Origin of the sequence: Micromonospora musae, from assembly GCF_003626545.1 — a bacterium.
Classification (GTDB): domain Bacteria; phylum Actinomycetota; class Actinomycetes; order Mycobacteriales; family Micromonosporaceae; genus Micromonospora; species Micromonospora musae.
Window position 1 is genome coordinate 794,970 of sequence record NZ_RAZS01000001.1, and the last position, 55,637, is coordinate 850,606.

Genomic DNA, 55,637 nt, shown 5'->3' on the forward strand with positions numbered 1-55,637 from the left:
GCTGGAGCTGCGCGGCGGTACGGCCACCGCCACCTCCACCTCCGTGCCGGCGGCCACGCTCACCGCGGCCGGGCTCTCCGCGCTGGCGTACGGGGTGCTCGACCCGATCGAGGTGCAGCTGCGCGGGCTCGGGCAGGTGCCGGCCGACGCCGCCGCCGAGCTGCGCCGGATCTTCCCGCGCCAGGTGCCGTACCTCTTCGCCGACTTCTGAGGGCTCCGGCCAGGTCCCGGTCCGCGGCCGCGCCCGGCACGGCTGCGTACGTCCTCTCCGGAGGGCGGGCAGCTGGTCGTCCCCCGGCATCGCCGGGCCGCGGCCCGCTGGAACAGCCCCTAGCATCGTGGCGTGCGCACCGGACCCCTCCTCGCCCTCCTCGCCGCCGGCCTCGTCGCCCTCTCCGCCTGCGGCACGGCCGGTCCGGCGCCGACGACGCCGGTCACCCCGTCGGCCGACGCCGGGTCGCCGACCGCCCCGCAGCAGGTGGCCCCGGCCGCCCGGACCGGCTTCGGCGGCCCGAGTCCGTCTCCGTCGAAGCCGCCCACCACGGTGCTCCAGGCCGGGAACGCGAAGGGGCACGCGCCGGTGCCGGCCGAGGCACGGGCGGTGGACACCTCGAAGCCGACCCGCACGATCGGCAGCGGAACCCCGGCGAGCTGCACCTCCGCCGCCGTGGTGAAGGCCGTCGGGGCCGGCGGCGTGATCACCTTCGACTGCGGACCGGACCCGGTGACGATCCGGATGGCCGCCACGGCGAAGGTGCGCAACGCCAACGGGCCGAAGGTGGTGCTGGACGGCGGCGGCAAGGTCACCCTCAGCGGTCAGGGCAAGCGGCGGATCCTCTACATGAACACCTGCGACCAGGCGCAGGGCTGGACCACCTCGCACTGCCAGAACCAGGACCACCCGCAGCTCACCCTGCAGAACATCACCTTCGCCGACGGCAACTCCACCGGTGAGCAGGGCGAGGGGGGCGGGGGTGGCGCGGTCTTCGTCCGCGGCGGGCGGGTGAAGGTGGTCAACGCCAAGTTCCTCCGCAACCGCTGCGACCGCACCGGGCCGGATCTGGGCGGTGCCGCCCTGCGGGTGCTGAGCCAGTACGAGAACAAGCCGGTGTACGTCGTGAGCAGCACCTTCGATCGCGGTTCCTGCTCGAACGGCGGGGCGTTGAGCAGCATCGGCGTCTCGTGGACGGTGCTGAACAGCCTCTTCACCGGCAACGAGGCGGTCGGCAGCGGCGCCAACCCGGCGAAGTCCGGTACGCCCGGCGGCGGCAGCGGCGGCGCGATCTACTGCGACGGCAACCGCTTCACGGTCAGGATCGCCGGCACGGTGATCGAGGACAACGAGGCGAACGAGGGCGGCGGCGCGATCTTCTTCGTGAGCAACGACCGTACGGGCACGATGACCATCGAGAACTCGACGCTGCGCCGCAACCGCAGTGGCCAGTTCGAGACGCCCGGCCACCCCGGCATCTTCTTCCTAGGCGCCCACCTAACCTCCTAACCCCACCCCGGCCCGGCCCGGCCCGGCCCGGCCCGGCCCGGTGATCATGAGGTTATTGCCCGTTCCATCGGCGTGTCGCGACGCTGACTTCATGATCACGGGGCTGGGACCTCGGCCGGGGCTGGGACCCCGGGGGGGGGGAGGGTCAGTAGGGGTTGTGGTGGCCGGCGGGGGTGCCGCGGAGGAGGGCGGCCAGACGCCCGGGAAGCTCAGGCGCGGCGGACATCGGCGGGCTGGAGGTATGGGCGCGTTCCGCCATCCCGGTGAAGAGCTCCCGCAGGGCGGTGAGCGCGTCGACCCGTGGCCGCCAGCCCAGCTCGCTCTCGGCACGCTCGCTCGACAGCAGCGGCACACTCAGCGCCAGCTGCACCCAGCCGGCGTCGATCGGCTGCAGGCGCGCGTACCAGGTCAGCCGGGCGGCAGCGCGCAGCACCGGGGCGGCCACCGGCACCGTCCAACCGTGGAAGTGCCGGGCCACCAGCTCCGGAGTCAGCACCGGGTCCGCGGCCAGGTTGAAGGCGCCGCGCGCGTCACCGAGAAGCACCCGGGCGTACGCCTCGGCGACGTCATCGGTCTGCACCGCCTGCATCCGCAGCCGGCGATGGGTGGGCACCAGCGGGATCCGGTTGAACCGGAGCAGCTGGACCGGCACCAGCGGCCCCAGGAAGTAGCGGCTGATCTCGGTGGCCGCGTCCCGTTGGAAGTTCAGCCCGGGGCGCATCCGCACCACCCGCAGCTCCGGGTGCTCCCGCTCGGCCACGTCGAGCAGTGCCTCCACCTCCGCCTTGTCCCGGCTGTACGACGACTCGGGCACTCCCGTCGCCGGCCAACGCTCACTCACCGGGTGGTCCTTCGGGCCGGCCGCGTAGACACCTACCGACGACGCGTACACCAGGGCCGGCACCTTGGCCCGGACCACCGCGTCGATCACCGCCCGGCTGCCGCCCACGTTGGTCCGGTGCAGCACCCGCTGGTCGTGGCTGGGCTGGATCTGCCACGCCAGGTGCACCACCGCCCCGGCGCCGGCGAACACCTCGGCGAGTTGGTCGGCCGCGCCGGGCATGCCGATGTCGCAGGAGTGCCACTCCACCTGGTCGTACGGCTCCCCCGAGTCCGGCCCGGGCAGCCGGCGGACGACCCCGGCAAGCTCCACGTTCCGCTCCCGGCGTAGCCGGCGCAGCAGCGCCGTCCCGGCGTTGCCGCTGGCCCCGACCACCACGATCCGCATGCCCGCCCCGTACCCGCCCAGACCGTCCCTATACGTGCGGTTCTCCGCCTCTCCCGGCTGCGGTCGACTCGGCTTGCGGGTGAGAGCGCCCCGCTAGCTCGTTCGCTCGGAGCCTGCCGAGGCCGGAGACGTCAACCCGGCCAGCGGCGGGAGCGGAGAGGCGTCCGGGGAGGCGCGGAACGCCTGGATGGCCAGCGCGGCGAAGCGCCGGGAAGCCGTGATCCGGGCGGCCGGTGAGGTGGCCCGGATGCCACTGTTTGCCATCAGCACGAGGAGCACGTCGTCCAGGACGAAGTCGGGGCGCAGCCGACCGGCGGCCATGGCGCGACGGGCCAGTTCAGCGATACCGGTGAGCGCGTATTCGCGGCGCACCTCAAAATCCACGGCTTTGGGAAAGGCCGCGACAAAGGCTGCGGTGAAGCCGTGGTCCCGCGCGTGCAGTTCACACATTTTCTCGATCACGAGACAGAAACCGAGCCACGGATCCGGGTCGGCGAGCCCCTCGTCGACGATGTCGTGGCACGCGTGCATCTGCTCGGTGAACGCCTCGGTGACCAGCATCTCCTTCGTCGGAAAGCGGCGGTACAGGGTCGCCGGGGCGACCCCCGCACGCCGGGCGATCTGCCGCATCGGAGCGTTCACACCTTCGGCGGCGAAGACCGCCCGGGCCGCCTCGATGATGCGCTCGCGATTGCCCAGGGCGTCGGAGCGCAGGGGGTGAGGCAAACCGTCGGTCACCGCTCTCACTTTAGCCAGGCGGCGGGTTTTGCCGATTAGCGTCCGCGGGCATGAGAGCGCTGCAATTTCCCGAGTACGGTCCCGCCGCTGTGCTTCGCGTCGCCGAGGCACCGGAGCCGCACGCCGGACCGGGTCAGATCCGGGTGGCGGTTCGGGCGTCGGGCGTCAATCCGGCCGACACGTACGTCCGGGCCGGCCGGTTCCGGGAGTGGGTCCCGCTGCCCCTGCCGCACGTGCCCGGCGTCGACGCGGCCGGTGTGGTGGACGAGGTGGGTGCCGGGGTCACCACGGTTCGAGTGGGCGACGAGGTCTTCGGGGTCACCGACTACGCACAGATGGGCGGGGCGAACGCCGAATACGCCGTCCTGGCCGCGTGGGCGCCGAAGCCTGCCGCGTTGAGCTGGGAGCAGGCCGGCGGCGCGGCCGGCAACATCGAGACGGCCGCTCGGGTGCTCGACCGGCTGGGCGTCGAACCCGGCACCGTGCTGCTGATCGAGGGCGCGGCCGGCGGCGTCGGCACGACCACGATCCAACTCGCGGTCGCTCGCGGCGCGACGGTCATCGGCACTGCCGGCGAGCACAACCACGAGTTCATCACCGCGCTCGGGGCGATCCCGACCACCTACGGCCCCGGGCTGGCCGAACGGGTCAAGGCGCTGGTGCCCGGCGGGGTGGACGTCGTACTCGACGGTGCCGGCTCCGGGTCGCTGCCCGACCTGGTCGGCCTGGTCGCGAGCCCGGAGCGGGTGGTGAGCATCGCCGACGCCAACGCCGCCGCGTACGGCGTGCACTGGTCGCGCGGCTCCGGTCCCGGCGCGGACGCACCGGCGCTCGACGGAATCGCCGCCGCCGGTGCACTCGCCGAGCAGGGTCGCTTCACGGTGCCGATCGCCGCCGTCTTCTCCCTCGACGAGGGGGCCGCCGCCCACGAGTTGAGCGAGTCCCGCCACGCACGGGGCAAGATCGTGCTGACGCCGTAGCGCCTCCTGTGCGCCGCCGACCGGTCGGGGCTGGCGACCGGTCGGGGCTGCCGACCGCCGGTCATCCGGGCTGCAGCGACCATCGGTGGCCCTGCGAAGGCGGCCCCGAAACGGGCGGCCGGCGCGGCCGGGCCACCGTGGGAGAATCAGCGCGTGCAGGTCGGGATGCTGGGATCATTCGAGGTTCGCACGAACGACGGCAGCACCGCCGACGTGCCCGGCGCCCGGTTACGCGCACTGCTGATCGCCCTGGCCCTCGAACCGGGCCGCACCGTTCCGAAGTCGATGCTCGTCGACTGGATCTGGGGCAAGAACCCGCCCGCCGACGCGGCGAACGCCCTGCAACGTCTGGCTTCCCGGCTGCGGAAGGCGCTGCCCGGTGGGGTTGTCGAGGGGCAGCCGGGTGGCTACCGGCTGACGGTGGAGCCCGACGACGTCGACGCTCTCCGGTTCGAACGTCTCCTCGGTCGGGCCCGCCAGGAGGAGGGTCTCCAGCGTGTACGGCTGCTGCGCGAAGCCCTCGGCCTGTGGCGCGGTGCAGCCCTGCACGATGTGGGCTTGGAGGAGAGCGACGCGTTCGACGCGGCGGTGACCCGACTCGACGGGCTGCGCCTGACGGCGATGGAGGATCGCTTCGAGGCGGAGGTCGCGCTCGGCAACGGCGCGCAGGTGGTCGCGGAGCTGACCGACGCGGTCACCGCGAATCCGCTGCGGGAACCGCTGGTCGCGGCGCTGATGCGGGCCCTGGTGGCGGCCGGCCGCGACTCCGAGGCCCTGCTCACCTACGAACGGACGAGGGAGGCGCTCTCCGACTCGCTGGGCGTCGACCCGTCGCCGGAGCTGTCGGCCCTGCACGTCGCGTTGCTGCGGGGCGAGCTGGGGCGACGAGAGGAGAGCCGGCAGACCAACGTGCGTGCCGAACTCACCAGCTTCGTCGGCCGGGACGCCGAGGTCGCCGCCGTACGCGAGTTGGTGGCGGAGCATCGGCTCACCACCTTGATCGGGCCGGGCGGTTCGGGCAAGACCAGACTGGCCACGGAGACCGCGCGCACGCTGGTCGGTGACCTGCCGGACGGAGTCTGGTTGGTGGAGCTCGCCGCCGTCGGCGCCGACGGCGTCGCGCAGGCGACGCTCACCGGGCTCGGGCTCCGGGACGCCCTGCTCGGCGCGGGTTCGGGCGCCGACCCGGCGGACGGGCTCATCGCCGCGATCCGCGAGCGGGAGGCGCTGCTGATCCTCGACAACTGTGAGCATGTGATCGAGGCGGCGGCGAGGTTCGCCGAACGGGTGCTCGGGGAGTGCCGGCGGCTGCGGATCCTGGCGACGAGCAGGGAGCCGCTCGGCATAACCGGTGAGGCGCTGTGGCTGGTCGAGCCGCTGGCCGTGCCGGCCGACGCGGACCCTGCCGAGATCGCGTCCTCGCCGGCCGTCCGCCTGCTCCGCGACCGGGCGGGCGCCGTGCGCCGGGACCTCGGCGTCGACGAGCAGACCCTGTCGACGATGGTGCGCGTCTGCCGGGCGCTGGACGGGATGCCGCTGGCGATCGAACTCGCCGCCGCCCGGCTGCGCACCATGAGCATCGAGCAGCTCGCCAACCGGCTCGACGACCGGTTCCGCCTGCTGACCAGCGGCAGCCGTACCGCCCTGCCGCGGCACAAGACGCTGCGCGCGGTGGTCGACTGGAGCTGGGAGTTGCTCACCGACGCCGAGCGGACGGCGCTGCGCCGGCTGTCGGTCTTCTTCGGAGGGGCGAGCCTGGAGGCGGCCGAACGGGTCTGCGCCGGCGACCTCGTCGAGCAGGATGAGGTGCTGGAGTTGGTCACCTCGCTGGCCGAGAAGTCCCTTCTGGTGACCGAGGGCGAGGGCACGCCGCGCTACCGGATGCTCGGCACGATCAAGGAGTACGCCGCGGATCGGCTCGCCGAAGCCGGCGAATCGGAGCTGACCCGGCGGGCGCATCTCGCCTACTTCACCGAGCTCACCGAGGCCGCGGAGCCGCATCTGCGCCGCGCCGAGCAGCTGGTCTGGCTCGCCACGCTCGAGGCCGAGCACGACAACATCGCCGCCGCGCTGCGGGGGGCGATCACGGCCGGCGACGCGCAGGCCGCGATGCGGCTCGCGGCGGCCACCGGGTGGTACTGGTGGCTCGGCGGGCGCCGGGCCGAGGGGCTCGACCTGATGATCGCGGCCACCGAGGTTCCCGGCGAGGTGACCGACGACGTCCGGGCCATGGCGTACGGGCTGGTGGTGCTCTTCGTGACCTCCGGGCGGGGCGACGAGCACCAGGGCGCCGAGTGGATCCACAAGGCGTACCGGTTCAGCCAGCAGAGCCGGCACCGCAATCCGCTGCTGGGGCTGGTCAACCCGCTGGAGCGGATGCTGCGGGAGCCGGAGTCTGCGGTCTCCGCGTTCGAGTCGTTGCTGGAGAGCGAGGACCCGTGGGTACGCGCCCTGGCCCGTTGGCAGAGCGGGAAGATGCGGATCCTGCTCGGCCGGGGCGGCTCGGAGGCGGAGGCCAACCTGGAGCTGGCGCTCACCGAGTTCCGGACGCTCGGCGAGCGGTTCGGCATGTTCCTGGCCCTCTCCGAGCTGGCGGGCCAACTCGCGCAGCGCGGCGAGTTCGCCGGCGCGTGTGAGCACTACGAAGCGGCGATCGCGGTCGTCACCGAGGTCGGCGCCGTCGAGGATGTCATCCAGCTCCGCACCCAGCAGGCCCTGCTGTACTGGCAGTGGGGTGATCGGGAGGCCGGTGCGGCTGCCCTCGCCGAGGCCGAGCGGCGCGCCGAAGGGGTCACCTGGCCGCATGCGCTGGTCGAGCTGGCGCTCGCCAAGGCGGAGCTCGCGCGGTGGGACGGCGACACAGCGGAGGCGCGCCACCAACTCGGGGTCGCGACGGCTCTCCTGGGTGAAGACGCGGAGCAGGCGCACATCCGCGCGCTCATCCACGACCGGCTCGGCTACCTGACCGACGACCTCCGCGAGGTCCGTTCGCACCGGGTGGCGGCCTGGCAGGCGGCGTCCGAGGCGGGACAACCTTTCCTGATCGCCCAGATGCTCGTCGGTGTCGCGGACCTGGCGCTGCGGCACGACCGGTACGAGCTGGCCGCGCGGCTGCTGGCCGCCAGCGTCGGGGTGCGCGGCCTGCCGGATCGTGCTCATCCGGATGCCGGTCGGGTGGAGACGGAAACGCGGCGTCACCTCGGCGAAGCACGGTTCGCCGAGGTGACGCAGGAGGGCGGGGGTTCGAGCCCGGTCGAGCTGGTCGAGGTCGCGCTCGCGCTGTGAGCTTCAGCTCGCCGCGCGCTGGATGATGATGTCGCCGTGCCGGGTGCGGGCGTGGACGAAGACCTCGTCGTCGGACGGGTCGGGGTTCCCGGCCGGCGTGACGGAGTCGCGTACCGAAGCACGTTCGCTGTCGACGTCGATCCGGGCGGTGGCGTGCCGGCCGATGCCGACTTCGATGTTTCCCGAGCCGTTCATCAACTTCGCGTGACCGTTCGCCATCCGGCCGATCCGGATGGCGCCGCTGGCCGTCGTGGCGGTGACGCTGCCGTCGGCGCGGTCGACGTCGAAGTCGCAGCTGGCGCTGCTGAGGGAGAGGTCGGCCCGGGCGTGACCGATCCAGGCGTGGCCGCCGGAGTTCGAGAGCCGCACGGTGCCGTCGGCCGCACCGACCCGCATCGTGAACGCACCGCCGTCGATGCTGGCCCGACCGGCGATGTGGCCGACCGCGACCTGACCGGACGCGATGTTCGCCTCCAGGGCGTCGACGCGATCCAGCTCGACCCGTCCTGAGGCCATCCGCAGCTCGCACGCGCCGAACGGGCCGACCGTGTGCACGTCCGAGTGCGCCAGGTAAGCGGCCAGGTCGGAGCCGGCGGGCAGGTCGATCGTGATGACGACCGACCCGGCCTTCTCCCCGGCGGCCCTCGTCTTGACCGACAGGTGACCGTCGGCGAAGTCGACCTCGGTCTTCTCGGCCACCCGGACGTCCTTCCGGCTCGCCTCGTCGATGGGCTCGACCAGTACCACCGTGTCGGTCCGGTCGCTCGCGGTGACCCGTACCTGAGCGCCGGCGACCTCCACCGTGGCGGCGATGGGCCCGGGCGTGGCGTATGTGGGCATGACAGCTTCTCCTTCTGCTCGCGGCGGCCGGTGCGACGCTCTGGTCGGTCAGGCACGCTTCGGTCGGTCGGTCGCGCTCTCTGGCCGGTCAGGCGCGCTTCTTGAAGGTGGAGAGCGACCAGACGTATCCGATCAGGGCGATCCCGACGCACCAGGCGACGGCGACCATCACGCTGCTGGTGTCGGGTTCGCCGGTCAGCAGCCCGCGCACCGTCTCGATGATCGGGGTGAAGGGCTGGTACTCGGCGAACTGCCGCACGCCGGGGCCCATCGTCTCGGCGGGCACGATCGCGCTGCTCAGGAAGGGCAGCATGATCAGCGGCACGGAGACCATCCCCGCCGACTCCGGGGTCTTGGCCGACAGGCCCAGGGCGACGGTGAGCCAGGTGGTCGCGAAGGAGACCAGCACGAGGAAGCCGATCGCGCCGAGCCATTCGAGGGGACTCGCCGCCGGCCGGAAACCCAGCGCCAGGGCCACGCCGACGAGGCCGGCGATGGCGATCACGGTACGGAGCATGCTCTCGGCGACATGTGCGGTCAGTACGGCGCTGCGGGAGATGTCCATGACCTTGAACCGGTTGATGATCCCCTTCGTCATGTCGGAGTTCACCGCGAGCGCGGTGGCGCTCAACCCGTAGCAGATCGTCATCACGATCATGCCCGGGGTCGCGTAGTCGATGTAGTTCCCGGCGATGTCGAAGGCGCCGCCGATGACGTAGACGAAAATCAGCAGCAGGACGATCGGGAACAGGACCGCGTTGAACACGGTGACCGGGTTGCGGAGAGTGTGCTTGAAGTTGCGACCGAGCATGGTCGTCGCGCTGCTCATTATGCGTTCACCTTCGTGTTGGTACGACCGGTCAGGGCAAGGAAGACGTCGTCGAGGTCCGGCGTGTGCACCGAGAACTCCTCGACCTCGATGGAGTGCGCGTCGAGTTGGGCGAGCAGGGCGCGCAGCGAACTCGCGCCGCCGTCACCGGGAACCCGCAGGATCAGGTCCTCGTCGTCGTCCCGGGTGGAGTCGGGCAGGACCCGCATCGCCGCGTCGAGTTCGAGGTCGCCCGCGAACCGGAGCCGGACGTGCCCGCCGGGGACCAGCCGCTTGAGTTCGGCGGGGGTGCCCTGGGCGACCAGCCTGCCCTGGTCGAGCACCGCGATCCGGTCCGCGAGCCGATCGGCCTCCTCCAGGTACTGGGTGGTGAGGAAGATGGTCGTGCCCTCGGCCACCAGCCGGCGGATGATGTCCCACATCGTCCGGCGGCTACGCGGGTCCAGGCCCGTCGTCGGCTCGTCGAGGAAGATGATGCTGGGCTTGCCGACCAGGGTCATCGCCAGATCCAGCTTCCGGCGCATACCCCCGGAGTAGCTCGCCGCCTGCTTCTGCGCCGACTCCGTCAGGTCGAACCGCTCCAGCAGGTCGGCGACGACCCGCTTGCTCTCCCCCGAGCCCAACCGCTTGAGGTCCGCCATCAGCTGCAGGTTCTCCCGGCCCGTCAGCAGCTCGTCCACCGCGGCGAACTGGCCGGTGACCCCGATGGCCGCCCGTACCGCCTTGGTCTCGGTCGCCACGTCGTGGCCCGCGACCCGTACCGTGCCGCCGTCGGCCTTCATCAACGTGCTCAGCACGTTGACAGTCGTCGTCTTGCCCGCCCCGTTCGGGCCGAGCAGCGAGAAGATCGTGCCGGTGGCGACGTCGAGATCGATGCCGTCGAGAACGACCTTGTCCTTGTACGCCTTCCGCAGCCCCGTGGCCGCGATCGCTGAACTCGTCATGCGACTACCTTCAGCGCCCGGCCTGCCACCCCCCTGACACCGCCCTGACACGGCACCTGACACCACGACCGGGCTGCCCGTCCGGACCTTCAACCGGAGGTCATCGGGCTAGCGTCGGGCTAGCGCGAGGTCCGTGCGACCGCCCTAGTCCTGCAGGAGATTGCGCACGTACCGGAGGACCAGGAACCAGGTCGACTCGGCATGCTCCAAGGCGGCCGCGTCCGCCCGGCGCATCCGGATCAGAAGCCTCCGCTCGGCGCCCTCCGGGTCGACGCCCTCGTCGGTACAGGCCTCGACGTCGTAGTCGGGTCGCTCCTCTTCGAGCGCGTGCAGGAAGTACGCCAGCGCGTCGATGCTCGTGTTGAGCAGGTGCGGAGCGCCGTCCTCCGGGATGGAGTAGACCAGCCCCGTGGCCGTGTCCACGATGACGTCGTCCATGCCGATCCCGCCCAGCGTCAGCCAGGCCGACATGTCGAACGGACAGCTCGGATACCTCCGCGACACCGCCCGCCACGCCTCGCCACCGATCCGCAGGTCACCGTCGAGAAGGAGCTGGTCCGCCTGGAACCAGCCGACCTGGTCCGGCAGCCCGACCTCCCGCAGGAAAATCCGCGTCGGCTCGTGCGCGATCGTGGCGAGCGTGCGGTCGTCCAGGGTGACCAGCTCTTCGGCGGGAAAGACGGACTCCATCGCGGTCCGGTCGATCAGGGGGCTCATGGGTCGACATTCTCGCGCTGAACGATTTGCCGCGGCGACCAGCGGGGCGATCGACGGTACCGGCGCCCCGAACGCCGACTGGCATGTCCTCGGATGCCGCCAGGGGCGGAACCGCTACCGCCCGGCGACCCACCGCGAGCTGGTCACCCTGCATGTCTGGAGCGAAGGTGGGCGCGTTCGAACGGCACTGACCGACCTACCTGGAGAGCCGGCACCGTTCGGCGCTGACCCTCCGTCGTGTTCACCGCAGTCGTCTGGACCGCCGCTCATTTGCGCAGGTAGCCGATGAGCGCCCTCACGACGGCTACCGCAAGCACAAGCAGGATGATCCCCACGCCAATGGGCAACACCGAGTCGAGAATGAGATCGCTGCGCTGCTGCGCATCGGTCACCGGAGGGCCGGAGGGCGAGCCCCACGCGAGACTCTGCGGTTCGAAATTGATGATCGCCTGAACCGGAATCCAGATGAGCGCGGCACCTCCGGCGCTAAGGAGACCCACCAGCGCCACGATGGAGACCGTCGCCACCGCCTTGCGCACTCCCGTAGCAGACACGTCGCCCTCCTGCACGATCTCGGCTTGCCCTGACGCTACAAGCCGAGGGCCTCGGCCGCCCGCCCGACATAGACGTACGTAAGTTGTCGAAAGCTGACAAGGCACGTCCCGTCAATTTGCGCGTCGGTTCGTGTGCGGCAGCAACGTCGAGGTCCGCAACAGCCGGTTTCCGGACGGCCCGGCCTCGGTCCGGTTCGGCTGGGTGGGTTGCCGTACTTGGCTGCGGTACTGCTGGCATCAGACGAGGCGTTTTACGCGTACCTTCGGGTGCTCGTTCTTGAGGTGACCTTGCTTGTGCTGGCGGACCTGTTCGTTCCAGACCTCCTGGTCGTAGTCGGGACCCGGCGGGATCCACTTATGGGAGCCGTCGCTGTAGTGGAACTTCTCGTCGCCGGGCCGCAGGATGCTAATCGGATCCAGCCCAGGAAGCGGTGGTGCAGGTAGCCGGCGGGGAGGTGAGCCAGGTCTTCGGCGGCGTCAACGAACTGGGCGGCCAGGTATAAGGCGAGAGACACCGGGGTGCCGCCATACTCCACCCGCAGCTCCCGCCGCCGAGTCTGGCAGGGCCAGTCGGCACCGCAGCAACCGCAGGTCGAGGCCGGGGCGACCGGCAGGTGTGTCGTCATCGCGGCGTCTCACGCGCCGCCGGCCAGGCCACTGGCGGGGCACTTCGCCGAGCGGGGTCTAGCGGCCAGTGATCTCGGTTGATTGGGATTTGATGTCTCTTGCGGCGGGGCAGCTCGCTTCCGCATCGGCAGACCTACCGCCACCGCTCCCATGACCAGACCGGCCGATGCCGCCTGGCCAGGGTGAGCGCGACGGCCACCAAGCACTGCTCGTACGAGACACCAGGCACCGGAGCTCCCTCAGGGGTGGGTCATCGTCATTGGCGTGGGGCGCTGTACCCGCCTCTCGACGTAACGCCGCAGGTCGTATCACCGTAACAACGTAGGACTGTAGGTACAGTAAGATGTAGAGCTGTTGGACACGTAGCGTCACATTCGTGATCGACCCCAGTGCGGATCGCGCCGTGTTCCGGCAGCTCGCAGACCTCCTGCGAGACCGGATCACGTCCGGCGACCTTGCGCCCGGGGCATCGCTACCGAGCGAGCTGCGGCTGGCTCAGGAGCACGGGCTGAGCCGCACGAGCGTCCGACAGGCGATAGCGCTACTCAGGTCGGAAGGGCTCGTGATCGTGAAACCGCCGCGCGGCACATTCGTTCGCGCCGTCGAGCCGACCGAGACGGTGACTCTCCTCAAGGGCGACACCGTCACCGCTCGGATGCCGACGCCCGCCGAGCGGCGCGAGCTGGAGATCGGTGAGGGCATCCCGGTCATCGTGATCTTCCGCGCCGACGGCTCGCGCGAGGTGTATTCCGCCGACCGCGTCCGAGTCGGCCGCTGACCCTCGGCGCAACCGTCGGCACCCGCCGGGGGTACGGCCTCAGCCGTACGAGGCCGCCAGCTGATGACGGTCGGCGTCGACGAGCAGGGACCGAGCCTGTCGGTGGAACTGGAGACGTGACGGTGCAGGATCCGTGGTGGACGTCGCTGGCCTCGCAGGTGCGCGAGCAGATCGATGAGCAGCTTCGCCAACGGCGGCTGATACATGCCGTCGTTCTGTTGCGCTCAGCTGACGGCCTTGATCCGCGACCGGGCCTGTACGAAGCCCAGGACATGTTGGCTGAGCGCTTGGCATGGCTCCGTTCGGAAGGATTGGTTGAACCCGACGCGCCGCCGGTCGAGGTTCCCCGACTGAGGGAGAAGGTCATGGCGATGACGGACCCGGTGGTCGCCGTGGAAGCCCTGTGGGATGGAGACACCCAAGGTTGGTTTGTGCGGCTGTACGCGATTACGCAACGGCCGAGCCCTCACCACCCCCGCTTCGACGAGCAGCCGCTGGCGGGTTTCCGCCACGGCAGCGATCTCCGCCTGTTCAGCGGTGAGGTTCCGCCATGGCCAGAAGCTGCGGAGGCGACCGAGAAAGGTCGGGCGTTGGCAGACAACATCGGGGTGCCGTTCTACTTCGCCAGCCCGGACGTTCCAGACGACGACCTGCCCCGCTGGTGGGACTTGCAGGCTGATCCACCGACGTAGTCCGGGCATGCATGCCCACCCGGCTCGAACTCCGGACGGGGCAAATGGGCCTTGAGAACGCCGGGCAGGGGCTCCGAGGCGGCCGTTGACGTAGCGGCCCGCCGCTGGCATCCAGGAGAAACGGACGACGCAAGATCTCACCGTGGCCACCCTCAGGGTGTTCAAGCGGCTGGGTCGCGCCGGAACCGGGGGCTCGTGACTCGTTTACGTCATCAGGTCCAAAGGCGGCTACTGGCGAGCCAGATGCCGGCGCCGCCGACGAACGCTTCGCTGCCGAACCACCATGATCCGGGCTCCACTGGCTGCACAACGGGCAGCTGACCTGCGGAAGAGTGGGCCGCCAGGGACTCGAACCCTGAATCCCTCTCGCGCAGCAACGATCATGCCGAACCGGGTGTATCTGCCTGCTGAACTGGGGCGACTCTGCCGTTGCCTTACAGCGGTTGACAGCCCTTGTCGGCGTCAGTTGTGCCCGCGTTGTGCCCGACGATCTTGGTGATACATTGCCCGACTGCCTCGCCCATGCATGGCAGGCGGGCGCCTACTTGAAGACGCCAATGATCCCGGTCACGGTGCCAACGAGGCCACTGATGGTCGCCAGCTTCGCCGACGCTCCGGTCCAGATCCCTTTGGTCTTCTCGCGCCAGCCGAGAGACCACCAGTCGCGCCCGAACTTCTGCCATTTGTGCTGCCGGAGATGGCAACCCAGGACCAGGCCGCTTGAGTTGTTGCGGCAGAACTCAACGCCGCCGCCACGCTTCCGGTTGATGGCACCGCAGTACACCGGCGCCTGGAAGAGGACGAAGAGGATCAAGAGACCGACGAGCACCGCGTAGATGCCGGGACCGAACCCAGTACCGGCCAGGGACAGGAGGAGCACCGCCAGGACGCCGTAGCCCCAATACCGCCAGAGGTTCGACTTGCCGCGAGACGCCATGAGTGCGAAGAGTACCGACGTGATCGCGAGACGTGAAGATCCTTGCTCCCAGTCGCCGTTGGCCGACCAGCTCCAGCGGCTGAGCTCGGCCCCGAGGCGTAGTCGATCAAACCGGACGACTCACCTCTAAGCTGCCGCTGCACCTGGCATAGATCGCCAACGATGGTCACTGCTTGCTCTCGTTGGAATGCCTTCACATCAGGATAATTTCAGACATCACTACAGGTAGTAGGGTCACCACTAGGAACACGGCGATGTCGTGGTCGCTCGCCACGCCCTTGAGTCTTGTAGGCTCGCCCTGCTTCAGATCGAGCCGCAACTCTTTCACCGACGCCTTAATGGCTACACCGGACCAGCATGTGGTCCGGAGGCGACGCACCCGGAGGGTCCGACGTGAGCGATGCGACGGCCGTGATAAGCGCCATCATTGGCGCAGCGGCCCTTTTGGTTGCGTACCTTACGTATCTCAGACAGCGAAACAAGACGGGACTTGAATACCTCGTGGTGGGCAATACGCGAGTGGTCCCTCGCGCAACGCCTACAGACCTAGAGGTCACCTACAAGGGTTCCGTCGTTCCAGATGCCTCCGTGGTCGTCGTCCGGATCGTCAACACCGGCGACAAGGCAATTCTGCCCGAGGATTTCAGATCGCCGCTTGCAATCAAACTCCACGGCGCGAATAGGGTGGTTTCGGCACTAACCACCAAGACCCGTCCGGTGGACCTCGGCCCCGCCGTATCAGCAGAAGAGAACTGCTGCCTGATACAACCTCTGCTTATCAATCCAACCGACATGATCCAGGTTCAACTCCTGGCGTCTGGGCTTGCCGCCAACGTGGCTTTGGAAGGCCGCATTGCCAACGTTGGGATAAAGCGCCGGAGCGACCTACCGTATCCTCCTGGAACGGGTCCAGAGGGTGAACTGGCGAACGGATTCGAGAAATTCATGTGGTACGGGATGCCGGCCATATTTGCCGCCCTTCTCGCGTGGCTTGCTGTAACCTCGTCAGCGAACATAATCCTAGAGATCGCCGCCGTTGCTGGCTTTTTCCTGTTCGCCTTTGTGATCAACCCTTGGTACACGCAATTCCTAATCAGGCGCCGTCGTATGTGGGCGCCGTAGCGGTCTTGGCTCTTCGCCGTCGTCCTGCCTGAGCCATCCCGTCGGCCTTCGTCCGCACACTGTGGAGTGGGTAGGGCCTGCCCGGTCAAGGTGGAGCACCCAGCGGCTGAACGACCTTGACCGGGCAGGCCCTACCCAATCGGCTCCGCCCGGACGAAGGTCGTCGGGATGGCGCCACCATCCCGGAGTGCCCGAGGACCCCGCCGGAGGCATTGCCCTTGTGCCGATCAACACCGAAGCCCCGGAACTGCCACCACTCATGGCGGCGGCCCTGGGCTTCGTCGTGTGTCGCGCCGCCGGCGGGCTAACACCGACGCGCTGGCGGCCGAAGGCCAGAGGCGCGGAGGCGGGCCATCGGCCCGGCCCAGGTTCGGCGGCGCGAGCGGCCCGCGACGCGGGCCGCCTTGATCTCGTACAGAAAATCCTCACATCATGTCAGCGAGGGTCAGCGAGGGTCAGCGAGGGTAGAGCGTTCAGAACGGCGGCTCGTCATAACCGGACGGCTTCGTGGCAAGCCTCCCAGCCTCATACAGGGTGGCTGCAGCTTCGTATGCCTCATCGAACGAGTCGCGATCTAGCCACGGCTTACTGGCTACCTGGCGCGACCAATCCTCTCTAATACGACTCATGGGAATCGGGTAGCCGCCACCCGGTCGACCAACGCTCACGAGATGACTGTCGGTCACAACCCACTGAGGAGGGCAAAACTGCACGACTCCATTAAGTGGTGTCATGCTGCCAGTTGTCGCATGCTTATGTGCTAGTAGCAGTGTTTCGCTAAGGTGGCTGAATAACTTACCCCCCCGCGAAACGCTCATCGCCCGGATAGTGCCCAACCGCCTGCAGCGTCTGCCCAAGGTTAACTAAGAACTCCGCAGCGGAGAGGGACTGGGGCCACGCCAAGTAGGTGAGGATAACTCCGCCGGTCGACTCAAGGCGGAAGTGCAATTCTTCCGCGGGATCTGGGCCGTCCTGAAATGAATCGCTCGCAGTCGGAGTCTCGAACCGCAGGTAGATGTTCGTGTTCTCAATCGGGACACGGCATCCGTCTCGCGCAGTCAAGCCCAGAGCTGCGGCTCGCACTAACCCATTGAAGGTCGCCTCATGCGAAGGTTCGTCACCAACCTTGGCGAACGCTTCACCGTCGGAGGCGCGAATGCTGGCCAGTCTTGCAGCTACCTGGTCTGAAAGCTCTTGCCTTGCCAGCCGAAGCTCGTTCTGCGCTTGCGCCACCTCCTCCGCGAGAGTCTCGATCCTGGAGCTTGTCTCGTCTTGGCGTTCGCCGATCTGGCGCTGCGCGGTCTGGACCTCATCCAACCGCCATTCGATATGGCGACCGATGAGGAGCAATGGGGCAAAAAGCACAAGGGTGGTTCCGGCGTTGACCAAGACGCCAGACCACCAGGCGTCGTGCCTGAGCAACCAAGAGAAACCCAGGCTCGCCAAGCCTCCAATGAATAGGCTCCACCCCGACAGCCAGCGGATGCCCCCGAACCATGCCCGGACGGCCAATTGGACCCTCCTCAACCCCAGCCACAGGTACCCGGACACGGTAGCGGACGAGCGGTGGTAGGGCCCGAGCGCAGAGGATGATGCTCGTCGAGCACAGGGTGCCGTAGAGTTTCCGTCTATGTTCGATGGCCCCGACTATGAACTCGCCTGGCCCAGAGAAGTTCTTGTCAACGAGGCGCAAAGCCTAATCGCGATTGGTCATGAATCAAATGCAGGCCGTGTGGAGTTCCTTCTTGAGGAAGCGTTCGTAAGTTCCGTACCGAAGGAAGAGTTTCTAGCCCTCCCGAAGTTCGCGCAAAAAGCCTCCTCCTTTGACGACCCATGGGAGATCGCAACCCCCAACGCCTCGCGCGGAAGCAAGCCCGCACTGCAACTCGACCAATCTACCTACCTTGAACGTCTGATCAAGAGTGCCGAAACCTTAAGAGAGGCCACAAACCCACTTCCGTACTGGAATGAGCGAAAGGGAGCACCCTCACCCGCCCCTAGCGCAGTCAATCCCGAGGCCGCCAAGCGTAGATTCGCGACCTTGCTTAGCGAGCTTGACAGCAGTGGGTATCTAGACCGGATATTTCCGAGGATTTGTGTCGACGATCGTTACGGTGAAGAAGTGGACCGCGCCGCGAAGCTCGAAGAGCTTAGCGGCATCCCAGGCCTGTGGCCCATTCAGCCGACTTCATGGGACGACGACACTTTCTTCACAACGATCGAGGTGTTCCACGATCTGGTGGCTCGCCCGAGGGAGCGATCGTGGCACAGTTGGGACGAATGCGGGTGGCACTATAGCGCCTTTTCGGTCAAGCCAGCCCGCAACCTGTACACCATCAGAGTTAATCGGATTCTGGAGAACGCAAGTATTCAGCTTAGGCTGGCGACTGCGGGGGAAAACGCGGGCCGACTGGTGCACTTGGTCGACGATGACCGACGGGTGCTTCTCGATCGTGCCCTTCGCTCGCCTGAGCCCAAGGTCCGAGACCACATCGAGCATGCGACCAATCTCTTCCGTCGACGTACAGCAACCGCCCATGACAAAAGGTCGGCTGTCGTTACGCTGGCACATGTGCTGGAAAGTCGCCGCAAGCTTCTTAAGCAAGAACTTCTTAGTCGGGACGAAGGAGCCCTGTTTCAGATAGCCAATGAGTTCGCGATCCGCCACGAGAGCGAACGCCAAAAGGCCGACTATGACCCCCTCTTTCTCGACTGGATCTTCTGGTGGTACCTCGCCACAATCGAGCTGACAGACCGCCTTGTTGTGAGAACTTCCCAGCCGGATTGCTCGACTTGATGATGGGGGCCGACTATTCTCGCTACGTGAACGAAAGTCCCGTGCAAGCGCGTCGTATCGCCGCCGACTTACTATTGTCATCTCTCCCTAGGAGGTGGCGGCACGTCCAGGGGGTCGCAGCCAAGGCTGACCGAGTGGGTCGGGTTGCGGTTCCCCACGAGGTAGATCTTCTAACGGCTGCTGCATGGCTTCATGACATTGGTTATGCGCCAGAAATAGTCGACACAGGCTTCCACTCGCTAGACGGCGCCAGGTGGCTCCTACAAATGGGTTTCGGCATCCGAATTGCCGCCCTTGTCGCCCACCACTCCTGCGCTTCTTACGAGGCGGACGAACGCGGTTTGGGTGACGTCCTGGCAGCAGAGTTTCCGCGCGAGGAATCGCCGACCTCGGACGCGTTGTGGTTTGCTGACATGACAACCGGCCCTGATGGCCAAAACCTGAGTCCTGAGGAGCGTCTGGCGGAGATCCGGGAAAGATACGGCCCTGCTCACCTCGTGGCCCGCTTCTGGCAGAAAGCTGAACCGGCACTGATGGAAGCAGTGCGACGGACAGAGGCGCGTCTCGCAGCTCACCCGATGTAGGGCTCGGTTCGTCGCTCAAAGCCGTGGTCGACACGCAGCCGCATAGACGGGTGGATTGACAGATGGTCCAACTCGTCCCGCCGGACCCAGCAGACCGCCGACGATTCGTCGCTCGTCGTTGGCATGCCACCGATGTACCGCCCACGGAAGCAGATAGAGAATTGCTGCCGGACTTCCCCATCGCTGTACTCAACTACATGGTTCGGGTTGGTGTAGATCCCGACGATCCCAGTCACCTCGACCTCGACGCCGGTCTCCTCGCGCGTCTCCCGGACGGCCGTCTCGGCGATGTACTCGCCGAAGTCCTGGGCGCCGCCGGGTAGCGCCCACAGGCCGTTGTCGGTGCGCTGGATGAGCAGCACCCGTCCCTGCTCGTCCTGAACGAAGACGGTGACGGCTACGACGATGCTGTTCGGCTTCGGGGCGTTCGGGTTGTTGAAGTGCTCAATCCGGGCCATAGCCCTACCCTCTCACCGCAGGCAGGTCAGTGCTCAGGCCAGACAGCCCGCATCTTTCCGAGTACCCGGTTGAAGCTGGCGACGTAGCCGTCGAATAGGTCCCCACCGCCGAGGCGGCGCAGGTGCAGCACCGGGGCGTAGGCCGCCGGCGTGCCGTAGAGGTGTGTGTTGACCAGCATCTCGTCATCGAAGCGATAGATGGAGTTGTAGAGGATCGTGTCGTGGTAGTAGATGCCGACCTGGTCCAAGTCGCGCAGCTCCTTGTAGAACGCCAGCGAGTTGAGGATCTTGTTGGACATCGCCTGTCCGATACCCTCGTCGTCCCCTCGCTCGGCGATGTGCTTGCCCTCCGGGTCGCCGAAGAGCAGCTCGACCTGGACCCCGGACAACGCCTTCTCGCGTAGCGTCGGAACCCATCGGTGGTTGAACTCGGGCAGGAACAGCCCGCCATAGACCAGAACGCCAACCTGCCGGGTGGCCTTCTCCAAGAGCTGCTGCCAGAGGTCGGTCGGGACGGCTCCGCGGCGCGGGTAGATGTGGACCACCTCCGACTGGCTGACCTGCGCCGCTCGCTGCGTTGGCAGAGCGTCCGGCCAGAGGTACGACTCGCTCTCGTCGAGCAGCTCGGCGATGGAGTGGCGGTAGCGGGGGTACGGGTTCCGGCTCTGCGTTACCCACCGCTCGACGGTCTTCGGGTCCACGCCCAGCCTGTCGGCGAGTGTGGCCGGCGTCAGGCCCTTCTTCAGCATGCCGCTGCGTAGGCGGTCGTTCGGCACCTGAGCCTCCCTGCGTTGCGATGGGACGAACCGAGGGACGTCTAACCCTAACAAGGACGTCCCAAGTCGTCCATGTCTCGTGGTGAACTCGTCATCACCCATCGACGCAATCTGATTCCACAAGAGCTGCCGTCCAGAGAGGACGCGATCGGCCCGCCGATAGGGCCCTGCTCACGAATGAAGGAGTCAGTCATGGGACGTCTGCTGCTGGACACCTCGCGGGTGTCGTACGAGGTGTCGGTGAACCCGGTGCCGAAGCTGGACCAGAACGGTCAGCAGAAGTTCGACCGGGAGACGAAGAACCCGATGTGGACCGTCCACCTGTACGCCCTGTCCGAGGGTGCCGCCGAGGTCATCAACGTGACCGTGGTCAGCCCGACCGTGCCGCCGGTGACGGTCCGTCAGCCGGTCATGCCGGTGGACCTGGAGGCGTTGCCCTGGGTCAACGACCGGGACGGCAAGGTCCGCTCCGGTGTGGCGTTCCGGGCCTCGGGCCTGAACCCGCTGGACACCGTTGCCGCCTAGCGGCGGGGGTTCCTCGATCGGCTCCACGGAAGCGAACTGGTGGACACGGGGTCGCCGTTGATTGGCGTCGTCTGCGACCCCGCGTCCTGTCCAACAAATCCGGTCCCCTAGCAGGGAGGACTTGTCGTGTCCAAGTTTAGCCAGAGGTCCCCGTTCGGCTGGTCGAACCGTGGGGGCAACGCCATCACTGTCATCGAAGCACCGGTTGCCCGCTCGTATCGTCGTCGGGCCACCATCGCGTTCTGGGTCACCCTCGGCGTGGTCGGCCTCCTGGCGGCCACCGTGGCGTCGCACTACACGCACCCGATCGTGGGTGCACTGCTCGGCGGAGTCATCGGCGCTCTTCTCGGCGCGGTGCTGTTCGCGCTGATCGTGGCGTGGCCGGTCCTGCGCGTCTTCTGGCACTGGCTGCCGGAAATCGTGCTCGGCCTGGCCGCCGTCTACGGCTGGACCGCACTGATGCAGTCCACCCCGCTGTGGGGTTCCCTGCTCGTCGTCGCCCTGGTCGTCGGCCTACCGGCCGCGATCGGCCCGGCCCGCCGCCGCATCATGGCCTGGATCTGGTGCCTGGTTGTGCGGCACCGCCTGCGGATGTGCTTCGCAGCGTTTATCGCCACGAATCGCTCCGGCTCGCTGCCGCTGATCCTGCCCGCCCGACCGACGCCGGCCGGGGAACGGGTCTGGGTGTGGCTACGCCCCGGTCTCTCGCTCCGTGATCTGGAAGCCGACGGGCAGGTGCAGAAACTCGCCGTGGCGTGCTGGGCCAACGAGGTCCGCGTCATGCGTGCCTCCCGCAAGTACGCGGCACTGATCCGCGTCGACATCACCCGCCGCGAACCCCTGGCGGACACGATCGTGTCGCCGCTGCCGGACTACGTCCCCACCGACGTGCCGGCCAACGCCCCCACCTCCCCGGGCATGCCGCCCGTCGGCCTCGACCTGCCCGACGTGCCGGACGAGCCGGTCACCCCGACTGACACTCCCCGGCCGCGCAAGCCGCGCAACCCCACCACCAGCACGAGCCCGAACGGGTTCGACCCCTCCGACTACGCCTAACCAACGACCGGGACGGCGCGGACCAAGCACCCCCAACGGGTCGAGCGTCCGCGCCCCTTCCCACCCCATTCGCCTTTGACACGTACGTGTCAACCGACCCTCGGGAGCACTCATGGCCAACACGAGCCCTCTGGGAATCCAGACCAGCGACCCGGCGGAGTCGGTGCCGGTCGCGTCGGTCCTGTCCATCTTCAACCCGGTGTTTCTCGGCATCGACGAGTTCGGCCAACCGGTCTACCTGCCGATGATCTACCGCAACATCCTCATCGGCGGTGAGCCCGGCGCGGGCAAGTCGAGCCTGCTCAACACCATCGTCGGTCACGCCGCCCTATGCCCGGACGTGCGGCTGTGCCTGCTCGACGGCAAACAGGTCGAACTCGGGCTGTGGGAAGACGCCTGCGACGTGTTCGTCGGTCCCGACATCGAACACGCGATCCGCACCCTGCGCCGGGTGCAGACGGTGATGGACAACCGCTACTCGTTCCTCAAGGCCCGCCGCCGCCGGAAGATCGGCCCCAACGACCTGTTCGGTCAGATCCTCGTCGCCTGCGACGAGATCGCCTACTTCTCCGCCACCGCCGGGGACGAGAAGACGCAGAAGCTGTTCGCCGCGCTGCTGCGCGACATCGTGGCCCGGGGCCGCGCCGTCGGCATCATCGTCGCCGCCGCAACCCAGCGGCCGTCGTCGGACATCATCCCGACCTCGCTGCGCGACCTGTTTGCTTGGCGGTTCGCCGGCCGCTGCACCACCGACGTCTCCTCCGACATCGTGCTCGGGCACGGCTGGGCCGCCCGCGGCTTCTCCTCCAACAGCATCGACCCCAACAACCAGGGCGCCGGCTTCCTCATCGCTGAGGGCGGCATCCCGGCCCTGGTGAAGGCCGCTTACATGACGGATGCGGACATCATCCGGGTCGCCGACTACGCGGCCTGGACCCGCCGGCATAGCGGCCTCACCACCGCCGCCGAGGGTCACGCCACCGACGTCAAGGCTGCGGCATGAAGACCACGGCCGCACCCGTGACTCGGGTCTTGGACCTGGTGCTCACCGGCGACGGCGAGGACATCGCCGCACTCACCACCATCGCCCGCAACGCGGGCGCGCTCATCTTCCGCACCGCACCCACTGCCACTGACGACGGACGGCAACGGGTGTTCCTCCGGCTCCACCTGCACCACCGATAGAGGAACGGCCGACAGACCGGGACCAGCCCTAGGAAAGCGAACCCGGCCCGTCGGCCACCAACCACCGCCCACGAAAGGACGTGGCCGTCATGAACCCTACCCAAAATCAGCCCCACACCCCCGGCGCGCTGGCCGACCTCACCCCGGCCCACATCCTGCGCTGCGCCGCCCGCTACCTCGAACTGCACGGCTGGCACCAGGGCACCTACTACAGCAACCAGGGCGGAACCTTCCCGCCCGCCTGCACCGTCGGTGCGATCGGCATGGCCGCCCACGGCCGCCTCATCACCATCCCCACCACCAGCGGAGCCGGGCTTCGCGACTGCCGCCGCGCCCTGGATTACCTCACCGACTACCTCACCGATCTCAGCGTCATCGCCTCCGAAGACGAGTGGAGCACCGCCCCCGCTGACCTCATGGAGTGGAACGACCGCGACGACCAGGACGCCGCCACGGTCATCAACACCCTCCGCGCATCCGCCGACAACTACGACTGGGCGCACGCCACGGAGGAACAGCTCGAGACCTACGCCGAGCACGAGTACAGCAACGAGCAGCTCCCGACCCGTGAGGGCTTCCTCGCCTGGCTGGGTGCCCGATGAGCACCGCCACCCACACCACCGACGTGACACGTACGTGTCAAAACGCCGTCTCCACCGCCGCGCTGATCAACGCGCTTGAATCCGCCTGGGCCGCGATCCGCGAGCGGCACAACGAAATCCCGGCCGCCGTCATCGTGGTCGGCTCCGGCTCCCCCACCAAGCCCAGCCAGGGCATGAAGTGGGGCCACTTCGCCGCCCTGCGCTGGCAGGCAGGCGACACCCAACTCCCCGAAATCCTCATCTCCGGCGAGGGCCTGACCCGCGAGCCCGACGCCGTGTTCACCACCCTGCTCCACGAAGCGACCCACGCCCTGGCCGACGCGCGAGGCGTCCAGGACACCTCCCGGCAGGGCCGCTGGCACAACAAGAAGTTCGCCACCCTCGCCGCCGAACTCGGCATGTCCACCACCAAGGACGACAAGCTGGGCTACTCGCCCTGCACCCTGTCCGACCTCACCCGCGCCCGCTACCGGGCCGTCATCGCCGACCTCGGTGAGGCGCTGCGCTTCTACCGCCACCCGGAACCGACCGGGGAGGGCAAGTCCCGCACGAACAACAACAACGGCGTCTCGTGCGAGTGCGAGTGCCCCCGCAAGCTGCGCATTTCCACGGCGGCCTTCGAAGAGGGCCCGATCGTCTGCGCCGTCTGCGGCGCCGCGTTCCTGCCCGAGGACATCGACCGCGACACCTACGAACACCCCACCTTCGCCACCGGCAACCCCGCCGGCGACGGCCAGGACGACGGCGATGACTCGGAGGACCCGATGGTGTTTTACGACCCGACCGGCGAGCGCTTCGGCCTGCCGACTTACCCCTACAAGTTCGCCCCGGACGGGCTGCTGACCCGCCGTCAGCTCCGCGCCCGCCAGCTGCGCCCCGGCGGCCAGGAACCCGCCGCTCAGATCCTCTGGCGTCGCGGTAAGCGCGTCGCCTACCTCTTCCGTCTCGACCTCGCGGTGCCCAAGCGCACCGCCACCGCCGCCCAACGCGCGGCCATCGACAAGGCGCTCACCGCGCGGCGTACCTGCCCCGACTGCGGCCAGGTCAAGCCCTACTACATCCCCCGCCGTACCGGCACCTGCCTCGACTGCCACTGAGCCGAAAGGACACCGACGTGTTCCGCTACATGATCTCGTTCACCTACCGCACCCCCGACGGCCACGCCTTCACCTCTGTCGAGTGGCCCTTCAAGCGGCAGATCCGCTCCATGGACGACATCACCAGGGTCAGCCTCGACCTTCGTGAGCGCGGCTTCATCGACGCCGTCATCCTCAGCTTCTCCCTCTTCGCCGACCCCGCCCCCAACCCGCAGGCGGCGTCATGACCACGACCAATCGACCCTCGCGCGGCTGGGCCTACCTCGGCCTCATCCTCGGCGGAATCGTGTCCGTCGCCGCGAACATCGCGCACTCGTTCATCGCCCCCGACGGGGCACCGGAGAACTGGAACCCGGAGCCTGGCGCGGTTGTCTCCGCGATCGTCTGGCCGCTGTTCCTGTTCATCGCCATCGAGATCCTTGCCCGCACCCCCTGGCCGACCGGCTGGGGCTGGAACCTGCTGCGCTGGGTCGGGCTGCCGCCCGTCGCCCTGGTCGCCGCGTTCGTGTCCTACCGGCACCTGTCCGGACTGCTCGACCACTACAACGAGGAAACCCTCGTCGTCTGGTTCGGTCCCCTCGCCGTCGATGGCCTGATGCTCATGGCCACCGCCGCCCTACTCGCCACCAAGCACACCAACACCCGGCCCACCGAAACCGTCCCGGCACCCGCGCCGGCCACCACCGCCGAGGCCCCGTCATCCGACATCCCCGCCTCGCCGCTGGTCCGCCCGGCCGCCGCGACCCTTCCGGCCACCAACCCCATACCCGACACCGAACCCACCAACAAACCCGTCATGCCCACCTCTGGCGAGGACACCGATACCCCGACGACGGTCGAGCCCACCCCGGACACCACCGACAAGGACCCGACCCCGGCACCTGTAGCACCCGCGACGGTCACCACCAGTCCGCCGCCAGCGCTGCTGTCCAACGCCCGCATCGTCGCCACGGCCCACGAGAAGGCCCACGGTGAGCCCATCACCGCCGGCCAACTCGCCGTCCGACTGCGCGTACCCACCAACACGGCCGCCGACATCCTCACGGCCCTCACCAACCGACCGACTGTCAACGACAAGACCCACAACGGCACCGCCGTCGGAGCCACCGCGTGACCTCCTCGACGCTGCCTCTCGCACCCGGGACCACTACGGTCCCGGGCACGGGAGCCTCCGCCGACGCAGACACCGGCTATTGGCCCTGGGCTACCCCCACCCGCCCCACCCGCACCCCCGCCGACGACGGCTGGGTACGCGGCCACGACCCCCGCACCGTCGCCTCCGGCCGCGCTCGCGCCCAGGACCCCGACTACCCCGAATGGCTCGGCCACGTCAAAGCCGCCGCCGCTTGCAAGCACCCGATCCGGCTCGCCGGGCAGATCCACGTCAACGACGCCGACGGCAACCGCATCGCGACCGTCGACACCGAGGACATGCCCGACGGCGCGATCTACACCCCGTGCGGTAACCGCCGCGCTGCCGTGTGCCCGTCCTGCGCCGAGTTGTACCGCCGCGACACCTACCACCTCATCAAGGCGGGCTTGCAGGGCGACCGGTGGGGGCTACCGCCCCTGCACGAGCACATCGCCATCTTCCTGACGGCCACCGCGCCGTCGTTCGGGCCGGTGCATCACCGGGTGGTGAAGGTCCACGCCGCGGACTGCCGCAAGAAGGACGGCTGCACCTGCCGTGCCTCGGTCTGCCACCCCTTCGGCCGCACCTGCCCCCACGGCCGCGAGCTGCGCTGCGGCGTCCGGCACAAGGCCGGTGACAACCAACTCGGACAGCCGCTCTGCCTGGACTGCTACGACCACACCGGCCAAGTCATCTGGAACCACGAAGCACCCGAGCTGTGGCGCCGCACCATCCAACAAGTCGACCGCGAGCTACGCCGCCTCGGCCGCACCCACGGCGTCGAACTACGCCGCCGCTACATCAAGGTCTACGAATTTCAGGTACGCGGCGTCATCCACTACCACGCGCTCATCCGACTCGACGGCCACAACCCCGACTGCCCAGAGGCGATCGTCCCGCCGCCCCGCGTGGTGACTCGGCAGATGTTCGCCGACGCCGTAGAAGCCGCCTTCGTAAAGACCGCCTACACCTCCGCTGCGCACCCCGCCAACGGCGGCCAGGGCTGGCGGATCGCGTGGGGCGACAAGGGCCTGGACCTCAAACACGTCAACGCACCCGGCCATGAAGTCAACCTCGCCCAGATCAGCGGCTACATCGCCAAGTACGTCACCAAAAGCACCGAAGTCACCGGCCTGAACCTGCGCCGCGTCGACGACCTCTCCGTCGAAGTCCACGGCGACCCCGGCACCCACCTCGGCAGGCTCATCCGCGCATGCTGGGACCTCGGCGAGCACCCCGACTATGCACGACTACGACGGTGGGCGCACCAGTTCGGCTACGGCGGCCACATCGCTACCAAGAGCCGCGCTTTCTCCGTCACCCTCGGCTTCCTGCGCATGCAGCGCACCATTTGGCGGCGCACCGAGGGCCACCCCCACACCTGGGACGACGAACAGGCCGAGCGCGTCATCTACGAACTCGGCTACCAAGCCACCGGCTGGATCACCACCGGTGACGCCCTGCTCGCCAACACCGCCGCCGCGATGGCCCGCGCCCGACACCAGGCCGGCCTCGACGCCCTCGCCGACGAACTCGCCGCTCGTCCTGCGGCCCAACCTCTGGCCGCTTGACACGTACGTGTCAACGCCAGCGAACCCGTTCCTTGACAACTACAAAGTGGAAACAGAGCGCGTATCTACCGTTCCCGTAAGCGGGCACGCTCGGACACGGGCTATGCCTCCAGCCCACCAGCGGCTTCATGGTCGGCGAGAAGCTGGGCTGCCAACCGGTAGATCTCAGCCAACACGGACCCGACATCGCCATCGTCGTGCGGATAGCTGTCGTTGATGCTGCCCATGCCGCCGAACGCCTGCTTCAGGTGCTCAAGCCCGAACGCATCACCTTGGGCTACTCGCACACGATCCCGCTCAAGCCAACCCGCCCAGTGATCATCTCCAAGCTGGCGTAGACGGTCCTCCGCCTCGGTCAGCGCGGCGAGCAAGGCAGCAAGCCGCTCCTGCCTAGCTGAGATGCCGCTCCGCGTCATGACCGCATCGTAACGACGCAGGACGATCCCGACTCCACACAACAGGTCGGCGAAAGCCGCGCCTACATCACCATCACCCGAAAGGAGCCACCGTGACCGCACCCACCCCCGTGCATGAACTTTGGTCGATCACCGAGACAGCCGCCTTCCTCCGCGTTCCCGTCGGCACCCTCTACCAATGGCGACACCGCCGGACCGGGCCGCGCGCCTCCAAGGTCGGCCGCCACCTCCGATACAACCCGGCCGACGTCCAGGCCTGGCTGGAAGACCGGACGGCCTGACATGCCCATCGATGACCTGTGGTACCTCAAGAAACGCGATCCCCAAACGAAGAAGCCGCTCCCGTCCAAGCGGCACGGCCGGGGGAAACGGTGGCGAGTGCGCTACGCCGACGCCGACGGCAAAGATCGTGAAAGGTTGTTCGACCTCAAGCGGGACGCGGAAGCCTTCGATGTGCTGTGCCGCTCAGGGGCGGCGCCGGAGGTGCGGGTGAAGCGGGAAGAAGCCCGGCTTACCTTCGGCGAGTACGCGCAGCGGTGGAGGGAGTCACGCGAATCTGGGTGGGCCACGGAAACCCGGCGGCGTATACCGCAGAACCTGCGGAAGCACCTTCTACCCGTCTTCGGTGCTAAGGCGATCCGCTCCATCAACCTGACCGACGTGATGGGCTGGCTCGGCCGGCTGCTCGATGACGGTACGCCGAAGTCGTCGGTCAGCCTGTACTTCGGGTTGTTCAAGACCATCATGAATGCCGCCGTGATCGACAAGGTGATTCCCGACAATCCCTGCAACGGGGTGAAGCTCGCCCAGGTCCTGCGCGGTCTCTCGCGGGCACCGAAGTGGGTTCCCACCGGGGACCAGGTGCTCAAGCTCGCCGAGGTGGTACCGCGCCGTTTCCGAGCGGCAATCTGGTTGGGCGCCGGACAAGGGCTCCGCCTCGGTGAGGTCTTGGGAATGGAATCCGGCTCTCGCTGCGCGGACTACGACCATGGGGAGCTGCACGTCGTTCAGCAGCTGCGGCACTCACCGGAGCACTTCGGCGGCTTCTACCTCGCGACGCCAAAGAGCGGATCTTCCGGGACCGTCGACCTGGACGCGGTGGTAGCCGAGGAACTGGCCGCGCACATCACCGAGGTTGGTCCCGTCGAGTTCGAGCTTCCCGACATCACCACGGGAGAGCGCCTGACTCGGCCGGTGGCGATCCTGTTCACCTCGTCCCGCGGCAAGCTGCTGACCGACACCTACTGGTCGGAGTTGTGGGCGGACTGGCGAGAGGCTGCCGGTTGGCCGAAGGAAGGAACCTTCCACTCCTTGCGCCACTTCTTCGCCACGACGCTGATGAGCAACGGCGTCGAGCCCCAGGAGGTACAGAAGGCGCTTCGACACGCCAACCTGCGGATCACGCTGGAAACCTACGTGCACTGGCTCCCGAAGAAGGATCGACCACGCGGCCTGGTCGGCGACCTGCTGCGCCGGGCAGAGGGAACGCGGCGGGCACTCCCCGCTGACCAGGATCGGAGCTGAGTTGTGCCCTGGCTGTGCCGGGTGATCTTTGACCGGCATTCTTGCAGCTCAGAGACGGTGAAAAGTGGGCCGCCAGGGACTCGAACCCTGAACCTATGGATTAAAAGTCCACAGCTCTGCCATTGAGCTAGCGGCCCGACGACCCATTAGGCTACCCGACCGCCAGGGCGAAGCGCGCGGCTCTCGGGTTCGCCCTGGCGGCCGGACCGCCACGGAGATCCCCATCCGCCCGCAGAGACGTGATTGGAAGAAGAGTCAACACAGAATGTAGTCATGGGCATCACTCATGGTAGGCATTGACCATTCGGCCGATCAGTCGGCTCGGCGGCGACGGCCACGCTCCACCGGCGGGCCGATGACGAGCCGTAGCGGGACCGGCGCCCCGCGAGCGCCGGGGTCGTGCCGTTAAACCGCCACGACGAAGCCCGCTACCGTACCCGCGCGGCGTACACCGCTTGCCGAACGGGCAGCCGCGTCTTTGTCGGAGGTCCGATCGTGACGGGTCAGAGGATCTACGAGTGCTGAGCTTTTCGTTCGAGCTACGGCCCCTGGCCGAGGTTGCGCCATGGGGCAGCGCGCGACCGAACCTGCACTGGTTCGGGTTGACCGACGGCTGGTACTGGATCGACGTCGAGGGTCACGAGCTGCCGCGCTACCGCGACGAGGCCGTACACCGCTGGAACCTGGAGCGGCCGTACCCCGATTACTACCTGGCGCGGTTCTGGGAGGACCTACTCGTGCTGCGCTGGGCGTTGCAGGTGGCTGTCCCCGACGACCTCGTGCCGTTCGTCGACGGGACGTTTCCGCCACGCGAGTTCCCGGACGACGCGATCAGCGCCGAGGTCGAGGTCGCCTTCAACCTGCAGGGAGACCACCACCTCGACTTCGGTTACCTGACGGATGCCCCGACCGTGAGCTGTTACCGCCACAGCGTCGGCGGCGAAGACGTGGTGGCGCTCAGCCAGCTGATCCCGCCCGGCAAGCAGGGCACCTTCGAGGGGCCGGAGCGGCTGGACGTCGCAGTGCCGGCGAACGAGTTCTTTGCGGCGGTCGCGGACGTCGACCGCCGACTCATCGCCGCTATGGGAGAGCGCGTGACCGCGCTGGAGCGCAGCGGCCCGCCGTCCGGTATCGAGCTGGACCTGGCACAGCTACGGACCGAACATCTGGGCCGAAGTCGTTGGCTGGCCCACCGTCTGGCCTCTCCACGCCATGTCGACTGGGCGCGGGTGCGAGCGGGGGTCGCGGAGATTTCGACCTGGCCGGTGGAACCGGAATGACCCCCGCTCGGCCGGAGCCGAGCATTGATCGGCAGCGAGACCGGAGCCGGGTGGCTTCGTGACGGACTGGAGGATGGGCCTCGTGAGCTGGAGTCTTCTGATGTTCCCGCTGCACATCGCGGTCGAGAAGGGCGGGTGGGAGTGGGTTGCGGGCGCGGAGTCCTTTGGTTTGCCCGATGAGCCGCCGCCACCCCGTGAGCTGCCGACCGTCGCGCAGGTGCTCTCCGCCCTGCGGGAGACCGCGAGCCACGGGACGCCCTGGTTCGAGGTCGTGGACCAGGACGTGACGAGCTACCTTCCGCCCTGCCCGACCCCGGCGACCTGCCACTTCGCTGAGGGAGCAGATGTGGGCGAGGTCAGCCTCGGAGGCAACGGCGGCCCCTGGGAGCTGGACCGGACGGTGACGGACGTCAGGTTCCGGAAGCCGTACGGCCGGGCTGTCCTGGCGGTGGCGCTGGCGCTGGCCGAACTGGCCGGCCCGATGCTGGTGGTTGACAGCGGCGGTGAGCAGGTCTTCGTGGTCTCGCCGGGGGACGAGTCGACGCACCTGGCTCCGCATTGGCCGTGGTAGCCCGTCGTCCGGCGACGCATCGAACCAAGGGTTACCCGTCAGACCAGGAGCTCGGCCTGTGCCACGGTGGCCCGAAGGTTCCGCCGACCGAAGACCGGCGCGGAGGGCGGCTGCGCGAGGACGGCGTCCAGGTCGGCCACGCACTGCGGCGCGAGCCGGTAGATGCCCTGCACACCGAGGGAGTGGACCAGCCGCCCGTCGGCGTCGACGTGCTTGACGGTGCGGGTGCCGCGCAGAGAGCGGTACGTCAACCGTTGCAGCAGCTCGGGCGGCATGGCCGCGTCGAACCGCAGCGGGGTGCCGGCCTCGCCGAGGACGATCTCGCTGAGGCAGCTGTCGGCTGTGGACCGCCAGTCGGGGAAGCGATCCAGGTGGCCGGTGAACTGCTCGTCGGTGCCGGCGCTCCACTCGATGATCTCGGTGACCCGAACCCGGCCCAGCACGTAGAGCCGCTGGTCGTGCACACCGACCGGGTAGACCAGGTCGCCGGGGCGGACCTTGGCCCGTACGAAGCTGGGCATCGAGATGTGCGGGCCACCGAAGAGGACCTGCAGGGGCAGGTGGGCGGCGGCCGCGGGAGCGGCGGCCTTGCAGCGGTCCTTCGCCCAGAAGGCGGTGTACGCGTCGCTCACGTCCCGGAGGCTACGGCGCACCTGGGACACTCCCCCGGATTCGGCGATGGCGGTCGAGCGGCGCCGCCCGGTCACCCCGCGCGAGGATAAGGGCCGACGCCCTGTCGCCCGGTTGGGATAACGTGTCGCCCGTCGATCTGGGGAGATCTCCAGGGTCCTTCGGGGAAAGAAGCTGTCAGTGTCAGTTTGGAAGAAGACCACGATCGTCGCGGTCTCCGCGTTCACGGCGCTCGCGATCAGCGCCTGCGGCTCCGACTCGGGGTCGTCGGAGCAGCCGAAGCAGCCCAGTGCGCTGGAGCTGCTCGCCACCGACCTCAAGGGTTCGTTGCAGAAGATCGTCGACACGACGGACAAGAGCGACTCGGTGACCGTGTCCATGGAGGGCACGGCGGCCGGCGAGAAGCTCACCATGCAGGGTGTGCTGGATCTGCGCGACCCGCTCAAGGCCGAGATGAAGACGGCCGGCCCGGACGGCACCCCGATGACCGTCCGCATGATCGGCACCGCCGTCTACGTCGAGATCCCCGAGGCGGAGCGCGCCAGCGCCGACGGGAAGCGCTGGATGAAGCTGGACCTCGCTGCCGCCGGTGCCCCGGCGGGGATGGACTTCTCGAAGCAGTTCGAGGACGTCGACCCGACCAAGCAGGTCAAGACGCTGCTGGCCACCGAGGGCGTCAAGGTCGTCGGTGAGGAGACGGTCAACGGGGCGCGCACGGTCCACTACAGCGTCACCGCCCCCGTGGCGACGTACCTCGGGCAGGTCGACGCGAAGATGCGGCCGCAGGTCGAGGAGCAGCTGGCGAAGCAGGGCGTCAAGGAGGTCACGGTGGACCTCTGGGCCGACGAGCAGTACCGGCCGCGCCGCATGCACATGGTCATGGGCACGATGAGCGACATGACTGTCGACTACACCGACTACGGCAAGCCGGTGAACATCGAGACGCCGCCGCCGGCGGAGACCGCCGACCTCGCCGAGATGCTGAAGGGCCTGGGCGACCTGACCGCCGGGGTCTGATCGAAACCGAACCTGCCCGGCCGGTGACTCTCGTCGCCGGCCGGGCAGTGCCGTTTCCGGGGACGAACTCGCGCTCCGGACGCTGCCGGCCGGCCACTCCGAGCCACAGTGGAGCCGTTGCCACGGTGACGCTTGTCACCGTCTGCTGTAGACCGGTCCAAATGCGTAACGGACCCTATCCCCGGGACGCCGAGTGAGTGGTGGGGTGATCTCCACCTCGGCCCTCCGTGCCGGAGTGGCCGATCCAGCGACGTGAGGACGTCATGCGACCCAGTGCAACCTCCCGCTCGATCCGTCGTGCCTTCGCCACCTCCGTGTCCGCGCTCGCCCTCGCCGGGGCCTCGGCGGCGCTCGTCCCGGCCGACGCGGTGGCGGCCGGACGTACCGAGCCCGACCTGTTCGTCAACCTGATGACGGTCGACGCGTTGAACCCGGCGGAGGGCGAGACCTTCCGCACCCAGATCGACGTCCGCAACGGCGGCACGGGCACGTCGGGCCCGGTCAGCCTCACCGTGTCCGCGGCTGCGGGGCTACGGACGGCCGAGCCCGGTTGGTCCGACGGTGCGTGGACCTGCACGGCGGTGGGCGACACGAGCTACAGCTGCACCCACGCGGAGCTGGCCCCCGGATGGGCGGAGCGGGTCTGGCTGCCGTTCGTGGTGGCGGGCGCAGAGCCCGGCTCCCGGGTACCGCTCACCGCCACGGTCGAGCCGCAGCGCAAGGAGAGCAACACCGAGAACAACACCACCTCGGTGCCGGTGCCGATCTCCGGCACCTGTGTGGTGCGGGGCGTGATCTGGCACGACCTGGACCGGGACGGGCAGCGCGACGAGGGCGAGCCGGGCATCGCCCCCGGCCCGGACGGCGTGCTGAGTGTGAAGGTCGGGGCCCGGCAGAACGGGACCACCGGCGGGGGCACCGCCACGGTCAACCCGGACGGGACCTGGTCGCTGACCACCCGTACCGAGCTGCTCTACCAGGTCTGGATCGAGGCTTCCAGCACCTACGACACCACCGCCTCGAACGTCGGCGACGACGCCACCGACTCGGACATGGTGACCACGTACCAGCGGGACCCGATCCTGCTGACCTCCAGCGCCGAGTTCAGCGCCACGAACGGCGGGGAGTACGTGGTCGACGCCGGCCTGGCCACCCGTAGCTGACCGGCACGCGCCGACACGCAACGGCCCCGGTGCGCCCGCACCGGGGCCGTTGCCTTTCCCGGGCAGGACAGCCGGCCCGGGAAAGGGAGCCGTCAGTGCTGGTCGAGCCAGATCACGATGCCGGTCAGGTTGTTGAGCACGGCTGCGACGCCCGCCCGGATGGCTGCCGCGCAGCGTTCGGGCGTGAAGGAGTTCGGGTCGTACGTCGAGGACATGCCGAGCCCTTCGCCGCGGAACGACGCACCGGACCAGTCGGCCGCCGTCACGTTGTGGGTGGGCTCGGCGACCTCCGCGCCGACGACGAGGAACTGCTGTGACAGGTGGCTCGCGGTGACCATCGCGAGCGGGTCGATGAGGTCGTTGCCGGCGCTGACGATGAGGTCCGGGGTCATCTTGACGGCCCGGTCGATGCTCGGCACGAAGTCGTGCGCGTCCTTGGGGACGATCGTCCGGAGGTCGACGTCCTCGTCCTCGGCCCACTCCTCGACCGCCTTGACGAGGGCCTTGGTGGGGCCGTCGTCGCCCGTGGTGATCAGCACCACCCGGTAGTCCTTCGGCGGGTGGACCGCGTTCCATGACCCGGGCCGCGGTGTGACGGTGCCCTCGGGCTTGGGCGGGTCGGTGGGGTCGACGAACCCGGCGCCGAGGGCGCCGACGGGGCTGGGTGTGGGGCGGGGCTGCGACCAGTCGTCGCCGGTGCCACAGCCGGTGAGCAGGGCGGCGACCGCGGCCAGGGTCGCAACGGCCCGAAGCGGGGGACGCAAGATGATCGCCGTCCTCTCGAGGCGTACGGAAAGTGCGGGCTCCTTCTTATCCCAGGTGGTGCCGGATGCCGCCATCGGAGGTCTGACCTGCGACTTTGTTTGCCAATGGTTCTTCGTTCGACCGGTTGCCGTTCATCCGCGACATGCACCGTGCACTGGCCAACCGAAGGAAGAGCATGTCGCAACGTATTCGCAGAAGCCTCGCCGCCGTGGTCGTCGGACTCGCCGCCGTGGTGATCACCTTGCTGAGCACCGGGCCGGCCTTCGCCCACGGATTCACGTCGACCGTGTACGGCGACGTCACAGCTGGTGATGAGGGCCACGTACGGACGAAACTGGAGTTGGAGTACGACCTCTTCGTCGTCTCCACCGCCGACTACGAGAAGGACGACCCGCTCTTCCAGCAAGGGCAGCCGGCCTTCGACGACCGGGACATGCCCGGCATGGCCGCAGCGCTGAACGCTCACAAGAAGTCGGCGGTCGGGTACGTCACGAAGCGCTTCTCGGTCACCTCCAACAGTGCGACCTGCGTGCCGAGTCAGGTGAGCGACTTCACGATGGGCGTACGCGAGGGTGTGCCCTATGCCGACGTGCTGCTCGACTGGGCGTGCGCCGAGCACGGGGCCGCGCACGAGGTGCGCGCCGACCTCTTCCCCGACTCGGAGGGCTACGTCAAGGGCACCAAGACGATCCTCACGTACGACGTCGACGGCAGCTCGGGCAGTGCCGCGCTCGACGCCGAGCATCCGTCCTTCTCGACCGGCCAGGCGTGGTACGAGCGGTTCTGGGAGTTCCTGCGCCTCGGCGCCGAGCACCTGCTGACGGGGCTCGACCACATCCTGTTCCTGCTGGCGCTCATCGCCGGGTCGCGGCGGTTGCGCGAGATCGTGCTGGCGGCCACGAGCTTCACGCTGGCGCACTCGGTGACGTTCATGCTCGCGGCGCTGGGTCTGGTCGACGCCCCGGCGGGGATCGTGGAGCCCGTCATCGCCCTGTCGATCGCCGTGGTGGCCGCCTGGCACCTGTTCGGGATCTGGCGGCGCGGCAACCACGCCACGGAGCTGGAGACGGCGGGGCACGGACACTTCAGTTTGGACCGCGCGGGTTGGCTTCGCCTCGCGGTGGTGTTCTGCTTCGGTCTCGTACACGGTTTGGGCTTCGCGGGCGCACTGGGCATCGATGAGGCTTGGTCGTGGCAGTTGCTGTGGTCGCTGCTGGTGTTCAACGTCGGAATCGAAATCGTTCAACTCGCGATTATCGCCGTCGTCTTTCCGCTGCTGGCGGTGCTTCGCCGACGGTCGCCGAAGGTCGGGCTCTGGGCCACCGGTGCGGTTTCCGCAGGTGTGGCCGGTATGGGTCTTTTCTGGTTCCTGCAGCGCGTATTCGGATTCTGAGAGAACGCTGGTCTTCCTGGGAGCGATGCCAGCCGGCCCGGCCCAATTCATGATCGGTTCACCGGACCCCGCCAGGTTGAGGACGCTCTCGCAGCACCTCTCATCCGAAAAGGACGGAAATTGATGAGAATGAGCACCTCAGCGCAGGCCGCTCGGCTTGTGCGGCGTCGCGTGGCCACCGGGGCCGCTGCGGCGATCTTCGGTCTGGGCGTGGCCCTCAGCGGTGGCCTGACCACCGCCGCCAGCGCCGCCGACGCCACCTCCTACAGCGGCATCGTCCTCGGGGTGGGCGCCAACGAGACCCAGCGCATCGTCACCTGGTACTCCTCGGGTGACACCGCGCAGAAGGTCCAGGTCGCCCCGACGGCTTCGATCGTCAACGGCGAGTTCCCGGCCGATGCCGTCACCGTCGACGCCACCGGCGCGGCGAACACCTCCACCACCGGCTACAACCGGCACGCCACGATCACGAACCTGAAGGAGAACACGGGGTACTCGTACCGTGTCGGCTCCGAGGGCAACTGGTCTCCGGCGTACGCCTTCAAGACGCACGACTTCGAGGGCGACTACGACTTCCTGTTCTTCGGCGACCCGCAGATCGGCTCCTCCGGCGACGTCGCCAAGGACGGTGCCGGCTGGGCGGAGACGCTGCGGTACGCCACCGCCGCGAACCCGGACATCGAGCTGCTGGTCTCCGGCGGTGACCACGTCGAGTCCGCGAACAACGAGGCCCAGTGGGACGCGTTCCTCGCCCCCGACCAGCTGCGGCAGTACCCGGTCGCGGCGACCATCGGTAACCACGACGTCGGTGGCAAGTCCTGGGAGCAGCACCACTTCACCCCCAACACGGACCGCTCGAGCCAGTACTACAACGGCGACTCGGCGACCCGCTCCGGCGGTGACTACTGGTACATCTACAAGGACACGCTCTTCATCGACCTGAACAGCAACAGCTACGTGAACCCCGCCGACGGCTCGCTCGGTGGCGACACGGCGCACGTCGCATACGTCACGGACGTCATCAACAAGCACGGTGCCGAGGCGAAGTGGACGGTGCTGAACTACCACCACGCCATCTACTCGCCGGCCAGCCACTCCGGTGACGGCGACAACAAGCAGCGGCGGAAGGACTTCACCACCGCCTTCTCCGAGCTCGGCGTCGACCTGGTGCTGCAGGGTCACGACCACAGCTACTCGCGTAGCTACTCGATCAAGAACGGCCAGAAGGAGAACGCGGCCGAGCAGCCGGGTGCTGCCGACGTGTACCCGGGCCCGGGCGGCGTCATCTACGTGACGGCGAACTCGGCCTCCGGCTCGAAGTACTACGACATCAAGAAGCCGAACGCGGCGGACACCGACCCGAACGGCCAGCGCCCGGACCCGCTGAACCCGGACAGCTTCTGGTACAACTCCGTGCAGAACCAGGAGCACGTCCGGACCTACGTCAAGGTTCAGGTCAAGTCCGACAAGCTGGTTGTCGAGAACATCCGCAGCGGCACCTGCGCGGCGCCGAACGCGGCTGTCGAGAAGGGCCTGTCCTGCACCAACACCGCCGACGGTCAGCCGGTGGGCTCGCTCGTCGACAACGTGACGATCCACCCGTACAACGGTGACGGCCAGGCCATCCAGGTCAACGTGCCGAACGCGACCGGTGAGTTCGGCTGGACCATCGACGGCTACAACGGCCTGGTGAACCTGGGTACCGCCCAGGAGCACGACGGCTGGTACTTCGAGGCGAACGGCAAGATCAACCCGATCGTCGTCTCGGACAGTCGCTTCTCGCTCGCCCCGTGGTCGATCTCGGCCAACGTGAGCGACTTCAAGGACGGCGACAAGACCCTCGCCGGCTCGTACCTCGGTTGGTCGCCGAAGATCGTCGAGTCCGGGGCCGGTGCCCAGGCCGGCGCGCCGGTGGTCTCCGGCTACGACGACCAGGGCCAGGGCCTCGCGGTCTCGCGCGGCCTCGGTGCGGCCGACCAGGGCCACGCCCGTGGCACCGCCAAGCTCGGTGCCGACCTCGACCTCAAGTTCCCGAACGAGGTCGCGAAGGGCAGCTACCGCGCCACCCTCACGATCACTGCCCTGAGCAGCTGATCGGATCCGCTTGACCGGCGGGGTAGGCACCTTCGGGGCCTACCCCGCCACCCGTTTCGAGCCACCCCAAGATCACCCGAGGACCAGAGATGCACGCGCCCGCAACGCGCTGGAAGACCAGGACCGCCAAGCTTCTCCGTACGACCGCCCTGTCCCTGCTCGCCGCCGCCGCGGTCGCCGGTGTCGGCGCCGGACCCGCCCTGGCGGCGGATGGCGACGTCACCTGGACGGTCAGAACGGCCTCCAACAGCTACGGCGCGACCCGGTCCAGCTACAGCTACAACGTCAACCCCGGCGGCACGATCGAGGACGGGATGGTCGTGGCCAACCGCGGCACGGCCCCGCTGAACCTCACCGTCTACGCCGCCGACGGCTTCACCACCGAGTCCGGCCAGCTCGACCTGCTCACCCGGGACAAGAAGTCCGTCGCCATCGGCGCCTGGGTGCACGCGAACGCCGCGAGCGTCGCGATCCAGCCGGGGAAGACCGCCACCGTCCCGTTCAAGATCAGCGTCCCGGCGAACGCCACCCCCGGCGACTACGTCGGCGGCGTCCTCACCTCGCTGACCCAGCCCGACCAGGCCGAGGGCATCAACGTGGACCGGCGGCTCGGCATCCGGATCAAGCTGCGCGTCGGCGGCGAGCTGAAGCCGGCTCTCGCGATCGAGGACTTCGACGTCGACTACAAGTGCACCTGGAACCCGTTCGGCAGGGGCGACGCCACCATCAGCTACAAGGTCCACAACACCGGCAACGCCGCCCTGTCGAGCCAGCAGGCGGCCTCGGTCTCCGGCCCGTTCGGGCTGCTGCGCACCAAGGCCCGCGACCTGCCGAAGACGCCGGAGCTGCTGCCCGGTGAGAGCTGGCAGGTCACCGTGCCCGTCAAGGACGTCAGCCCCGCGATCCGGCTCGCCGCGACCGCCGGCCTCACGCCCCTGCTCACCGACGCGTCCGGCTCCGTCACCCCGCTCGACAAGGTCGAGAAGACGACCCACGCCTGGGTCCTCCCGTGGACGCTGCTGCTCCTGCTCCTCGTCCTCATCGCGATCGTCGTGCTGGCGATCCGGCTCGGGCGGCGCAACCGCACGGCGCGCAAGCAGCGTGAGGAGGCCCGCGTGCAGGAGGCCGTCGAGCAGCGGCTCCGCGAGCAGCAGCAGTAGCGGTGACCGCCGCAGGGCCGGGACGCGGCGGCCGGACCGGCGCACGCGCCGCGCTGTCCCGGGACGGACGATCCCGCCGCCGGCGGGCGTAGCGGCGGCTGCCCGGTCAGCCCGGCGCGAAGACCCGGGCCCGGTCGAGCACGGCTACCGCGACGAGGACGGCCGTGGTGACCGCGGTCGCCACGAGCAGGGGAAGATCCGCCGCCACGAGCCCCACGGCGACCAGGACCGGCAGCCCGAGCAACCGGGGCAGCGAGATCCGCCGATTGATGGCGGCGGAGAGCAGCAACCGCCCAGCCAGGAAGAGCGCCGGACCGGCCACGACGACCGCCACCGCACCCGGCTCGCCGGGGTGACCGATGACCACCTCCGCCGCCACGGCGGTGGAGACCACCCCGGCGATCATCACGAGGTGCAGAAGGTTGGAGGCCGTGCCGAGTCGCGTCGGTCTGGCGCGCTCGATGGCGGAGGCCAACTGCCGCCCGCCCGGCGTGACGTACAGCAGCCCCAGCAGCACCGCCGTGGCGAAGATCAGCAGGAAGGCGCCGGTCTGCGCCGGGCTCGTCTCGCTCTCGGCGTACGCGAGACCGGCCGAGAAGATCAGCTCGCCGAGCGAGATGATGAAGACCTGCCGGAACCGCTCGGCGAAGTGGGCGCCGCGAAGCCGCAGCTCCTGCGGCCGCGACCGTCCCAGCCAAGGCGTCGGCCACCCCACGCTCGGCCCGGCGTACTCGACGAGCAGGGCGAGCCCCCAGAGCGGTACGCGCGCCGCCGGCAGGAACAGCCCGGCCAACCACAGCACACCGCTGGCGGCGAACCAGCACAGGATCCGGCCGATGCGTCGGCGCAGCGGATGGCCGCGCAGCACGACGAGGCCGAGCAGGCCCCGGCCCGCGTTGACCACGAGGTAGGCGCCGACGAAGAGCGCGGACCTGTCGTCCAGCGCCGCCGGGACCGCCACTCCCATGAGCAGACCGGCGAGCGCCGCGCCGATCAGCACCACCCGCACGACGGGCGCGTCCGGGGCGTACCAGTCGGCCGACCAGGTGGTCGTCACCCAGAGGAACCAGACCGTGGCGAGCAGCAGGGCGGTCCGCAGGGCCCCGTCGATGCTCGGGTCGGCCAGCAGGACGGCGCCCACCTGGTTGAGCGTGAACACGAACGCGAGGTCGAAGAAGAGTTCCAGGAAGGAGGCGCTCACCGGGTCCTCGCGGTGCCGCAGCAACCGTTCGCGACTGCCCGCCATCCTGCTCCTCCGGCCGCTCCGCCACGACGATCATGCGGCTGTGGCGTCCGGATCGGCGTTCCGCGCCGGCCCGGTGACGCACCACAACTGCATGATCGGGCACTCGCGGCGCGGCGAGGTGCGCGTCCACGAGGATCACCGGAGAGGACGACCCGGCGGCCCGTCCTGTCGTTGATCCGGCTGCAACCCCCGCCGTCGGCGGCCCACGGTGGGGGCAACCGTCGAGGAGGGACGCCGATGACCAGTCAGCGGGAGACCGTACGGGTCGAACCGGACCTGTTCCGTGCCGTCTACGACTCGCCCGCCGCGCTGCCCGGCCGACAGCGCTGGACCACGCCCGAGTCGGATGTGCGGCGGCTGGAGAAGCTGCTCGGCATCCCGCCGCGCAGCATCGGCGCACCGCTCTGGGTCAGCGGCGACGAACCGGACTGCCCGAAGTGCGGCCGACGGGTGACCTGGTACGACATCGTCTCGTCCGCCCTCGACGGGGTGCACGACCGGACGATGATCGCCATGGTGATCCTCGGCGACCACAAGTACGTCAACACCGAGGTGCCCGACGCGATCCCCGGCGTCCGCTGCGCCGACTGCCACACCGCCATCGACGGGCTGCGCAGCTTCAAGTGCCACAACTGGGCGTACGCCTTCGAGGCGCTGGAGGAGGTCCGGGAGCGGATGTCCGGCGGGCTTGAGACGTTCTGAGGCTCAGCCTCAGCCACCGGCCCGGCGCGGCGGACGCCGACCCGGCGGAGAGGGCGGCTCGGGCCCGGGATCGGGCACCGAAGGCATCGGCCGGAGGCACGGCGCGCCACCGCCGACGGCGAGCCGTTCGCCGTGGTGCCACAGCTCGACCGTGGTCTCCGGCCCACGGCCGTCGCGTCGGCCGCGCCCCGCCGTGCCTCCGGATCATGGCAAATCCAACCTGTGAGATCACTGGGACGAAAGTCAGTTCGCACTCCTTCCCTTCGCCACTGCCGTTGAATCTGGGTTATCTGTACCTTTCTTCCAGGTGAACGGGGCATGAACGAGGCGTGGGGTGATTGATGGTGGAGAACGGCACGATCGACGTACCGGAGATCAGCGCCGACTGGTACCAGGACGTCGTCGACGCGGCGGCGAGCAGCCCGGAGCCGGTGCGGTGGTTCGCCGGGCACTTCACCGAGGGGGCGATCGTGCTGCTCGGCCTGCTGCTGCTGGCCGCGGCGCTCACCCGCCTCGGCGGCGGGCCACGGGACCGGGCACTCGCCCTGGTCGCGCCGATTCCGGTCGTCCTCGCGTACGGCGGCAGCGAGTGGCTCAAGACGATCGTCGACCAGGATCGTCCGTGCCGTGCCGCCACCGAGGCGATCATCGCGGGCTCCTGCCCGCCGACCGGCGACTGGTCGTTCCCGAGCAACCACTCGACGGTCGCGGGGGCGCTGGCGGTCGCCACGCTGCTGCTCGCCCGCCGGATCGGCCTCGTGGCACTGGCCCTGGCCGCGCTCGCCGCGTTCTCCCGCGTCTTCGTCGGCGTGCACTATCCGCACGACGTGGTCGCCGGTCTGCTCTTCGGCGCCGGCGTGGTCCTGCTGCTCGTTCCGCCGCTGCGGCGGGCGGTGGTCGTGCTGCTGCGCCGCCGGGCACCCGCCGAATCGCCGGTGGCCGACCCGATCGGTGGCACCCGGCACTAGCCCGACAACAGCAGCGCGGCGAGGGTGCCGAGCACCAGGAACGGGCCAAACGGCAGGTGGCTGGACCAGCGGGCCCGACGGGCGGCGAGCAGCCCGAGGCTCACCAGGGCGGAGAGCCCCAGCGCGAGCAGCAGTCCCGCCACCAGCACCGGCCAGCCGTGCCAGGCGAGCAGCGCCCCGGCACCGAGGGCCAGCTTGGCGTCGCCCAACCCGAACCCCCGCGCGCCGAGCAGCAGGGTGGTCGCGGCGAAGAAGAGCGCGAGCCCGGCTCCGCCCAGGACCGCCCGCAGCCAGGGACCCGCACCGGCGCCGGTGAGCGCGGCGAGCCCGAGCAGCAGCCCCACTCCGGCCGCCGCCGGCCAGGTGAGCCGGTCCGGCAGCCGGTGCACGGCGAGGTCGATGAAGCAGAGCGGCAGGACCCAGCCGAGCCACCAGGCGACCGCGGCCAGCTCGGCCACGGGTGGACCCAGCAGCACGAGCAGCGCGACCGCCCCGACCGCGGCCAGCTCGACGGAGCCCGGTCGCGGCCCCGTCCGGGCTCGGCATCGGCGGCAGCGGGCCGTCGGGCCGAGCGCGGGCCACGGGTGCCGCAGCTCCACCACCGCGCCGCAGGCCGCGCAGCCGGCGCGGAGGATGGATCCAGCCGGTACGGCGTGCCGCACCACCGCCAGGCGCAGCAGCGGAGTGAGCAGCAGAACCGCCACCGCGGCCCGCGCGACGCCGGAGCGTCCACCGTCGCCGGGCGCTGGTGAGCTTTCCGGGGCGGGTTGTGGTGGGCGAGGGCCGGTCAGCGCCATGCGCGCCGTCCGGCTTGATCACCCGAGCCGCCGAACGTGAACACGGAGCGTGACTTAACGAACGCTCGGGTGTAGCGGATGGCGCAGAAAGCGACCGGCCGACCCCGGTCGGCGCCGAACCCCGGGGACGCCAGATCTCGTGGCGACCGGCGCGGCCCCGGCGAGCGGCGACGAACGGACGGATCGGACGAGATGCCGCGAGTGGGTCGACTCGCCTCCCCCGTCCGGCCAGCGGAGACCGCACCCGGCGCCGGTTCGCGCCACCGCTGGGCGCAGGGAGCGACCCGTCGGGACGCGATCGGGGCGGACTGGACTGTCGCCACCCGCCACCACCACCTGTCATCACTCAGCGTATTCAAATGAATTTCCTCTGTTGCATCGGCGGACGTCAGCTTATGCTCCCCCCTTGGGTGTGACGCAAGCCTCACCGAGACGATTGGAAGGCATCGAGCTTCGCTTTCGTAAGAGATCCGTGAAGGTAAATGCGGTAGCGCATTCAAGAGCTCCGGATGTGACCATTCGGGCCCGCTTCCGCATGCCCGACGGCGACGAGGAGGTTGCGGTCGGGTCGCCATCGAGGAGGCACGGCGGTGCGAGGACGGCAGTTCGGCCGAGCGGCAATCTGCCTGATGACGATCGCGGCAACGGCGTCGATGACGGCGTGCGGCAAGAGCCGGGAGGCGACCGTCCGGCCGCCGGCAGCCCCGGCCGCCGCAGCCGACGCCGACCGGGAGCCCGATGAACAGGCGGCCGGAAAAGCCGCCCTCGACGCGTATTCCGGTTATCTCACCGCGTCCCGTACGGCAAGTCGGAACAGCGATCCGCACGCGCCGGAACTGTCCCGGTTCCTCGCGGACCCGCTGTTGACCCGGGTCCGAGTGGCCATTCGCGAGGCGAAGGAGCACGGCGCGATGCGTACCGGAACGTTGAAGTCGGACCCCACGGTGACCGCGGTGAGCCTGAACACCGTGCCGGCCACCGTCGAGATCCAGGACTGCCTCGACGCGACCGGATACCGCCTGGTCTACACCAAGGACCGACGGGTGGTGCCCGGCAGCGGCGGGAAGCGGTACATCGCCACCGCCACCGCCACCCGCTACCCCGACGGCCGCTGGCTGATCAGCGCCGGCACCGCACACCAGGACCAGCCGTGCTGACCCGGGGAGGCAGGGGTGCCCCGGCCCGACCCCCGCGGGCCCGGGCACCCCGTCGGCGGCCCACCCGAAGCCGGAGCGCCGCCCGCGTCGCCGGTCTCGGTCTGGTGGTCGCGCTCGTCGCCGCGGGCATCGCCCCGGCCGGCGCCGCCAGACGGGCCGACCCGGGCGGTTCCTGCCCGCCCGAGCAGCACGACTGCTCCGTCTGGGACGACGACCCCGGCACGCCCGGCGGCGGCGGGGACGGTGGCGGCGACGGCGGCGGTTCCGACGGCGGCGGTTCCGACGGCGGCGGCGGTGGCGGCAAGTGCCAGTGGAACGGCCGCACCGTGAAGTGCTACGACGAGTTCCTCGGCTGGTTCAACAACGCCGACGGCTGCTACTACAAGCTCGAGGAGCCACAGCCGCCGGACACCCCCGAGGGCAAGCAGTGGTACCTGCTCACCTGCAACGGCGGCGACCTCGGCGACCAGCGCGAGGAGCTGCTCGACGGTCCCCCGCCCGGCTACGGCACCCCACCCGACCCCGAGGAGCTGGCCCGCCGGGCGCTCGCCCAGATCGGCATCCGGCCGCCCCGGATCGCGGTCGCACCCCGCAAGGCCACCGGCCCCGGCCTGGTCGGCCTGCCGGTCTGGATGTGGGGCGAGCGGGCCGCGCAGACCTTCGGTCCGGTGATCTCCGACGACGAGACCGAACGGGGACTGACCGTCGAGATCACCGCCGTCTTCGACCGGATCGTCTGGGACATGGGCAACGGCGAGAAGGTCACCTGCACCGGCCCCGGCACGGAGTACAAGGTCACCGGCCGGTACGCCGGCAAGCCCTCGCCGACCTGCGGCTACCACCGCGGCTACCCGAAGGCCGGCGCGTACGCGGTCAACGCCACCACGTACTGGACGGTGACCTGGGAGGGCGGCGGCGAGTCGGGCGTGATCCCGGTGCAGCGGACGACGGGAGACGTCGCGATCCAGATCAACGAACTCCAGGTGGTGACGCGATGAGCGCCAACGACGCTTCGATCGGAACGGATGTGAACCGGTGAGCCTGGCGACGCGCAACGGAACGAGCCCGGCCGAGGCGCCGGTCACCCCGCCCCGGGTGGTACGCCAGCGCCGGATCCGCCCGGGGCTGCTCGGCCTGGCCGTACTGCTGATCGCCCTCGGCGGGCTGGGCGCCGCGTTCGCGGTCACCTCGGTACGCGCCACCGGCAACTACCTGGCGGTGGCCCGCCCGGTCGAGGTGGGCCGGCAGCTCAGCGCCGACGACCTACGGCCCGTGCAGGTGGCCGGCGGACAGGGACTCGCGCCGGTGCCGGCCGACCGGATCGACGAGGTGCTCGGCAAGCGGGCCGCGGTGTCGCTGACGCCCGGCACCCTGCTGACGATGGGGCAGCTGACCGACGCTCCGCTGCTCGGCCCCGACCAGCAGCAGTTCGCGCTCGGCCTCGACCCGGCCGAGGTGCCCGCCCGGCAACTGCACCCCGGTGACAAGCTGCTGCTGGTCAGCACCCCCGACGACAACGCCGACGGCTCCGCCGCGGCCGGCGGCACCCGCTTCCAGGCCACCGTCATCGACACCAGCACCTCCGAGACGAGCGACGACATCGTGGTCTACCTGGCGCTGGCCGTCCGGGACGTACCGGCCGTGGTGGCGTTGACCGCGCAGGACCGGATCGCGGTCGTGCTCACCGGGGCGGCCTGAGCATGGCGATCATCGCGCTGGTCTCCGCGAAGGGATCCCCGGGCGTCACCACCGCCGCGCTGGCCGCCGCGCTCACCTGGCACCGACGGCTCGTCCTCGCCGAGTGCGACCCGGCCGGCGGCTCGATCCTCGCCGGCTTCCTGGGCGGCACGCTCGACGGCCCGCGTGGCCTCGGTGAGCTGGCCGTCGGCGAGCTGCGCGACGGCAACCTGGAGACCGCCTTCTGGTCGCAGCTGGTCGACCTGGACGCGCCCCGGCGGGAACGACTGCTGCTGCCCGGCGTGGTCGACCCGGCCCAGTCCGGCAGCGTCACCCCGCTGTGGCAGCGCTTCACCGACTTCTTCACCGGGCTGGAACGCGGCACACCCCCGTACGACGTGCTGGTCGACTGCGGTCGGCTGCACGTGGCGAACCCGCCGTGGCCGCTGCTGCGCGCCGCCTCGGTGGTGCTCGTGGTGACCCGCGCCGAACTGCCGGACCTCTCCGGCGCGCAGGCGACGGTCAGGGCGATCGAACGGGACTTCGCCGAGCACCGGGTGCCACCGGGCAACCTGCGGCTGCTGCTCGTCGGCGACGGGCACGGGCGCACCGAGATCAGCCGGGTGCTGCGCCTGCCGGTGATCGCCCGGCTGCCGGAGGACCCGCGTACCGCCCGGGTGCTCGGCTTCGGTGGCACCGTCCGGGCCGGACGGCCGCTGATGCGCGCGGCGGCCGCGCTGGAGGTTCCGGTCGGCGCGCTGCTGGACCGGCGCCGCGCCCGGCTGGCCTGGCCCGTCCCGCAGGGAGTCCCGGATGCGCTTTGAACCCGTCTCCACCGACCCGCGCCGGCAGCCGCCGGAGACCGACCCGGTCACGCCACCGAGCGCCACCCCGCCGAGCGTCACCTCCGTCACGCCACCGCTCGCCCCGGCGAACGACCGGCACCACGCGCCACCCGTCGCCCCGGCGCCGCGGCCACCCCGGCCCCGGGTCGACTTCCAGGTGGTCCGGGACCTGCGCCGCCAGCTCAGCGAACGACTCGCCCTCTGGCAGCGCGGCCGGGAGTTCAGCCACGACGAGGAGGACACCGAACGGGCCCGGCTCGCCGTGGCGGTGGTCTCCGAGTACGCCGACTCGGTCCGCCGGGCCGGCACGCCGATGCCCGCCGACGAGGAGCGGCACCTGCTCGACCAGGTGACCGCGGAGCTGGTCGGGCTTGGTCGGCTGCAGACGCTGCTGGTCGACGAGACCATCGAGGAGGTGCACATCCTCGGCTGCGACCAGGTGCGCATCACCCGCCACGGCGGCGGGATCGACTGGAGCGAGCCGATCGCCGACAGCGACGCCGAACTCGTGGAGATCCTCCAGGCGGCGGCCCGCCGGGCCGGGGCCACGGAACGCTCCCTCTCCACCTCGAAGCCCACTCTCGACCTGCAACTGCCCGACGGCAGCCGGCTCGCCGCGGTGTTCCTGGTCAGCCACCGCCCGTACGCGGTGATCCGCAAACACAACACGCTGGACGTGAGCCTCGACGACATCGCCGGCTCCCGGCCCGACCTGGACGAGATGGTCGATCCGCTGCTGCGCGACTTCCTCCGCGCGTCCATGCGGGCCGGGTTGAACATCATGGTCGCCGGGCTCGCCGGCGCCGGGAAGACCACAGTCATCCGGGCCCTGATGAACGAGATCCCGCCGGACGAGCCGTACGTGCTGCTGGAGGAGAGCCGGGAGCTGCTGCCGGCCCGCCGTAAGGCGCGGCACCGGGCGGTGATGAGCTTCGAGGCCCGGGAGGGGCACGGGGAGCGGGGGCTGGACGGTCGGCCCGCCGGGGAGGTGACCATCGCCGACCTGATCCCGGTCTCGCTCCGGATGGGCGTACTGCGGATCATCGTGGGCGAGGTCCGGTCCCGGGAGATCGTCCCGATGCTCCAGGCGATGACGACCAGCCGGGGCTCGATGTGCACCATCCACGCCCGTACGCCGGCCGGCGTCGGCGAACGCATCGTCGAGCTGGCGCTGGCGCACGGCCGGGAGATGACCGTCGACCAGGCGCGCCGGATGGCCGGCAACGCGCTCGACCTGATCGTCTACGTGACAGTGGAGGACGAGACCGCGATCGGCGGTCGCAAGCACCGGTTCGTCTCGCACGTCGAGGAGGTGATCGGCGCCGGTGACGCCGGCCGGATCACCACGACCACGGTCTTCGGCCCGGGGCCGGACGGCCGGGCGGTCCCCCGTCACCTGCCGGAGCGGGTACGCGACCAGCTGCTCCGGGTCGGCTACGACGCGCGCCTGCTGAGCCGCTGGATCGAGGCGGGCACCGGGGCCTGGCGGCGGCCACGGCAGACCCGACTGGCCCGGCGGTGACGGCGTGCGGGACGACGTCGAACTGATCGCGGTGGTCTCCGGGGCCGCCTGCGTGGCCGGGCTGATCCTGGCGGTGGTCGCGCTGGTCGGCACCCGGCGACCGGCCGGGCCCGCCCCCGGTGCCGGTCCCGGTCTGAGCCGGCTCTGGTACGGGTCGGGCAGCACCCCCGCCGAGCGGCGGAGCCACCAGGCCCTGCTGGTCGGCGCGCTGCTGGCCGGGGCGGCGGCGTTCCTGCTCACCGGCCTGCCCGTGGTCGGTCTGCTGGTCGCGGTCGCGGTGCCCGGCACCCCCTGGCTGTTCAATGTGGGCCGGGCCGAGCAGCGTGCCATCGCCCGGATCGAGGCGGTCGGCGAGTGGACCCGGCGACTCAAGGACGTCTCCGCCACCGGGCAGGGGCTGCAGCAGTCGATCATCCACACCGTCGGCACCGCGCCGGAGGAGATCGAGGAGGAGGTACGGCTGCTCGCCGCCCGGCTCCAGGCCGGCTGGCTGGGCCGTTCCGCCCTGCTCGCGTTCGCCGACGAGATCGGCGACCCGGTCTGCGACCAGGTGGTGGCCGCGCTCATCCTGCACCTGACCGACCGCGGTGACCGCCTCGGTGACGTGCTCGGCTCGATCGCCACCGCCGCGGCCGCCGAGGTCGCCACCCGGCGGGAGGTCGAGGCGAAGCGCACCCAGCCACGGTTCGCGGTGCGCTTCCTGACCGGGATGACCCTCGCCACCCTGGTGTACGGGCTGCTCAACACCGAGTACATCCGCCCGTACGCCACGCCGGTCGGCCAGCTCGTGATGGCCGCGCTCGGCGCCACCTTCGTCGGCCTGCTGGCCTGGGTTCGATCGATGAGCAGGCCGCAGCGGGCCGCCCGCTTCCTGCCCGCCCCCGATCCGGAGGAGGCGATCGCGTGATCATGTACCTCAACTGGCAGCTCGGGATCGCGGTCGGCGGGGGCTCGGCCGTCGGGCTCGGCCTCTTCCTGGTCGTACGCGAGTTGGCGCCGGCGTCCCCCGCGCTCGGGCCCGCGCTGCGCCGGCTGCACCAGCCGGCGGGGGCCCGACCGCCCACCACACCGGCCGGACGGCGGCTGGAGTGGCTCACCGGCCTCTCCCGGTGGCTGCGCCCGCCGCACCGGCAGCTCGCGCTGATCGACCAGACTCCCGAGCAGTACGCGCTGTCGCTGCTGCTCTCCGCGCTGATCGGGCTCGCCACGCCCACCCTGCTCGGGGTGGCCTGCTTCGTGCTCGGCATCTCGCTGCCGCTGGCGGTGCCGGTGCTGGGCAGCCTCGGGCTCGCCCTGGTCGCGGCGTTGCTGGCGCACCGGTCCGTGCTCGCCCGGGCCGCCAAGGCGCGGGAGGAGTTCCGGCAGGCGGTCTGCACCTACCTGGATCTCGTGGCGTTGCAGCTCTCCGCCGCGCACGGCCCGGTGCAGTCCCTGGAGCGGGCCGCCGCGGTCTGCGACGGCTGGGTCTTCGACCGGATCGCCGAGGCGCTGCGGATCGCCCAGATGCAGATGCACTCCCCCTGGGACGAGCTACGCGACCTCGCCGACCGGATCGGCATCCCCGAACTCGGCGACGTCGGGGCGATCATGCGCTCCTCCGGCAGCGAGGGCGCGCAGGTCCACGAGACCCTGCGCAGCCGGGCCGACTCGCTGCGCGACCAGATCCGCACCGACAACCTCGCCCGGGCCGAGGGGGTGACCAGCCGCCTCGACATCCCGGGCGCGTTGCTCGTCTTCGTCCTGCTCGGTTTCGTCGTCTACCCGTTCATCGCCCGCATGTGACCCGACCTGATCCCGCTGTGACCCGACCTGAGCCCGCATGTGACCCGACCTGACAAGGAGCACGCCATGTCCCTCATCACCTACGTGCACGTCGCGTTGACGACGCGCCTGGCCGAGCTGCGCCGCGACGGCGAGCGCGGCGACAGCCCGGTGCCGACCGCCGTCATCATCTTCGGCCTGGTCTTCGTGGCGACGATCGTCACCGGCCTGGCGCTGGCCAAGGCGGAGGACTGGATGAACGGCATCCCGGCCCACAGCAACCCGACCAAGCCGTAACCGGCGATGCATCGAGCCGCTCACCGCCGGGGGCGCCGGGCGACACCCGCCGTCCGGCGCCCCCGCGCGTCCGGGCCCGGCCGACCCCGGCGCGGTGCCGTCCGCCGGGCGGTCGGCGCGGTGGTACGGCGGTCCGCCGCCGGTGCAGCGGATCGTGGCGCCAGCCCGGTCGAGTTGGCGGTGGTGATGCCGCTGATCCTGGTGCTGCTCTTCGCCTCGGTGCAGGTGGCCGTCTGGTTCGTGGCCCGGTCGACCGCGCTCAACGCCGCGCAGAGCGCGGTGAACGCGCAGCGGGTGCACCAGGCTCCCGCGGACGCCGGCACCGAGCGGGCCATCCGGTTCCTCCGGGCCTCGGGTGACTGGCTGGTCGGCTGGGACCGGCCCGCCCCGACCTGCCAGACCACCGCCACCGAGGTGACCTGCACGGTGCGTGGCCGGTCCCTCTCGGTGATCCCCCTGGTGAGCTTCCCCGTGCGGCAGACCGCCCACGGGACCGTGGAACGGTGGACCACGTCGTGACCCGCGACGGGCGACGGGGTTCGGTCTCCATCGAGGTGGCGGTGCTCGCCCCGGCGTTCATCGCGCTGATCGTGCTGGCCGGCGTGACGGGGCGCAACGCGGTGGCGGCCGAGGCGATCGAGGCCGCCGCGCACGACGCGGCCCGAGCCGCCTCCATCTCCCGGGACGCCGAGACCGCTCGCGCCGAGGCCCGCGACGCGGCCCGCCGGCAGCTGGACTGGCGGGGCCTCGCCTGCACCGGCGCGCCGACGCTCACCTTCACCGGTTCGGTCGCCGGGCGCTCCACCACCTTCAACGCGGCCTTCGGCAGCCGGGCCGGGCAGGAGGCCTCGGTCACCGTCCAGGTGAGCTGCACCGTCTCCTACGAGGACCTGCACCTCTCCGTGCTGCCCGGCATGCCGGCCGGCGACGCGATCTCGGTGAGCTTCACCTCGCCGCTGGACCGCTACCGGAGCAGAGGATGACCGCCGGGTCGGGCCGCGACGCGGGGCGGGTGAGCATCTTCCTCGCGGTGGCGATGGTCGGGGTGCTCGCCGTCATCGGGCTCTCCTACGACGGAGCCGGTCAGCTGCGTACCCTGCAACGCGCCGACAACCTGGCCGCCGAGGCGGCCCGCGCCGGCGGGCAGGCCGTCGACCGGGCCACCGCGATCGCCGGCGGGCCGAAGCGGATCGACAAGCGGCTCGCCCGTGCCGCGGTGGTCGACTACCTCGCCGCCGCAGGCGCCGCCGGACACACGGTCAGCTTCCCCGTCGTGAACGGCGAAACCTTGATCAGGGTCCGGGTCACCATCACCTACCGCCGGTCGATGCTCGGCCTGTTGGGCTTCGACGACACCATCACCGTCAGCGGTGAGGCGACCGCACGCGCCCTCACCGGACCGTAGGGAAGGAAGGCAGCCATGGGTCGCTCCGCGGTACGCCGGACCGGACGGATCCTCACCGGGTTCGGCGCGCTCATCCTGCTCGGTACGGTGCTGGTCGGCGCCCCGGTGGCGCTGCTCGCCCTCGCCGGCAATCCGCTACCCGACCACGTGCCGACCCTGGCCGAGGTCGGCGCCGCGCTGACCAGCCGCGACGACGGGCAGCTCTTCCTGCGGGCGTTGGCGCTCGTCGGGTGGTTCGGCTGGGCCACGTTCACCCTCTCGGTGCTCGTGGAGCTCGGCGCGCAGGCGCTGCGCCGGCCCGCGCCCCGGCTGCCCGGCATGAGCCGGCAGCAGCGCGCGGCGGCAGCGCTGGTCGGCTCGGTCGCGCTGATCGTCGCCGCCGCCCCGGCGGCGAGCGCGGCCACGACCGCCGGTCAGGCGTACGCCGGGCCGACGCTGAGCCACCCGGCGGCCGTCTCCCAGACGTACGCCGCTCCGGCCACCCCGCTGGTGACGGCACCGGTGACGACGGGTACGCAGGTGCGGGAGACGCAGGCCGGTGACCGGCCCGTGTACCGGGTCGCCAAGGGCGACTACCTCGGCGCGGTCGCCGAGCGCTACCTCGACGAGTTCGCCGACTACCGCGAGCTGGCCCGGATCAACCGGCTCGCCGACCCCGACCGGATCCACCCGGGGCAGCTGCTCAAGCTGCCGCAACAGGCGGCCGACCGGGGTGTACGGCCGCACGCGACAGGCCGTCTCGTGCAGCGTCCGTCGCCCCGCCCCGCGCCGGAACGGGTCGCCGGGGCCCACGGCACCCGGCCGGCGCCGACCACACCGGACGTCCAGGAGGGGAGCGGCACCGCCGCCCGACCCGACGGCGGAGCGCCCGCGTTGACGGTGGGGGCGGCCCGGGCGGTTGAGGCGGACCGGCTGAACCGGCCGCTGGCGGTCTCCGCCGTACTCGCCGTCGCGAGCATCGTCGGCGCGCAGATCGGTGCCGTGCTCGGGCTGCGCCGCCGCCCGGTCACCGCCGGAGCGCGGGCGGGTGCGGGCGGTCAGCTGCGGGCGCTGCCCAGTGGCCAGGCCGGCGCGCACGCCCGGGCCGCCGGTGAGCTGCCGGTGGGGCGACACCGCAAGGACTGACTTGGGTGCCGGTGGGAGGCGGGCCCCTCACCGCGCCACCACGGTCCTCTTCGGGGCCGGCGCCTCGCCGGCGGCGCGGCGCGGTTCAGGGCAGCCGCGCCTCGATCATGCCGTTGCGGATCCGGGTGGGCAGCACCTGACCGTCGCTGCCGGACGGGCCGTGCACCACCTCGCCGCCGTTGAGCCGGAACGTGCTGCCGTGCCACGGGCAGACCACGCAGTCGTGCCCGTCGACCTGCTGCACCTCGCCCTGCCCCAGCGGGCCGCTCTGGTGCGGGCAGCGCTCCAGCATCACTGTCACGTCGTCGCCGTGCCGGTAGAGGATCACCGAGACGTCGTCGATCTCCTTGGTGATCAGCTGCCGCTGCGGGACGCTCGACAGGTCACCCAGCGGGTGCCAACCCTGGCTGATCAGGTGCAGCTCGGAGATGCTCTGGCTGACCTGCGCCCCCTGCTTGTACGCCAGGTGCCCACCGATGTAGGCGCCGACGCTGGCGATGCCGAGGCCCGCCATGCTGAGCGCGCGACCGATCCCGTGCCGGCCGGAGAGGCGGGCGGCCACGGAGCCGCCGTAAAAGACCACCGCGACGGTGTTCGCGGCGGCGTGCACCAAGCCGACCCGACGCTGGTCAGGGGCGAGCGCCGCCCAGTCGTTGAGCCCGGCGACGGCCGCCGGCACGGCGCTCACCGTGCCGAAGGCGGTGAGGGTCGTGGCGGCCCGGCGCTGCCCGGGCATCAGGTCGAGGACCGCCGCGCCGATCCAGGAACCGACGGGCACCTGCACCATCGCCGGGTGCAGCGGGTGGCCCAGCGGCACACCGTGCAGCAGGTCCCGGATCCGCTGCGGTCGCAGCACCGCCTGGACCGCACGCTGCAGCGGGTCACCCACGCGGTCCAGCCGGGTGTTCTGCTCGATCTTCGTCAGTAGCGCTCGCACGGGTACCGACTTCCCGGTCCTCGCCGTCGCAAACCGGTCGCCGGGGACGGATCTGTCGCGGAGCGTGGCCGCCACCCGATCCCACTGTGAGGGCGCACGCGGCCGTGGCCGACCCCGGCCGCCCCCTGGCGCGTTGGCACCCGCGCGGGCATCCTGTGCCGATGGGCGTACGGGTCGAGCGGCGCGGAGCGGTGACCACGGTGATCCTGGACCGGCCGGCGGCGCGTAACGCCGTCGACGGGCCGACCGCGCGGTCGCTCGCCGACGCGTTCCGCGCCTTCGACGCCGACCCGGACGCCTCGGTCGCCGTGCTCTGGGGCGAGGGCGGCACGTTCTGCGCCGGCGCGGATCTGAAGGCGATCGGCACGGCGAGCGGCAACCGGGTCGAGCCGGACGGGGACGGCCCGATGGGCCCCACCCGGATGGTCCTCGGCAAGCCGGTGATCGCGGCGATCTCCGGGTACGCCGTCGCCGGCGGTCTGGAGCTGGCGCTCTGGTGCGATCTGCGGGTCGCCGAGGCGGACGCGGTGCTCGGGGTCTTCTGCCGGCGTTGGGGCGTCCCCCTGATCGACGGGGGCACGGTCCGGCTGCCCCGGCTGATCGGCGAGAGTCGGGCGATGGATCTGATCCTCACCGGCCGGGCGGTGCCGGCGCCGGAGGCGTACGCCATGGGGCTGGTCAACCGGCTGGTCGCCCCGGGCGCGGCGCGGGCGGAGGCCGAGGAGCTGGCCGCGGAGCTGGCCCGGCACCCGCAGGCCTGCCTACGCAACGACCGGGCGGCGGTGCTCGCCGGCAGCGGGCTGCCCGAGCCGGCGGCGATGGCGACCGAGCTGGCGTACGGCATGGAGTCGTTGGCGGCGGACGCGGCGGCCGGCGCGGCCCGCTTCGCCGCCGGGGCGGGCCGGCACGGCGCCGCGGCGCAGTGACCGCATCGGCGGACGCCGCCGGGAGGGTGGGTCCTCCCGACGGCGTCCCGGTGCGGATGGTCAGTTCCGGATGATGGTGAAGGTCGAGGTCGTGTTCCTGATGTCGACGTCGTTGTCGGTCAGTCGGAGGTTGTTGAAGGTCGCCGAGCCGACCGCCGGGCCCTGACCCGGCTCCGGCATCTCGTTGACCCAGATGGCGAAGCCGGACTTGGCGTCGAAGGCGTCACCGCTGCGCCGCGCCCCGGAGATCGAGACGTTGGTGAAGACGGTGTCGGTGACCGGGTTCTCCGGCTGGCTCCCGGTGTACTTGGTCTGGAACATGATTCCGGAGTAGGAGGGGTCCACGATGTCCACGTCGGTCACGCGGATGCCGCGGAACTCCTTCGACGCCGAGAAGATCCAGATCGCCGGGAAGGTCTGCGCACCCCAGAAGTGGCCGCCGGACCGGATCAGTGAGATGTTCTCGAAGCGGGTGGGTGGGCTGGCCCCGAACCCGATGAAGGGGTAGCCGAAGTCCAGCGAGCTGATGGTGAGCCCGGAGTAGGTCAACTGGTCCGCGATGTAGAGGTTGCGGAACACGTTGTCGTAGCCGCCGTAGACGGCGATGCCCGCCGCCCGCCAGGTGAGCGTGGCGGTCAGGTTCTCGAAGACGTTGCCGTGGTTGGACGTCGACGCCCCCTGGTCGGTCGCGGAGAAGAGCGCGA

At 70.0% G+C, this 55,637-nt stretch carries 61 protein-coding genes and 1 tRNA gene (2 of these 62 cut by a window edge); 42 read left to right on the plus strand and 20 right to left on the minus strand.

All coding sequences use genetic code 11. The annotated features are described in order from the left end of the window. Positions 1-211, plus strand: partial view of a GNAT family N-acetyltransferase gene (locus D7147_RS03725; protein ID WP_120673792.1) — the end only. 989 nt of this gene lie to the left of the window's left edge; the window shows 211 of its 1,200 coding nt (coding positions 990-1,200); the start codon falls outside the window, past its left edge; the stop codon is at positions 209-211. Positions 212-343: 132 nt separating this feature from the next. Then, on the plus strand, positions 344-1,501 hold the full coding sequence (locus D7147_RS03730; RefSeq protein ID WP_120673793.1) for a hypothetical protein: 1,158 nt from the start codon (positions 344-346) through the stop codon (positions 1,499-1,501). Positions 1,502-1,646: 145 nt separating this feature from the next. On the opposite strand, the gene D7147_RS03735 is transcribed toward D7147_RS03730, so the two are convergent. Then, positions 1,647-2,729 carry an NAD-dependent epimerase/dehydratase family protein gene (locus tag D7147_RS03735; RefSeq protein ID WP_120673794.1) on the minus strand — a complete coding sequence of 361 codons (1,083 nt, stop codon included), beginning with the start codon at positions 2,727-2,729 and terminating at the stop codon, positions 1,647-1,649. A gap of 93 nt (positions 2,730-2,822) precedes the next feature. Further along, a complete protein-coding gene (locus tag D7147_RS03740; protein WP_120673994.1) occupies positions 2,823-3,467 on the minus strand; it encodes a TetR/AcrR family transcriptional regulator in 645 nt (214 codons plus the stop codon). A gap of 50 nt (positions 3,468-3,517) precedes the next feature. Between D7147_RS03740 and D7147_RS03745 the strand changes: the two genes are divergently transcribed. Then, complete coding sequence (locus D7147_RS03745; protein ID WP_120673795.1) at positions 3,518-4,447, plus strand: NADP-dependent oxidoreductase; 930 nt, start codon at positions 3,518-3,520, stop codon at positions 4,445-4,447. A gap of 153 nt (positions 4,448-4,600) precedes the next feature. After that, positions 4,601-7,732 (plus strand): BTAD domain-containing putative transcriptional regulator, encoded by a 3,132-nt coding sequence (locus tag D7147_RS03750; RefSeq protein ID WP_120673796.1) that lies wholly within the window; start codon positions 4,601-4,603, stop codon positions 7,730-7,732. 3 nt (positions 7,733-7,735) lie between these two features. Here D7147_RS03750 and D7147_RS03755 read toward each other — a convergent pair whose 3' ends face one another. The 5 genes from D7147_RS03755 to D7147_RS03775 form a co-directional block, all read right to left on the minus strand. Further along, positions 7,736-8,572, minus strand: coding sequence for a DUF4097 family beta strand repeat-containing protein (locus D7147_RS03755; protein WP_120673797.1), 837 nt, complete (start codon positions 8,570-8,572; stop codon positions 7,736-7,738). 88 nt (positions 8,573-8,660) lie between these two features. Then, a complete protein-coding gene (locus D7147_RS03760) occupies positions 8,661-9,401 on the minus strand; it encodes an ABC transporter permease (RefSeq protein WP_120673798.1) in 741 nt (246 codons plus the stop codon). Next, positions 9,401-10,345 carry an ATP-binding cassette domain-containing protein gene (locus D7147_RS03765; protein WP_120673799.1) on the minus strand — a complete coding sequence of 315 codons (945 nt, stop codon included), beginning with the start codon at positions 10,343-10,345 and terminating at the stop codon, positions 9,401-9,403. Before D7147_RS03765 ends, D7147_RS03760 begins: the two co-directional genes overlap by 1 nt. Before the next feature lie 144 nt (positions 10,346-10,489). Beyond that, complete coding sequence (locus D7147_RS03770; protein WP_120673800.1) at positions 10,490-11,062, minus strand: SUKH-4 family immunity protein; 573 nt, start codon at positions 11,060-11,062, stop codon at positions 10,490-10,492. Between the two features lie 266 nt (positions 11,063-11,328). Continuing rightward, positions 11,329-11,601, minus strand: a complete 273-nt coding sequence (locus tag D7147_RS03775; protein WP_147437325.1) for a hypothetical protein — start codon at positions 11,599-11,601, stop codon at positions 11,329-11,331. A 1,018-nt stretch (positions 11,602-12,619) separates the two neighbouring features. On the opposite strand from D7147_RS03775, the gene D7147_RS03790 reads away from it, so the two are divergent. Together D7147_RS03790 and D7147_RS03795 are read left to right on the plus strand one after the other, a co-directional pair. Beyond that, positions 12,620-13,021 carry a GntR family transcriptional regulator gene (locus D7147_RS03790; RefSeq protein WP_120673802.1) on the plus strand — a complete coding sequence of 134 codons (402 nt, stop codon included), beginning with the start codon at positions 12,620-12,622 and terminating at the stop codon, positions 13,019-13,021. A 116-nt stretch (positions 13,022-13,137) separates the two neighbouring features. Continuing rightward, complete coding sequence (locus D7147_RS03795; protein ID WP_120673803.1) at positions 13,138-13,713, plus strand: hypothetical protein; 576 nt, start codon at positions 13,138-13,140, stop codon at positions 13,711-13,713. A gap of 541 nt (positions 13,714-14,254) precedes the next feature. Here D7147_RS03795 and D7147_RS03800 read toward each other — a convergent pair. After that, positions 14,255-14,650: a hypothetical protein gene (locus D7147_RS03800; protein WP_120673804.1), complete on the minus strand. Its 396-nt coding sequence runs from the start codon at positions 14,648-14,650 to the stop codon at positions 14,255-14,257. Positions 14,651-14,843: 193 nt separating this feature from the next. After that, the gene (locus tag D7147_RS33325; protein ID WP_267900748.1) at positions 14,844-14,978 is read right to left on the minus strand and encodes a hypothetical protein; all 135 of its coding nucleotides are present in this window, start codon (positions 14,976-14,978) and stop codon (positions 14,844-14,846) included. Between the two features lie 65 nt (positions 14,979-15,043). Between D7147_RS33325 and D7147_RS32055 the strand changes: the two genes are divergently transcribed. Further along, on the plus strand, positions 15,044-15,772 hold the full coding sequence (locus D7147_RS32055) for a hypothetical protein (protein WP_147437326.1): 729 nt from the start codon (positions 15,044-15,046) through the stop codon (positions 15,770-15,772). A gap of 795 nt (positions 15,773-16,567) precedes the next feature. On the opposite strand, the gene D7147_RS03805 is transcribed toward D7147_RS32055, so the two are convergent. Next, a complete protein-coding gene (locus D7147_RS03805; RefSeq protein WP_147437327.1) occupies positions 16,568-17,218 on the minus strand; it encodes a hypothetical protein in 651 nt (216 codons plus the stop codon). 184 nt (positions 17,219-17,402) lie between these two features. Between D7147_RS03805 and D7147_RS03810 the strand changes: the two genes are divergently transcribed. Next, a complete protein-coding gene (locus D7147_RS03810) occupies positions 17,403-18,569 on the plus strand; it encodes a hypothetical protein (protein WP_199734058.1) in 1,167 nt (388 codons plus the stop codon). Positions 18,570-18,571: 2 nt separating this feature from the next. Continuing rightward, the gene (locus D7147_RS03815) at positions 18,572-19,153 is read left to right on the plus strand and encodes an HD domain-containing protein (RefSeq protein WP_120673996.1); all 582 of its coding nucleotides are present in this window, start codon (positions 18,572-18,574) and stop codon (positions 19,151-19,153) included. Here the strand turns inward: D7147_RS03815 and D7147_RS03820 are convergent. Beyond that, positions 19,141-19,611, minus strand: coding sequence for an NUDIX hydrolase (locus D7147_RS03820; RefSeq protein WP_120673806.1), 471 nt, complete (start codon positions 19,609-19,611; stop codon positions 19,141-19,143). The genes D7147_RS03815 and D7147_RS03820 overlap by 13 nt on opposite strands. 26 nt (positions 19,612-19,637) lie before the next feature. Next, on the minus strand, positions 19,638-20,387 hold the full coding sequence (locus D7147_RS03825; protein WP_120673807.1) for a helix-turn-helix domain-containing protein: 750 nt from the start codon (positions 20,385-20,387) through the stop codon (positions 19,638-19,640). A gap of 192 nt (positions 20,388-20,579) precedes the next feature. On the opposite strand from D7147_RS03825, the gene D7147_RS03830 reads away from it, so the two are divergent. The 9 genes from D7147_RS03830 (at position 20,580) to D7147_RS03875 (ending at position 27,555) form a co-directional block, all read left to right on the plus strand. Further along, entirely contained in the window at positions 20,580-20,912 is a 333-nt protein-coding gene (locus tag D7147_RS03830) for a hypothetical protein (RefSeq protein WP_120673808.1), read from the plus strand. Positions 20,913-21,038: 126 nt separating this feature from the next. Then, on the plus strand, positions 21,039-21,968 hold the full coding sequence (locus tag D7147_RS03835) for a rhomboid family protein (RefSeq protein ID WP_120673809.1): 930 nt from the start codon (positions 21,039-21,041) through the stop codon (positions 21,966-21,968). 112 nt (positions 21,969-22,080) lie between these two features. Next, the gene (locus D7147_RS03840; RefSeq protein WP_120673810.1) at positions 22,081-22,971 is read left to right on the plus strand and encodes an FtsK/SpoIIIE domain-containing protein; all 891 of its coding nucleotides are present in this window, start codon (positions 22,081-22,083) and stop codon (positions 22,969-22,971) included. Between the two features lie 17 nt (positions 22,972-22,988). Continuing rightward, entirely contained in the window at positions 22,989-23,153 is a 165-nt protein-coding gene (locus tag D7147_RS03845) for a hypothetical protein (RefSeq protein WP_233562891.1), read from the plus strand. A gap of 89 nt (positions 23,154-23,242) precedes the next feature. Next, complete coding sequence (locus tag D7147_RS03850) at positions 23,243-23,755, plus strand: DUF6197 family protein (protein WP_120673997.1); 513 nt, start codon at positions 23,243-23,245, stop codon at positions 23,753-23,755. Positions 23,756-24,519: 764 nt separating this feature from the next. Then, positions 24,520-24,852 (plus strand): RRQRL motif-containing zinc-binding protein, encoded by a 333-nt coding sequence (locus D7147_RS03860; RefSeq protein WP_120673998.1) that lies wholly within the window; start codon positions 24,520-24,522, stop codon positions 24,850-24,852. A gap of 17 nt (positions 24,853-24,869) precedes the next feature. Then, positions 24,870-25,079, plus strand: a complete 210-nt coding sequence (locus D7147_RS03865) for a hypothetical protein (protein WP_120673812.1) — start codon at positions 24,870-24,872, stop codon at positions 25,077-25,079. Further along, complete coding sequence (locus D7147_RS03870) at positions 25,076-25,966, plus strand: RodZ family helix-turn-helix domain-containing protein (RefSeq protein ID WP_120673813.1); 891 nt, start codon at positions 25,076-25,078, stop codon at positions 25,964-25,966. Before D7147_RS03865 ends, D7147_RS03870 begins: the two co-directional genes overlap by 4 nt. Next, positions 25,963-27,555 carry a replication initiator gene (locus D7147_RS03875; protein ID WP_120673814.1) on the plus strand — a complete coding sequence of 531 codons (1,593 nt, stop codon included), beginning with the start codon at positions 25,963-25,965 and terminating at the stop codon, positions 27,553-27,555. The genes D7147_RS03870 and D7147_RS03875 overlap by 4 nt, the downstream gene beginning before the upstream one ends. A gap of 101 nt (positions 27,556-27,656) precedes the next feature. Here D7147_RS03875 and D7147_RS03880 read toward each other — a convergent pair whose 3' ends face one another. Further along, positions 27,657-27,971 (minus strand): DUF6966 domain-containing protein, encoded by a 315-nt coding sequence (locus D7147_RS03880; RefSeq protein ID WP_147437328.1) that lies wholly within the window; start codon positions 27,969-27,971, stop codon positions 27,657-27,659. Between the two features lie 92 nt (positions 27,972-28,063). Between D7147_RS03880 and D7147_RS03885 the strand changes: the two genes are divergently transcribed. Continuing rightward, positions 28,064-28,252, plus strand: a complete 189-nt coding sequence (locus tag D7147_RS03885) for a helix-turn-helix transcriptional regulator (protein WP_120673816.1) — start codon at positions 28,064-28,066, stop codon at positions 28,250-28,252. 1 nt (position 28,253) lies between these two features. Further along, on the plus strand, positions 28,254-29,495 hold the full coding sequence (locus D7147_RS03890; RefSeq protein ID WP_120673817.1) for a tyrosine-type recombinase/integrase: 1,242 nt from the start codon (positions 28,254-28,256) through the stop codon (positions 29,493-29,495). A gap of 65 nt (positions 29,496-29,560) precedes the next feature. On the opposite strand, the gene D7147_RS03895 is transcribed toward D7147_RS03890, so the two are convergent. Further along, positions 29,561-29,632, minus strand: a tRNA-Lys gene (locus D7147_RS03895). Between the two features lie 381 nt (positions 29,633-30,013). On the opposite strand from D7147_RS03895, the gene D7147_RS03900 reads away from it, so the two are divergent. Together D7147_RS03900 and D7147_RS03905 are read left to right on the plus strand one after the other, a co-directional pair. After that, positions 30,014-30,775 carry a DUF5984 family protein gene (locus D7147_RS03900; protein WP_120673818.1) on the plus strand — a complete coding sequence of 254 codons (762 nt, stop codon included), beginning with the start codon at positions 30,014-30,016 and terminating at the stop codon, positions 30,773-30,775. Positions 30,776-30,857: 82 nt separating this feature from the next. Further along, positions 30,858-31,346 carry a hypothetical protein gene (locus tag D7147_RS03905; protein ID WP_147434721.1) on the plus strand — a complete coding sequence of 163 codons (489 nt, stop codon included), beginning with the start codon at positions 30,858-30,860 and terminating at the stop codon, positions 31,344-31,346. 38 nt (positions 31,347-31,384) lie between these two features. On the opposite strand, the gene D7147_RS03910 is transcribed toward D7147_RS03905, so the two are convergent. Beyond that, positions 31,385-31,978 (minus strand): hypothetical protein, encoded by a 594-nt coding sequence (locus D7147_RS03910; RefSeq protein ID WP_147434720.1) that lies wholly within the window; start codon positions 31,976-31,978, stop codon positions 31,385-31,387. A 178-nt stretch (positions 31,979-32,156) separates the two neighbouring features. On the opposite strand from D7147_RS03910, the gene D7147_RS03915 reads away from it, so the two are divergent. Together D7147_RS03915 and D7147_RS03920 are read left to right on the plus strand one after the other, a co-directional pair. Continuing rightward, positions 32,157-32,993: an LppX_LprAFG lipoprotein gene (locus D7147_RS03915; protein ID WP_120673821.1), complete on the plus strand. Its 837-nt coding sequence runs from the start codon at positions 32,157-32,159 to the stop codon at positions 32,991-32,993. 263 nt (positions 32,994-33,256) lie between these two features. Next, the gene (locus D7147_RS03920) at positions 33,257-34,156 is read left to right on the plus strand and encodes an SdrD B-like domain-containing protein (RefSeq protein ID WP_147437329.1); all 900 of its coding nucleotides are present in this window, start codon (positions 33,257-33,259) and stop codon (positions 34,154-34,156) included. A 92-nt stretch (positions 34,157-34,248) separates the two neighbouring features. Here the strand turns inward: D7147_RS03920 and D7147_RS03925 are convergent, their stop codons facing one another. Continuing rightward, complete coding sequence (locus tag D7147_RS03925) at positions 34,249-34,920, minus strand: type 1 periplasmic-binding domain-containing protein (RefSeq protein ID WP_120673823.1); 672 nt, start codon at positions 34,918-34,920, stop codon at positions 34,249-34,251. A gap of 125 nt (positions 34,921-35,045) precedes the next feature. On the opposite strand from D7147_RS03925, the gene D7147_RS03930 reads away from it, so the two are divergent. From D7147_RS03930 to D7147_RS03940, 3 genes are all read left to right on the plus strand, one after another. Beyond that, entirely contained in the window at positions 35,046-36,314 is a 1,269-nt protein-coding gene (locus tag D7147_RS03930; RefSeq protein WP_233562892.1) for a HupE/UreJ family protein, read from the plus strand. 129 nt (positions 36,315-36,443) lie between these two features. After that, positions 36,444-38,408: a purple acid phosphatase family protein gene (locus tag D7147_RS03935; protein ID WP_233562893.1), complete on the plus strand. Its 1,965-nt coding sequence runs from the start codon at positions 36,444-36,446 to the stop codon at positions 38,406-38,408. An 89-nt stretch (positions 38,409-38,497) separates the two neighbouring features. Then, entirely contained in the window at positions 38,498-39,568 is a 1,071-nt protein-coding gene (locus tag D7147_RS03940) for a COG1470 family protein (protein ID WP_120673826.1), read from the plus strand. A gap of 106 nt (positions 39,569-39,674) precedes the next feature. Here the strand turns inward: D7147_RS03940 and D7147_RS03945 are convergent, their stop codons facing one another. After that, positions 39,675-40,814, minus strand: coding sequence for a low temperature requirement protein A (locus D7147_RS03945; protein WP_120673827.1), 1,140 nt, complete (start codon positions 40,812-40,814; stop codon positions 39,675-39,677). 237 nt (positions 40,815-41,051) lie between these two features. On the opposite strand from D7147_RS03945, the gene D7147_RS03950 reads away from it, so the two are divergent. Beyond that, on the plus strand, positions 41,052-41,516 hold the full coding sequence (locus D7147_RS03950) for a hypothetical protein (RefSeq protein ID WP_120673828.1): 465 nt from the start codon (positions 41,052-41,054) through the stop codon (positions 41,514-41,516). A 341-nt stretch (positions 41,517-41,857) separates the two neighbouring features. Next, complete coding sequence (locus D7147_RS03955) at positions 41,858-42,484, plus strand: phosphatase PAP2 family protein (protein WP_120673829.1); 627 nt, start codon at positions 41,858-41,860, stop codon at positions 42,482-42,484. On the opposite strand, the gene D7147_RS03960 is transcribed toward D7147_RS03955, so the two are convergent. Beyond that, on the minus strand, positions 42,481-43,188 hold the full coding sequence (locus tag D7147_RS03960; protein WP_233562894.1) for a prepilin peptidase: 708 nt from the start codon (positions 43,186-43,188) through the stop codon (positions 42,481-42,483). The genes D7147_RS03955 and D7147_RS03960 overlap by 4 nt on opposite strands. A gap of 722 nt (positions 43,189-43,910) precedes the next feature. Between D7147_RS03960 and D7147_RS03965 the strand changes: the two genes are divergently transcribed. The 12 genes from D7147_RS03965 to D7147_RS04025 all read left to right on the plus strand — a co-directional run bounded on the left by D7147_RS03965 (position 43,911) and on the right by D7147_RS04025 (position 53,070). Further along, complete coding sequence (locus D7147_RS03965) at positions 43,911-44,438, plus strand: hypothetical protein (protein WP_233562895.1); 528 nt, start codon at positions 43,911-43,913, stop codon at positions 44,436-44,438. Next, positions 44,432-45,436, plus strand: a complete 1,005-nt coding sequence (locus tag D7147_RS03975) for a hypothetical protein (RefSeq protein ID WP_199734059.1) — start codon at positions 44,432-44,434, stop codon at positions 45,434-45,436. Before D7147_RS03965 ends, D7147_RS03975 begins: the two co-directional genes overlap by 7 nt. A 37-nt stretch (positions 45,437-45,473) precedes the next feature. After that, on the plus strand, positions 45,474-46,136 hold the full coding sequence (locus tag D7147_RS03980; protein ID WP_120673833.1) for an SAF domain-containing protein: 663 nt from the start codon (positions 45,474-45,476) through the stop codon (positions 46,134-46,136). A gap of 2 nt (positions 46,137-46,138) precedes the next feature. Then, positions 46,139-46,939, plus strand: a complete 801-nt coding sequence (locus tag D7147_RS03985) for a ParA family protein (RefSeq protein ID WP_120673834.1) — start codon at positions 46,139-46,141, stop codon at positions 46,937-46,939. Further along, complete coding sequence (locus tag D7147_RS03990; protein ID WP_120673835.1) at positions 46,929-48,482, plus strand: CpaF family protein; 1,554 nt, start codon at positions 46,929-46,931, stop codon at positions 48,480-48,482. The genes D7147_RS03985 and D7147_RS03990 overlap by 11 nt, the downstream gene beginning before the upstream one ends. A gap of 4 nt (positions 48,483-48,486) precedes the next feature. Beyond that, positions 48,487-49,389, plus strand: a complete 903-nt coding sequence (locus tag D7147_RS03995; RefSeq protein WP_120673836.1) for a type II secretion system F family protein — start codon at positions 48,487-48,489, stop codon at positions 49,387-49,389. Between the two features lie 2 nt (positions 49,390-49,391). Beyond that, positions 49,392-50,264, plus strand: coding sequence for a type II secretion system F family protein (locus tag D7147_RS04000; RefSeq protein ID WP_120673837.1), 873 nt, complete (start codon positions 49,392-49,394; stop codon positions 50,262-50,264). 66 nt (positions 50,265-50,330) lie between these two features. Next, on the plus strand, positions 50,331-50,540 hold the full coding sequence (locus tag D7147_RS04005) for a hypothetical protein (protein ID WP_120673838.1): 210 nt from the start codon (positions 50,331-50,333) through the stop codon (positions 50,538-50,540). Positions 50,541-50,546: 6 nt separating this feature from the next. Beyond that, a complete protein-coding gene (locus tag D7147_RS04010) occupies positions 50,547-51,059 on the plus strand; it encodes a TadE/TadG family type IV pilus assembly protein (protein ID WP_120673839.1) in 513 nt (170 codons plus the stop codon). Further along, positions 51,044-51,523, plus strand: coding sequence for a TadE/TadG family type IV pilus assembly protein (locus D7147_RS04015; protein ID WP_120673840.1), 480 nt, complete (start codon positions 51,044-51,046; stop codon positions 51,521-51,523). Before D7147_RS04010 ends, D7147_RS04015 begins: the two co-directional genes overlap by 16 nt. Then, positions 51,520-51,945, plus strand: a complete 426-nt coding sequence (locus D7147_RS04020; protein WP_120673841.1) for a pilus assembly protein TadG-related protein — start codon at positions 51,520-51,522, stop codon at positions 51,943-51,945. The genes D7147_RS04015 and D7147_RS04020 overlap by 4 nt, the downstream gene beginning before the upstream one ends. A 15-nt stretch (positions 51,946-51,960) precedes the next feature. Then, on the plus strand, positions 51,961-53,070 hold the full coding sequence (locus D7147_RS04025; RefSeq protein WP_120673842.1) for a LysM peptidoglycan-binding domain-containing protein: 1,110 nt from the start codon (positions 51,961-51,963) through the stop codon (positions 53,068-53,070). An 85-nt stretch (positions 53,071-53,155) separates the two neighbouring features. On the opposite strand, the gene D7147_RS04030 is transcribed toward D7147_RS04025, so the two are convergent. Beyond that, positions 53,156-54,007, minus strand: a complete 852-nt coding sequence (locus tag D7147_RS04030; RefSeq protein ID WP_120673843.1) for a Rieske 2Fe-2S domain-containing protein — start codon at positions 54,005-54,007, stop codon at positions 53,156-53,158. 161 nt (positions 54,008-54,168) lie between these two features. Between D7147_RS04030 and D7147_RS04035 the strand changes: the two genes are divergently transcribed. Further along, the gene (locus D7147_RS04035; RefSeq protein WP_120673844.1) at positions 54,169-54,933 is read left to right on the plus strand and encodes a crotonase/enoyl-CoA hydratase family protein; all 765 of its coding nucleotides are present in this window, start codon (positions 54,169-54,171) and stop codon (positions 54,931-54,933) included. A 60-nt stretch (positions 54,934-54,993) separates the two neighbouring features. On the opposite strand, the gene D7147_RS04040 is transcribed toward D7147_RS04035, so the two are convergent. Next, on the minus strand, positions 54,994-55,637 hold the final stretch of the coding sequence (locus D7147_RS04040; protein ID WP_120673845.1) for a discoidin domain-containing protein. The gene runs 3,643 nt beyond the window's last position; only the last 644 of its 4,287 coding nucleotides appear in the window; its start codon lies off the right edge, out of view; it ends in the stop codon at positions 54,994-54,996.

Excerpts from the sequence above, each read along its gene's own strand:
- D7147_RS03860 (WP_120673998.1), top strand. The coding sequence starts at position 24,520 with ATGGTGTTTTACGACCCGACCGGCGAGCGCTTCGGCCTGCCGACTTAC.
- D7147_RS03815 (WP_120673996.1), top strand. The coding sequence starts at position 18,572 with ATGGGGGCCGACTATTCTCGCTACGTGAACGAAAGTCCCGTGCAAGCG.
- D7147_RS03810 (WP_199734058.1), top strand. The coding sequence starts at position 17,403 with ATGTTCGATGGCCCCGACTATGAACTCGCCTGGCCCAGAGAAGTTCTT.
- D7147_RS03870 (WP_120673813.1), top strand. The coding sequence starts at position 25,076 with ATGACCACGACCAATCGACCCTCGCGCGGCTGGGCCTACCTCGGCCTC.
- D7147_RS03820 (WP_120673806.1), bottom strand. The coding sequence starts at position 19,611 with ATGGCCCGGATTGAGCACTTCAACAACCCGAACGCCCCGAAGCCGAAC.
- D7147_RS04005 (WP_120673838.1), top strand. The coding sequence starts at position 50,331 with ATGTCCCTCATCACCTACGTGCACGTCGCGTTGACGACGCGCCTGGCC.
- D7147_RS03935 (WP_233562893.1), top strand. The coding sequence starts at position 36,444 with ATGAGCACCTCAGCGCAGGCCGCTCGGCTTGTGCGGCGTCGCGTGGCC.
- D7147_RS03880 (WP_147437328.1), bottom strand. The coding sequence starts at position 27,971 with ATGACGCGGAGCGGCATCTCAGCTAGGCAGGAGCGGCTTGCTGCCTTG.
- D7147_RS04010 (WP_120673839.1), top strand. The coding sequence starts at position 50,547 with ATGCATCGAGCCGCTCACCGCCGGGGGCGCCGGGCGACACCCGCCGTC.
- D7147_RS03955 (WP_120673829.1), top strand. The coding sequence starts at position 41,858 with ATGGTGGAGAACGGCACGATCGACGTACCGGAGATCAGCGCCGACTGG.
- D7147_RS03745 (WP_120673795.1), top strand. The coding sequence starts at position 3,518 with ATGAGAGCGCTGCAATTTCCCGAGTACGGTCCCGCCGCTGTGCTTCGC.
- D7147_RS04025 (WP_120673842.1), top strand. The coding sequence starts at position 51,961 with ATGGGTCGCTCCGCGGTACGCCGGACCGGACGGATCCTCACCGGGTTC.
- D7147_RS04000 (WP_120673837.1), top strand. The coding sequence starts at position 49,392 with ATGTACCTCAACTGGCAGCTCGGGATCGCGGTCGGCGGGGGCTCGGCC.
- D7147_RS03850 (WP_120673997.1), top strand. The coding sequence starts at position 23,243 with ATGAACCCTACCCAAAATCAGCCCCACACCCCCGGCGCGCTGGCCGAC.
- D7147_RS04035 (WP_120673844.1), top strand. The coding sequence starts at position 54,169 with ATGGGCGTACGGGTCGAGCGGCGCGGAGCGGTGACCACGGTGATCCTG.
- D7147_RS03800 (WP_120673804.1), bottom strand. The coding sequence starts at position 14,650 with ATGGCGTCTCGCGGCAAGTCGAACCTCTGGCGGTATTGGGGCTACGGC.
- D7147_RS03840 (WP_120673810.1), top strand. The coding sequence starts at position 22,081 with ATGGCCAACACGAGCCCTCTGGGAATCCAGACCAGCGACCCGGCGGAG.
- D7147_RS04020 (WP_120673841.1), top strand. The coding sequence starts at position 51,520 with ATGACCGCCGGGTCGGGCCGCGACGCGGGGCGGGTGAGCATCTTCCTC.
- D7147_RS03760 (WP_120673798.1), bottom strand. The coding sequence starts at position 9,401 with ATGAGCAGCGCGACGACCATGCTCGGTCGCAACTTCAAGCACACTCTC.
- D7147_RS03990 (WP_120673835.1), top strand. The coding sequence starts at position 46,929 with ATGCGCTTTGAACCCGTCTCCACCGACCCGCGCCGGCAGCCGCCGGAG.
- D7147_RS03950 (WP_120673828.1), top strand. The coding sequence starts at position 41,052 with ATGACCAGTCAGCGGGAGACCGTACGGGTCGAACCGGACCTGTTCCGT.
- D7147_RS03965 (WP_233562895.1), top strand. The coding sequence starts at position 43,911 with ATGACGATCGCGGCAACGGCGTCGATGACGGCGTGCGGCAAGAGCCGG.
- D7147_RS03765 (WP_120673799.1), bottom strand. The coding sequence starts at position 10,345 with ATGACGAGTTCAGCGATCGCGGCCACGGGGCTGCGGAAGGCGTACAAG.
- D7147_RS03755 (WP_120673797.1), bottom strand. The coding sequence starts at position 8,572 with ATGCCCACATACGCCACGCCCGGGCCCATCGCCGCCACGGTGGAGGTC.
- D7147_RS03770 (WP_120673800.1), bottom strand. The coding sequence starts at position 11,062 with ATGAGCCCCCTGATCGACCGGACCGCGATGGAGTCCGTCTTTCCCGCC.
- D7147_RS03985 (WP_120673834.1), top strand. The coding sequence starts at position 46,139 with ATGGCGATCATCGCGCTGGTCTCCGCGAAGGGATCCCCGGGCGTCACC.
- D7147_RS03940 (WP_120673826.1), top strand. The coding sequence starts at position 38,498 with ATGCACGCGCCCGCAACGCGCTGGAAGACCAGGACCGCCAAGCTTCTC.
- D7147_RS03735 (WP_120673794.1), bottom strand. The coding sequence starts at position 2,729 with ATGCGGATCGTGGTGGTCGGGGCCAGCGGCAACGCCGGGACGGCGCTG.
- D7147_RS03830 (WP_120673808.1), top strand. The coding sequence starts at position 20,580 with ATGGGACGTCTGCTGCTGGACACCTCGCGGGTGTCGTACGAGGTGTCG.
- D7147_RS03890 (WP_120673817.1), top strand. The coding sequence starts at position 28,254 with ATGCCCATCGATGACCTGTGGTACCTCAAGAAACGCGATCCCCAAACG.
- D7147_RS03945 (WP_120673827.1), bottom strand. The coding sequence starts at position 40,814 with ATGGCGGGCAGTCGCGAACGGTTGCTGCGGCACCGCGAGGACCCGGTG.
- D7147_RS03920 (WP_147437329.1), top strand. The coding sequence starts at position 33,257 with ATGCGACCCAGTGCAACCTCCCGCTCGATCCGTCGTGCCTTCGCCACC.